The 57,671-nt window shown below is 42.2% G+C and carries 40 protein-coding genes and 1 tRNA gene (1 of these 41 running past the window's edge); 31 read left to right on the top strand and 10 right to left on the bottom strand.

All coding sequences use genetic code 11. The annotated features are described in order from the left end of the window. The 9 genes from nuoG to proB form a co-directional block, all read left to right on the top strand. Positions 1-412: the final stretch of an NADH-quinone oxidoreductase subunit NuoG gene (gene nuoG, locus J3U64_RS08715; RefSeq protein ID WP_267408956.1), read on the top strand. Its footprint begins 1,841 nt before the window's first position; the window shows 412 of its 2,253 coding nt (coding positions 1,842-2,253); its start codon lies off the left edge, out of view; the stop codon is at positions 410-412. A 2-nt stretch (positions 413-414) separates the two neighbouring features. Next, positions 415-1,464 (top strand): NADH-quinone oxidoreductase subunit NuoH, encoded by a 1,050-nt coding sequence (gene nuoH, locus J3U64_RS08710; RefSeq protein WP_100151423.1) that lies wholly within the window; start codon positions 415-417, stop codon positions 1,462-1,464. A gap of 19 nt (positions 1,465-1,483) precedes the next feature. After that, on the top strand, positions 1,484-1,963 hold the full coding sequence (gene nuoI / locus J3U64_RS08705) for an NADH-quinone oxidoreductase subunit NuoI (protein WP_100141441.1): 480 nt from the start codon (positions 1,484-1,486) through the stop codon (positions 1,961-1,963). A 9-nt stretch (positions 1,964-1,972) separates the two neighbouring features. Further along, positions 1,973-2,626 (top strand): NADH-quinone oxidoreductase subunit J, encoded by a 654-nt coding sequence (locus J3U64_RS08700; protein ID WP_267404468.1) that lies wholly within the window; start codon positions 1,973-1,975, stop codon positions 2,624-2,626. After that, a complete protein-coding gene (nuoK, locus tag J3U64_RS08695; RefSeq protein ID WP_100141439.1) occupies positions 2,623-2,928 on the top strand; it encodes an NADH-quinone oxidoreductase subunit NuoK in 306 nt (101 codons plus the stop codon). The genes J3U64_RS08700 and nuoK overlap by 4 nt, the downstream gene beginning before the upstream one ends. A 25-nt stretch (positions 2,929-2,953) precedes the next feature. After that, the gene (nuoL, locus tag J3U64_RS08690; RefSeq protein WP_267408955.1) at positions 2,954-4,978 is read left to right on the top strand and encodes an NADH-quinone oxidoreductase subunit L; all 2,025 of its coding nucleotides are present in this window, start codon (positions 2,954-2,956) and stop codon (positions 4,976-4,978) included. Between the two features lie 37 nt (positions 4,979-5,015). Further along, positions 5,016-6,509: an NADH-quinone oxidoreductase subunit M gene (locus J3U64_RS08685; protein WP_267408954.1), complete on the top strand. Its 1,494-nt coding sequence runs from the start codon at positions 5,016-5,018 to the stop codon at positions 6,507-6,509. Positions 6,510-6,519: 10 nt separating this feature from the next. Further along, positions 6,520-7,962: an NADH-quinone oxidoreductase subunit NuoN gene (gene nuoN / locus J3U64_RS08680; protein ID WP_267408953.1), complete on the top strand. Its 1,443-nt coding sequence runs from the start codon at positions 6,520-6,522 to the stop codon at positions 7,960-7,962. 128 nt (positions 7,963-8,090) lie between these two features. Beyond that, the gene (gene proB / locus J3U64_RS08675) at positions 8,091-9,224 is read left to right on the top strand and encodes a glutamate 5-kinase (RefSeq protein ID WP_267408951.1); all 1,134 of its coding nucleotides are present in this window, start codon (positions 8,091-8,093) and stop codon (positions 9,222-9,224) included. A gap of 347 nt (positions 9,225-9,571) precedes the next feature. Here the strand turns inward: proB and J3U64_RS08670 are convergent, their stop codons facing one another. Next, positions 9,572-11,110: a YadA-like family protein gene (locus tag J3U64_RS08670; RefSeq protein WP_267408950.1), complete on the bottom strand. Its 1,539-nt coding sequence runs from the start codon at positions 11,108-11,110 to the stop codon at positions 9,572-9,574. On the opposite strand from J3U64_RS08670, the gene J3U64_RS08665 reads away from it, so the two are divergent. Then, positions 11,109-11,408 (top strand): hypothetical protein, encoded by a 300-nt coding sequence (locus tag J3U64_RS08665; RefSeq protein WP_267408949.1) that lies wholly within the window; start codon positions 11,109-11,111, stop codon positions 11,406-11,408. The genes J3U64_RS08670 and J3U64_RS08665 overlap by 2 nt on opposite strands. Positions 11,409-11,615: 207 nt before the next feature. On the opposite strand, the gene J3U64_RS08660 is transcribed toward J3U64_RS08665, so the two are convergent. Both J3U64_RS08660 and J3U64_RS08655 read right to left on the bottom strand, forming a co-directional pair. Next, the gene (locus J3U64_RS08660) at positions 11,616-14,930 is read right to left on the bottom strand and encodes an autotransporter outer membrane beta-barrel domain-containing protein (protein ID WP_267408948.1); all 3,315 of its coding nucleotides are present in this window, start codon (positions 14,928-14,930) and stop codon (positions 11,616-11,618) included. Positions 14,931-15,239: 309 nt separating this feature from the next. Continuing rightward, positions 15,240-18,899: an autotransporter outer membrane beta-barrel domain-containing protein gene (locus J3U64_RS08655; RefSeq protein ID WP_267408947.1), complete on the bottom strand. Its 3,660-nt coding sequence runs from the start codon at positions 18,897-18,899 to the stop codon at positions 15,240-15,242. A 1,104-nt stretch (positions 18,900-20,003) separates the two neighbouring features. Between J3U64_RS08655 and phoB the strand changes: the two genes are divergently transcribed. The 3 genes from phoB (at position 20,004) to J3U64_RS08640 (ending at position 22,175) form a co-directional block, all read left to right on the top strand. Next, a complete protein-coding gene (gene phoB / locus J3U64_RS08650) occupies positions 20,004-20,690 on the top strand; it encodes a phosphate regulon transcriptional regulator PhoB (RefSeq protein WP_267408946.1) in 687 nt (228 codons plus the stop codon). A 43-nt stretch (positions 20,691-20,733) separates the two neighbouring features. Next, entirely contained in the window at positions 20,734-22,086 is a 1,353-nt protein-coding gene (gene phoR / locus J3U64_RS08645) for a phosphate regulon sensor histidine kinase PhoR (protein ID WP_267408945.1), read from the top strand. 13 nt (positions 22,087-22,099) lie between these two features. Next, positions 22,100-22,175: transfer RNA gene (locus tag J3U64_RS08640), tRNA-Lys, on the top strand. A gap of 984 nt (positions 22,176-23,159) precedes the next feature. On the opposite strand, the gene J3U64_RS08635 is transcribed toward J3U64_RS08640, so the two are convergent. After that, a complete protein-coding gene (locus tag J3U64_RS08635; RefSeq protein ID WP_267392076.1) occupies positions 23,160-23,924 on the bottom strand; it encodes an SDR family NAD(P)-dependent oxidoreductase in 765 nt (254 codons plus the stop codon). Positions 23,925-25,161: 1,237 nt separating this feature from the next. Between J3U64_RS08635 and J3U64_RS08630 the strand changes: the two genes are divergently transcribed. After that, the gene (locus J3U64_RS08630; protein ID WP_267408944.1) at positions 25,162-29,217 is read left to right on the top strand and encodes an autotransporter outer membrane beta-barrel domain-containing protein; all 4,056 of its coding nucleotides are present in this window, start codon (positions 25,162-25,164) and stop codon (positions 29,215-29,217) included. A gap of 295 nt (positions 29,218-29,512) precedes the next feature. On the opposite strand, the gene J3U64_RS08625 is transcribed toward J3U64_RS08630, so the two are convergent. From J3U64_RS08625 to tagK, 6 genes are read right to left on the bottom strand one after another with little or no spacing between them, the layout of a single operon-like run. After that, a complete protein-coding gene (locus J3U64_RS08625; protein ID WP_267408943.1) occupies positions 29,513-30,646 on the bottom strand; it encodes an ImpA family type VI secretion system protein in 1,134 nt (377 codons plus the stop codon). Continuing rightward, entirely contained in the window at positions 30,609-31,661 is a 1,053-nt protein-coding gene (tssG, locus tag J3U64_RS08620) for a type VI secretion system baseplate subunit TssG (protein ID WP_267408942.1), read from the bottom strand. Before tssG ends, J3U64_RS08625 begins: the two co-directional genes overlap by 38 nt. Continuing rightward, positions 31,661-33,544 (bottom strand): type VI secretion system baseplate subunit TssF, encoded by a 1,884-nt coding sequence (tssF, locus tag J3U64_RS08615; RefSeq protein ID WP_267392069.1) that lies wholly within the window; start codon positions 33,542-33,544, stop codon positions 31,661-31,663. The genes tssG and tssF overlap by 1 nt, the downstream gene beginning before the upstream one ends. 10 nt (positions 33,545-33,554) lie before the next feature. Next, positions 33,555-34,061, bottom strand: coding sequence for a type VI secretion system baseplate subunit TssE (gene tssE, locus J3U64_RS08610; protein WP_267408941.1), 507 nt, complete (start codon positions 34,059-34,061; stop codon positions 33,555-33,557). A 3-nt stretch (positions 34,062-34,064) separates the two neighbouring features. Next, entirely contained in the window at positions 34,065-34,895 is an 831-nt protein-coding gene (locus J3U64_RS08605) for a type VI secretion system accessory protein TagJ (RefSeq protein ID WP_267408940.1), read from the bottom strand. After that, on the bottom strand, positions 34,873-35,841 hold the full coding sequence (gene tagK, locus J3U64_RS08600; RefSeq protein ID WP_267408939.1) for a type VI secretion system-associated protein TagK: 969 nt from the start codon (positions 35,839-35,841) through the stop codon (positions 34,873-34,875). Before tagK ends, J3U64_RS08605 begins: the two co-directional genes overlap by 23 nt. A 340-nt stretch (positions 35,842-36,181) precedes the next feature. On the opposite strand from tagK, the gene tssH reads away from it, so the two are divergent. From tssH to J3U64_RS08515, 17 genes are all read left to right on the top strand, one after another. Beyond that, on the top strand, positions 36,182-38,833 hold the full coding sequence (gene tssH, locus J3U64_RS08595) for a type VI secretion system ATPase TssH (protein ID WP_267404428.1): 2,652 nt from the start codon (positions 36,182-36,184) through the stop codon (positions 38,831-38,833). Between the two features lie 74 nt (positions 38,834-38,907). After that, on the top strand, positions 38,908-39,456 hold the full coding sequence (gene tssB, locus J3U64_RS08590) for a type VI secretion system contractile sheath small subunit (RefSeq protein WP_267408938.1): 549 nt from the start codon (positions 38,908-38,910) through the stop codon (positions 39,454-39,456). Positions 39,457-39,503: 47 nt separating this feature from the next. Then, a complete protein-coding gene (gene tssC / locus J3U64_RS08585) occupies positions 39,504-41,015 on the top strand; it encodes a type VI secretion system contractile sheath large subunit (RefSeq protein WP_100141421.1) in 1,512 nt (503 codons plus the stop codon). A gap of 140 nt (positions 41,016-41,155) precedes the next feature. Beyond that, the gene (locus J3U64_RS08580) at positions 41,156-41,602 is read left to right on the top strand and encodes an STY0301 family protein (RefSeq protein ID WP_267408937.1); all 447 of its coding nucleotides are present in this window, start codon (positions 41,156-41,158) and stop codon (positions 41,600-41,602) included. 97 nt (positions 41,603-41,699) lie between these two features. Next, on the top strand, positions 41,700-42,185 hold the full coding sequence (locus J3U64_RS08575) for an Hcp family type VI secretion system effector (RefSeq protein WP_100141419.1): 486 nt from the start codon (positions 41,700-41,702) through the stop codon (positions 42,183-42,185). A 150-nt stretch (positions 42,186-42,335) separates the two neighbouring features. Continuing rightward, positions 42,336-42,872: a type VI secretion system lipoprotein TssJ gene (gene tssJ / locus J3U64_RS08570; RefSeq protein WP_267408936.1), complete on the top strand. Its 537-nt coding sequence runs from the start codon at positions 42,336-42,338 to the stop codon at positions 42,870-42,872. Between the two features lie 19 nt (positions 42,873-42,891). Further along, positions 42,892-44,238 carry a type VI secretion system baseplate subunit TssK gene (tssK, locus tag J3U64_RS08565; protein ID WP_267408935.1) on the top strand — a complete coding sequence of 449 codons (1,347 nt, stop codon included), beginning with the start codon at positions 42,892-42,894 and terminating at the stop codon, positions 44,236-44,238. Beyond that, positions 44,235-45,581 carry a type VI secretion system protein TssL, long form gene (gene tssL, locus J3U64_RS08560; protein WP_267408934.1) on the top strand — a complete coding sequence of 449 codons (1,347 nt, stop codon included), beginning with the start codon at positions 44,235-44,237 and terminating at the stop codon, positions 45,579-45,581. Before tssK ends, tssL begins: the two co-directional genes overlap by 4 nt. A 46-nt stretch (positions 45,582-45,627) precedes the next feature. Continuing rightward, positions 45,628-46,143, top strand: a complete 516-nt coding sequence (locus tag J3U64_RS08555; RefSeq protein ID WP_267408933.1) for a hypothetical protein — start codon at positions 45,628-45,630, stop codon at positions 46,141-46,143. A gap of 132 nt (positions 46,144-46,275) precedes the next feature. After that, a complete protein-coding gene (gene tssM / locus J3U64_RS08550; RefSeq protein ID WP_267408932.1) occupies positions 46,276-50,205 on the top strand; it encodes a type VI secretion system membrane subunit TssM in 3,930 nt (1,309 codons plus the stop codon). Continuing rightward, entirely contained in the window at positions 50,202-50,939 is a 738-nt protein-coding gene (tagF, locus tag J3U64_RS08545; RefSeq protein WP_267392055.1) for a type VI secretion system-associated protein TagF, read from the top strand. The genes tssM and tagF overlap by 4 nt, the downstream gene beginning before the upstream one ends. Positions 50,940-50,941: 2 nt before the next feature. Next, complete coding sequence (locus J3U64_RS08540) at positions 50,942-51,505, top strand: hypothetical protein (RefSeq protein ID WP_100141412.1); 564 nt, start codon at positions 50,942-50,944, stop codon at positions 51,503-51,505. A 29-nt stretch (positions 51,506-51,534) separates the two neighbouring features. Further along, positions 51,535-51,966 carry a putative T6SS immunity periplasmic lipoprotein gene (locus tag J3U64_RS08535; RefSeq protein ID WP_267408931.1) on the top strand — a complete coding sequence of 144 codons (432 nt, stop codon included), beginning with the start codon at positions 51,535-51,537 and terminating at the stop codon, positions 51,964-51,966. Positions 51,967-52,231: 265 nt separating this feature from the next. Further along, a complete protein-coding gene (locus tag J3U64_RS08530; protein ID WP_267408930.1) occupies positions 52,232-52,636 on the top strand; it encodes a putative T6SS immunity periplasmic lipoprotein in 405 nt (134 codons plus the stop codon). Between the two features lie 1,156 nt (positions 52,637-53,792). Beyond that, positions 53,793-56,099 carry a type VI secretion system Vgr family protein gene (locus tag J3U64_RS08525; protein WP_267408929.1) on the top strand — a complete coding sequence of 769 codons (2,307 nt, stop codon included), beginning with the start codon at positions 53,793-53,795 and terminating at the stop codon, positions 56,097-56,099. Positions 56,100-56,125: 26 nt separating this feature from the next. Beyond that, positions 56,126-56,554: a DcrB-related protein gene (locus J3U64_RS08520; protein ID WP_267408928.1), complete on the top strand. Its 429-nt coding sequence runs from the start codon at positions 56,126-56,128 to the stop codon at positions 56,552-56,554. 21 nt (positions 56,555-56,575) lie between these two features. Beyond that, on the top strand, positions 56,576-57,671 hold a 1,096-nt coding region (locus J3U64_RS08515; RefSeq protein WP_267408927.1), incomplete at its 3' end, for a DUF6531 domain-containing protein.

The following is a 57,671-nucleotide window of genomic DNA, read 5'->3' as shown; positions in this document are numbered from 1 at the left end:
TTTTGAGTATGAAAACACGCAGCAGATTCTGGCTGATGCACTGGACAAAGACCAGTTATCTGCTTTGCTGAATAATCAGATTCAGCCGGTTGCCACTAGCAATCCTGCTATCAGTCTGGTACGAGTAGGTGGTGTCAGCCTGTATGCCACCGATGGCATCGTGCGCCGTTCAGCTCCTTTGCAGAACACAGTACATGCTGCCGTTCCTGCTGCGCGAGCACACAGCCATACGCTTAGTGCACTGGGGCTGACAAATGGCGATACGGCATGGGCGAAACAGAACAATGATGCGGTAGCGGTCAGCGTAGCTGCGGACGATACCCTGCCTGAAAACGTACTGCTGCTGCCACTGCATCAGAGTAACTGGCAGCTGGGTGCTTTATTGACCACTGTGGAATTGAGTAAAGGATAATCATGCAAGCGTGGTTTCAACAATTATTAGGCAACGACTTCGGTTTACTGGTGTCTGTAATCGTCAAGATTGTCATCATCATGTTGCCGCTGATTATCACCGTTGCCTATTTGACTTATTTTGAGCGTAAAGTCATCGGTTACATGCAGTTGCGCGTCGGTCCGAATGTGACCGGACCTTATGGTTTAATCCAGCCTTTTGCCGATGTATTAAAACTCTTATTTAAAGAAGTGACCCGCCCGTCACAGGCCAATAAAGCTTTGTTTTATATCGGCCCGATGATGTCGCTGATGCCGGCTTTTGCCGCTTGGGCAGTGATTCCGTTTAGCGAAACTTGGTTTCTTACCCGTATCAATGCCGGCCTGCTCTATATTCTCATGATTACGTCATTGTCGGTATATGGTGTCATCATTGCGGGCTGGGCATCCAACTCCAAATACGCCTTTCTTGGCGCCATGCGTGCTTCTGCTCAGACCATTTCCTATGAAATAGCCATGGGATTTGCCCTGATTGGGGTGATTATGGTATCCGGCAGTATGGATTTTCACGATATCGTCATGGCGCAAGCCAAAGGTATAGCTGGTGGTTCCATTTTCTCGTGGAACTGGCTGCCACTATTTCCGTTATTTGTGGTGTATCTGATTTCGGCCGTGGCCGAAACCAACCGCGCCCCGTTTGACGTGGCCGAAGGTGAATCAGAAATTGTTGCCGGTTTCCATGTTGAATATTCCGGTTTCGCTTTCGCCTTATTCTTTCTGGCGGAATATATTTTCATGATTCTGGTGGCCGCGTTGACAGCTTTGTTGTTCTTTGGCGGCTGGTTATCACCCTTTCCGCAAAGTTGGGGCTTCATTGGTACTCCGAGTGTATTGTGGATGTTCCTGAAAATGGCACTGGTGCTGTATTTCTATCTGTGGATACGGGCAACGTTTCCGCGTTACCGCTATGACCAGATTATGCGTCTGGGCTGGAAAGTATTGATTCCGGTCACCATTGTCGCCGTGATTGTTTTAGGATTGTGGATGATTTCACCCCTGTCTTTATGGCGTTAAACAGGGAGAGGCACTGAATATGGCAAATATAATTAAAACTTTTCTGATGACCGAGTTGCTTGCGGGCATGAAAGTGACGTTAAAAAACTTTTTTGCACGTAAAGAAACCATTTATTTTCCGGAAGAAAAAACTCCGCAATCAGTTCGTTTTCGTGGGCTGCATGCACAGCGACGCTATCCCAACGGCGAAGAACGCTGCATTGCCTGCAAACTCTGCGAAGCTGTGTGTCCGGCTATGGCAATTAATATCGAGTCAGAAAAACGTGAGGATGGTACACGCCGTACCACCCGCTACGATATCGATCTGACTAAATGCATCTTCTGCGGTTTCTGTGAGGAAGCCTGTCCGGTAGACGCCATTGTCGAAACCCGTATTTTCGAATATCACGGCGAAAAACGCGGTGACTTATATTTCACTAAACCTATGTTGCTGGCCATTGGCGATCGCTATGAAGAAGACATCGCCAAATGCAAAGCCGCTGATGCACCCTATCGTTAAGAGGTGATCATGAATTTACCCTTAATTCTGTTTTATGTATTTGCAGCGGTTATACTGCTTGGTGCCATTAATACTGTAATTGCTAAAAATCCAGTACATGCAGTGCTGTTTCTGGTGCTGACCTTCTGTGCCAGTGCCATGATGTGGATTCTGATGCAGGCTGAGTTCCTAGGCATCGTGTTGGTGGTGGTGTATGTAGGTGCAGTGATGGTGCTGTTCCTGTTTGTCATCATGATGCTGAACATCGATATCGAACAGATGCGCGCCGGTTTCTGGCGTCATGCGCCGATTGCTGCATTGGTGGGGATACTGACCGCCGCACTGCTCATTGTCATTCTGGTCAATCCACAACTTGATCTGGCACATCTCGGTAGCGACAATCCACTTCCTGCTGACTACAGTAATGTACGCGATCTGGGTATGCAGATTTACACCACTTATCTGCTGCCGTTTGAACTAGCAGCCATATTGCTGGTATTGGGTATGGTGGCTGCTATTGCTCTGGTACACCGGCAAACCCACAACCCACGTCGTACCAATCCGGCCGAGCAGGTTAAGGTACAGGCCAAAGACCGCTTCCGTATGGTGAAAATGCAGCCTGAAGTTGCTGCATCAGCTGACGATAACAAAGAAGAAGCATCAGAAGGGGAGCAGAAAGCATGATTACCTTAACTCATTATTTGGTACTCAGCGCCATCTTATTTGCCATCTCGGCCATGGGCATTTTCATGAACCGCAAAAATGTGTTGGTTCTTCTGATGTCCATCGAACTGATGCTGCTGGCAGTGAATTTTAACTTTGTCGCCTTTTCCCGTTATCTTGGTGATAGCGCCGGACAGATTTTCGTGTTTTTTATTCTGACTGTGGCCGCAGCTGAATCCGCTATCGGACTGGCGATTATGGTGCTGATTTTCCGCAACCGCCAGAGCATTAACGTACAGGATCTGGACAGCCTGAAAGGCTGATGGTTGAGAGGAACGAGAGAAAATTATGAGTGTTTATCTGATTATTGCTTTGGCTCCGCTCATCGGTTCCCTGCTGGCTGGATTGTGCGGTAAGCTGATAGGTCGAAAAGGGGCGCACAGTGTCACCATTGCCGGCGTTGCCTTATCCGCCGTATTATCGGCGTGGGTACTATACGGGTTTATGACAGGCGGCCGTCAGCCATTTGATGAAAACGTCTATACATGGCTGACCATGGGCGGGCTGGATTTCTCGGTGGGTTTTCTGATTGATACGCTTACCGCTACCATGCTTGTCATCGTAACCAGTGTCTCCCTGATGGTGCATATTTATACCATCGGCTACATGAGTGACGACGATGGTTACCAGCGTTTCTTCAGCTATATTTCCCTGTTTACTTTCTCCATGCTGATGCTGGTGATGAGTAATAACTTTATCCAGCTGTTTTTTGGCTGGGAAGCCGTAGGTCTGGTGTCTTATCTGCTGATTGGTTTTTACTACAAACGCGATAGCGCCATCTTTGCCAATTTGAAAGCCTTTCTGGTCAACCGTGTTGGTGACTTTGGTTTTGTGCTGGGTATTGGCCTGATTCTGGCATATTTTGGCGGCAGTTTGCGCTATGCCGACGTATTCCAGCACATCGATCAAGTAAAAAACGCCACCATTGAACTGATTCCCGGCCATCCATGGTCACTGATTACCGTGACCTGTATTCTGCTTTTTGTTGGTGCCATGGGTAAATCAGCCCAGTTTCCATTACATGTATGGTTGCCGGACTCAATGGAAGGCCCGACACCAATATCTGCTTTGATTCATGCCGCTACTATGGTGACTGCTGGTATTTTTATGGTGTCACGCATGTCACCACTGTATGAATTGTCTGATACAGCACTTGGTGTCATCATGGTTTCCGGTACCATAACCGCACTGTTTATGGGCTTTTTAGGCATGATTCAGCACGACATCAAGCGTGTGATTGCTTATTCTACCCTGTCGCAGTTAGGCTATATGACCGTAGCACTGGGTGCCTCTGCCTACAATATTGCTGTCTTCCATGTGATGACCCATGCTTTCTTTAAAGCACTGTTATTTCTGGCAGCCGGTAGTGTGATTATGGGTATGCATCATGATCAAGATATGCGCCACATGGGTGGACTGCGTAAATACATGCCAGTAACGTGGATTTGCATGTTGATTGGTTCTTTGTCTCTGATTGGTACACCATTCTTCTCCGGTTTCTATTCCAAAGATTCCATCATCGATGCGGTGAAAGCTTCAACACTGCCTTTCAGCAGCTTCGCTTATGTGGCACTGGTAGCCAGTGTATTTGTCACCGCTTTCTATTCATTCCGTCTGTATTTTCTGGTGTTCCACGGCGAAGAAAAATGGCGCCAGAGCGGGCAGGACGAATATCATCATGGCGAGGAACACCATGGTCTGCGTCCGCAGGATAATCCACATGAAAGCCCACTGGTGGTGACTATTCCGCTGATTTTACTGGCTATTCCATCAGTGTTTGTCGGTATGTGGGCAATCAAACCCATGCTCTTCAGCGATTTTTACCATAATGTAATTTTCATCAACAGCGCCGCCCACCCTGCATTGGCCACCGTGGCAGAAGAATATCACGGTATTTTTGCCATGGCTCTGCACAGTCTGACTACACCAGTGTTATGGCTGGTCATTGCCGGCGTAGTTCTGGCATGGTTTTTCTACATGAAAAAACCACAGATTCCGGCGCGGATTGTGTCTTCCATCCGTCCGATATATACCTTGTTGGACAACAAATACTATCTGGATGCACTTTACTACAACGTTTTTGCCAAAGGCAGCCGACTGCTGGGAACGCTGTTCTGGAAAGTAGGTGATGTGCTCATCATTGATAAATTAATTGTTAATGGTGCTGCGCGCGTTGTGGCCACAGTGGCTGCACTGGTGCGACGGATTCAAACCGGCTACCTCTATACTTATGCAACTGCTATGGTGCTGGGCGTGTTTGTGCTGGTGGCATGGACATTCTGGCCGTTGCTGAAAACCATGTTCGGCGGTTAATTCAAGGCATTCAACTTAGTATTTTTAGGCTATAAATATGTACGATTACTTACTCAGTTTGGCGATTTGGCTGCCCGTGTTGGCCGGTATCGTTGTGCTGGCCACCGGCTCAGACAAGCACGCTGGGATAGCCAGAGTGCTGGCCTTAATAGGTGCGCTGCTATCCTTTCTCATCACCATACCGCTGTTTTGCAAATTTGATCGCTTGAATGGTGGCTTTCAATTTACAGAATTTCATGTCTGGATAGACAGCCTCAACATCAACTATGCCTTGGGCGTGGATGGTCTGTCTGTGCTGTTTGTGATTCTGAATAGCTTCACTACCTTACTGGTGGTGCTCGCTGGCTGGCAGGTGATTCAGAAACGACCGGCACAGTATATGGCCGCGTTTTTAATTATGTCTGGTTTGATCAATGGTGCTTTTGCAGCCATGGATGCCATTCTGTTTTATGTGTTCTTCGAAGGAATGCTGATACCGATGTATCTGATTATCGGTATCTGGGGAGGTCCGCGACGTGTCTACGCCTCCATCAAATTCTTCCTCTATACCCTGATGGGTTCATTGCTGATGCTGGTGGGTTTTGTTTACCTGTCTAATCAGACTGGCGGCTTTGCTATCGAAACATGGCACAACATTAAACATTTGGCCATGACTGCACAGGTGCTGCTGTTTATCGGTTTCTTCCTGTCTTTTGCAGTGAAAGTACCTATGTGGCCGGTACATACATGGTTGCCTGATGCCCACGTGGAAGCACCAACTGGTGGTTCCATGGTGCTGGCGGCTATTACCCTGAAAATTGGTGGATATGGTTTTCTGCGTTTTATGCTGCCGATTCTGCCGGATGCAGCACGCTATTTTGCTCCAGCGATTATTGTGCTGAGTTTGGTTGCCGTGATTTATATCGGCATGGTGGCTCTGGTGCAAACCGATATGAAAAAACTGGTGGCATATTCTTCCATTAGCCACATGGGGTTTGTGACCTTAGGCTTTTTCCTGTTTACTGGCGGTTACCTGAATGACTGGGCGTTTAAAGGTGCCATCATGCAGATGCTGTCGCATGGCTTTGTTTCAGCAGCCATGTTTATGAGCATTGGCGTGATGTATGACCGCATGCATACCCGTGATATCTCAGCTTACGGTGGCGTGGTTAACAGTATGCCGATATTTGCCTCATTCATGCTGCTGTTTGCCATGGCAAATGCCGGTCTACCCGGTACATCCGGTTTTGTGGGTGAATTCATGGTGATTGTCGGTGCGGTAAAAACCAATTTCTGGATTGGCGCACTAGCGGCACTGACTCTGATTTATGGTGCTGCCTATACTCTGTGGATGTTTAAACGGGTGATTTTTGGTGCCATCAAAAACCCCGAAGTGGCGCAATTAAAAGATGTAAATAAACGCGAACTGCTTATTCTGGTGATTTTGGCCGTAGCGGTACTTGGTTTTGGTTTGTATCCCGAACCCTTTATCGCCGTTGTGCATCAGGCAGCTAATGATTTAATTGTCCAAGCGGCACAAAGCAAACTGTAAGGAAATGTGAATGAACTGGACAGATTTAACAATATTTCCCGCTGTACCGGAACTGGTGCTAACTGGCGTACTGTTTGCCGTACTGCTGGTGGATTTATGGCTGAATGACCGGCAACGCTGGATAACCTGTGCCTTATCTGTTATCGGCCTGATTTTGACCGCTGCTGTGCAGTGTCTGGTGTGGAAACAGCAACCTCAATATGCCTTCCACGACATGTTTGTGCTTGATGGTATGGCACAACTGGCCAAATTATGTATGTATGGATTGGTGATAGCCGTTTTTATCTACAGTCAGGCTTATCTCCGTGCCAGAAATATTTATCAGGGTGAATTTTACACTTTGACCTTGTTTGCTCTGTTGGGCATGAACATCATGGTTTCTGCATGCCATTTCTTAACCTTATATGTTGGGTTGGAATTACTGTCACTGGCATTGTATGCGTTGATTGCTCTGCAGCGCGATAGTGGCCGTGCAGCTGAAGCAGCGCTGAAATATTTTGTGCTCGGTGCTCTGGCTTCCGGTTTGCTGTTGTATGGCATTTCTCTGGTATATGGTGCAACAGGTACTCTGCAGTTGCAGCAAGTACTGGCTGCCAGTCAGGAAGGCACTAATCCATGGTTGCTGAAACTAGGTGTAGTATTTATTGTAGCCGGTATCGTATTTAAGCTGGGTGCTGTGCCTTTCCATATGTGGGTACCCGATGTGTATCAGGGCGCACCAACTGCTGTAACTGCTCTGGTTGGTACGGCGCCAAAAATCGCTGCCACGGTGTTTGCTTTCCGTATTCTGGTGTATGGTCTGCTGACGCAATGGGAAAGCTGGCGCGATTTGTTGCTGTTATTGGGGATTGCTTCTTTGTTTATTGGTAATCTTGCTGCCATTATGCAAACCAGTATCAAGCGTATGCTCGGTTTCTCAACCGTTGCACATATGGGTTTTATTCTGCTGGCGCTGTTGGCTGGTGAAGTTGGCTGTACTGCCGCCATTTACTATGCCATCACCTACGCTTTAATGGCTTCTGTGGCCTTTGCCATTTTGATGTTGTTATCTAACAAAGATATTGAATGCCAGAATATCAGTGATCTTGCCGGTCTGAATCAGAAAAATGCCTGGTATGCATTCCTAATGTTGCTGGCTATGTTCTCTATGGCTGGTATTCCACCCTTAATGGGCTTCTATGCCAAACTGGCAGTCATCAAAGCATTGCTTTCTAGTGGCTATGTATGGGTTTCTGTGTATGCAGTGGTGATGTCATTAATTGGCGCGTTCTACTATCTGCGTGTGGTGAAAACCATGTATTTCGATACTGCGGATTCTGTGGCTGCACCTGTATTTAATATGTCCCTGCTGGGTAAAGTGGTTTTATCCATCAACGGTTTGCTTTTGTTGCTATGGGGTGTAGTGCCGGATGGCGTGATGGCATGGTGTGTACAGGCTTTGATGCATAGCTAAGGTCTTTTATCTATTTGACAGCAGCCTTTATGGCTGCTGTTTTTGCTGTTGCATGAGCATTTATTAAAGTAGATAAGAGCAGGTAAAATGGTTCATTCAAATATGAAAATAATAATGGCATGGTCAGTATGAATCTTTCAGGTTTTGATATTCGCCAGACACAATGTGTGGTGGTAAAAGTGGGCTCCAGTCTGGTAACTAACGGTGGACAGGGTGTAGACCAGACGATGTTGAATAACTGGGCACAGCAAATTGCGCACTTGCGTGCGCGTGGCATGCAGGTAGTGCTGGTTTCCAGTGGGGCCATTGCTGAAGGTATGAAGCGTCTGGGCTGGACAGTACGACCTAAAGCACTCAACGAACTACAGGCTGCGGCTGCAGTGGGTCAGATGGGACTGGCTCAAGCCTATGAAGAGGCATTTGTGTCACTGAAGATTCAGACCGCTCAGATATTGTTGACGCATGATGATATGAGTCACCGTACTCGCTATCTGAATGCCCGCAGTACCATCCGTACCCTACTGGAGCAAGGGGTGGTACCCATTATTAATGAAAACGATTCTGTCACCATAGATGAAATTAAGCTCGGGGATAATGATACGCTCGGGGCGCTGGTGACCAATCTGATTGAAGCAGACATACTGATTATTCTGACTGATCAGAATGGTTTGTATGACCGCGACCCACGCCGGCATACCGATGCAAGTTTTATCCATCAAATTGCTGCTGACCATCCTGAGCTGGAAAGGATGGCCGGCGGTGCCGGCAGCAGTGTGGGAACCGGCGGCATGTTTACCAAGGTAGTGGCAGCCAGACGTGCTGCTTTGAGTGGTGCGGCCACCCTGATAGCTAACGGACATGCGGACAATGTATTAGTGCGGGTAGTGGATGGAGAACAGATAGGTACTTTGTTTACGCCAGCTGCAAATCGTCTAAGTGCACGTCAGCAATGGCTGTTGGGGCAGGTGCAGCTAGCAGGAAGTGTTGTGGTAGATGATGGCGCAGCCAAGGCGCTGACTGTACAGCATTCTAGTTTGTTACCCATCGGCTGTATGGCGGTAAATGGCCATTTTGAACGCGGAGCTTTGGTGGCTGTTTGTAATCAAACAGGCCAAGAAATTGCTCGAGGATTAGTAAATTATAGCGATCATGAAATCAGTCGGTTGTTGCGGCAGCCATCACAAGCAATTGAGGAAATATTAGGCTATGTGGCGGAAGAAGAATTGATTCATCGCGATAATATGGTGTTAAGACGCAGTTGAAGAGGATTGTTGTAGCTGTTCTGTATGAAATGTTTTGCTCAAGTAGGCAGTAATATTTATGTGTTTTGGGGTGATGAGATTTTATATTCAAATACCGATGAAATTTAGTTGCTAATCACAAAATGCTGTTATGAAACATAATGTTATCAGTATTTAAAATAAATCATTACTGAAGTGATTTACGTCTATGCGTTGTTTACCTTTTGTTTTTATTTTTGGTAAAACTTAATAATATTCAGCCATTTCCTACTTTGTTTTGAATCGTTTTCATGCTGCGATGGATTTAATTTATAAAAAATAACGGCACTTTGAGTATAAAGTGCCGTCTGCACGATAATTTTTATTCATCAGTGCAGCTTTATAAATACGCCCGCACCTGCTCCAAATTTGCCTTGAGTGTTGCCTGTAGCCGCTGCTTTAAAAACCCAGCTTCCTTTATTGCTGGCCACAGAATAACCGACAGCATAGCCTGATTCACCACGATGTGTGCCGAAACCCATTGTGAGGCCACCATCACCGGCATTCATCGGCTGCGGCAGATTAGCCATAGCGATGGCAGAAGCAATAGCTGCATTTGAGTTATCTTCAATATCATTGATTTTACGATTCAGGTGACTGATATTGTGGCCGATTTTATTGAGTGCATGATTCATCTGACTTACATTAACGGCATCTGTGTCTGCAACGCCGGCTGCTACATTGCTGATTTGTCTCTCGTGGCCGACGCTGCCAATTGAGACACTGTTATTGCGGGTGGCCACTGAACTTTCGCCCAGTGCCACAGAATTTTCTGCTCTGGCCTGTGCATGATTGCCGATTGCTGTGCTGTGGTTGCCAGAGGCTACGGCTCCTGAGCCACCAGCTACAGAACCAGGAGCAGATGGTTGTGGTGCGGTAGTTGTCTCGTTTTGGTTTACCTGAAACATACCCGCGCTGCCATTATTCAGTTTGTTGATATCATTGCTGATGTTAGCCGGATTTTGATTGGATACAGTTGTGACCTGACTAATTTTACGATCAGTATAATCTTTTGCTAAAGACAATATGTTATCCAATTGTCCTGTGTTTATGACGGAGCTAGTTGCTGCTTTAAGCTGAGCAACGGTGGCTGCATCGCTGTCTTGCGCGCCATCGGCTACGTTTTGGATGCGGCGTAGTTGTTCTGGTGTGCCAATGGAGACTACTCCCCTGACTGATGAAAGGGGTTGTTTGGTTAGATATGCATCGCCTAATGCACTGCTGGTAACGGAATTTATACCTAAGGCGATGCTGTTTTCTGTTAAGACTTTGGCGTTCATGCCTAGCGCAGTACCACCTGTTTTGGTTGCAGAGGCACCATTGCCGATGGCAATGGCATTCTCTGCTATTGCCTGAGCATTTTTTCCTATTGCCATTGAGTCCAATGCTAAGGCTTTAGAAAATGCACCCAGTGCCAAGGTGTAATCTTTTGCGGCTTGTGCTCCGCTACCCATAGCAATGGCGTCCTCACCTGAAGATTGGGTGTTGTCTTCGGACTGAAACTTTACATCTTGATCAATTGTCGAAACATTTTTGATATTGGCTGAACCGATGGCTATGGAGCGAAAGCCGGTTGCTGTTGCGGAATGTCCGATAGCCAATGTTCCTTTATTTGTGGCCGCGGCTACATTTCCAATAGCCTGCGCAAAGTCTGCAATGGCCGCGGCCTGACGGCCGATAGCCAGCGATGTATTACCTGATGATAATGCTTCTGGACCTATGGCTGTTGCAGAGCTTGCAGACGCTTTGGCGTGACTTCCCAGTGCTAATGTAAAAGGAGAATAGGCGGATGCGCCAAATCCTATTGCTGCACTGCTTCCATAATCTTTGCCACTGATTTTGTTGTAAGGATTGTTTCTCTCTGCCATGGCCCACCCCTTCACTAATTTAGATTCTTTATCTGAGCCGTTTGCTGCTAAACTTGCGCATCCTATTGCAATATTGCCTACTTCTGTTGGTATAGTATGGTTTTTGGCAGGGGTGACATTGTTTTCACAAGCATCTATTGCAGCTGCTGTATCTCCGATTGCAGCAAAAATATTATTTGATAGGCATAATAAAGCGGATAGGCTTATTTGTGATATCAATGGGCGCAAAGTAGATTTCGGTTGTGTATTCATGGTGATTTCTCCGGTTTGTATCAATGTTGTAAGTATTAAGCTCTAAAGTTTTATATCGAAATATTTGATTAGAGGTGTTGTGTTTTATTTATTCCGATTGATTAATATAATATTGATTATTTGCAATATTATCGTCTATTAATGTCTGTTTTTCAGATGGAATTTAATTTTTATTTTGGATTCCTTAGACTTATTATGCTAAATGATTATTTAAACAGATTATTCATTATTTATGATAATATCATTATAAATATTACCATTCAGCTTTGAATCCTAAAGACCCGTTAAAAGGGGCTTTTATCTGTGCATTTCCGCCGTTAGATTTTGTATGGCCAAATTCTCCGTAAAGTCTCATTTTATTGGAAATTTCGTAGCTGCCTCCAATCGCCATTTCAGTACTGCTATGCGCCAGACTGGTATTTAATGTGGTTGATGCTGTACGAGTAGTGTAAGTGGTGTAATCGTCGCCATCCGGTGAATAGATAAAATTGATTCGTGCATAGGGATGGAATATGCCTTTATTAAACTGAAAATCACCATGCATGCGGCCACCGATACGAAACAGCCAAACATTATTGCTGTTCTGGCTGACGGTTGTGTTTCCGCTTATCTGGCTGTCATTCAGGTGCAACCACTGGCGCATAATCTGTGTCTGGGGCTCCAGTTTCCATGCGCTGTGGCCGACTGTAAAAGGTTTACCTATTTCAACTGATGCTGTGATGCCATGTCCTTTTTGTTTGCTGGCCTGATTACCAGTAGGCCTGATATCTGCCTGATGCTGTGCGCCCTGTAAAACGATGTCTAGATAGCTGCCAGTATTGCTGGTGTAGGTGCTGTAGGCGCCCAGGAAATAAGATTGAATGTCGTTTTTACCTACATCCCCATTTATACCGCTGGCAAAACCGGCTACATTCAGATGACTGTTCAGATACCCGAGGTATCCCCCTGTATGCCAGTGAGGATTGTCCCAAATATCGCTGCCCATTTGTAAACCATTATAGTGACCGCTGGTATGTGGACTGGTGGTTCCATTCTGTCGAATATCAGTACGGCTTGTTATTACTCGTCCCCAGCTTCTGCGTTGTTCTGCTGTTGGTGTGGTGCCTGTACGGCGATGCAGGTTTGCCAACATAAGGCTGTCAGCTTGAAGCAGTTGTGCAGCGGTTGAAGAGTTAAGCGGTGTTTCTTTGCGGTAGGTTGGTTTGGTGATGACTGGTTTGTTATCAGGGTGATTACTTACTATGGTGGTTTTGTCGTCTTGCTTAGGTGTGTCTTTAATGCGTGAGCGCAGATACCAGTTGCTATCTTCTCTGGTCTGATCGCCACTAAATAATCGGTATTCGTAGGCACCGGCATCGACATGGCTGCCAGTCAGTGTGAATACAGGTTCATTTTCTGCATCCGTAATGTTGGTGCCGGCTACACTGATAATTTCAATACCTTTGCTGTCACCTGTGTCGGCGCCGAGACCTTTGATATTGTTAATCTGTATACTGGTTGTGCCTGAGGCATTGCCGCTGATGGCTAGTTTATCGGTAATACTTTTATCATTATTCAGCTCGGTGTCGAGGATGAGTGTGCCTTTGGCGCCGTTATAGTCACCAGTGATTGTAAGATTATCTCCAGTATGCTTGTTACCTAGGCTGATGATGCCAGCATTGGTAACATTGCCGTTGATGATGATGGAATGAGGTTCAGACAGGCTATGGTCTGAGGATGCTTCTGCGGAAAATCCGTTAAATGTTAGTTTTCCGCTGCGATTGATATTCAGCTGATTGGTTGTTAGGTCGCCAGTAAGATTTAGTGTGCTGTCTGTTTGTGACTGGGATTTCCCTCCGATGTTGATGATGCTCCAGTTGCGAAGGGCTGTATCGTTTTCTTTTCCTTCGCTGCTTGAGGAACCAGTAAGCCATCCGTTGATATTCAGTGTATCTATATCTTTCACTCCATTACCGTTTAGCCCATTGGTATCTTTGTTACCCGCATCGAGAACTGTAATAGTGCTGGTGTCGCCCTGATTTATGGTGAAGGTGTCATTGCCGTCGCCAAGTAGTATTTGTCCGCTGACTTTGGCTCCATTATTCAGGATAATGTTTGTATTGGTGTTATCGTCTTGTATGGCAATACCTGAATTTGACTTTATTACAGCATTTTTATCTAAAAGGATGTTAGTTGTTGTACTGGGTTTTCCGCTGATATTGATTGCGGATCCTATATCACCTTGAATTTGGCCATTTGCTTTTATTCGGATGTTTCCAAGTCCATTATTGATGATGTTGATACCATTCAGGTCACCAGATATGTTGCCATTAATCTGATCGATATTGATGTCTTTAGCGCTGCCGCTGTTTTGAGCTATGATGGCGTCGTTGCCGCCTTTAACATTGCCAGCAATTTCAATATTAATGTCTCCAGTACCGATATTGACGGTATTGATGCCATTGTTTGCTCCAGTGAGGGTACCGCCTGAATGATTAATATTAATATTTTTTGCAGTACCGATGTTGATGGCATTAATGCCATCCATCTGATTACCGGTTACATTGCCATTTGTATTGATAAAAATTGAATTTTTACCACTATTCATAGCACTGATGGCAGTACTTGCGCTTATATTTTTGGTATTGATTGTTAATTGCTGTGTGTTGTCGCCGTTTGTGGCGTTGATGCCATTTTGCTCAGCTGTGATGTTTCCTGTATTGATGGTGGTAAAACCTGTTCCGTTATTAAATGCATTTATACCTACGCCGGTATTAATGTCTTTGGCTTGAATGAGAATATTTTTTGTATTTTCCTGATTTTCAGCGGTTATACCGATGCTGCTTTGGTCACTAGAATATATGTTGCCACTTTTGATACTGATGGAGCTATTTTTACCTCTGTTTTGTACTGTGACGACATTACTACTTTCACTGGACTGAATATTCTGTGTATCAATGGATATGTCCTGTGCTAATTCGCCTGTTGTGACGGCAATAGCGGTGCCAGTTGCGTTAATGTTTCCTGTTTTGATATGTGTGAAACCATTACCTTCATTATTGACGATTAAGCCATCACCTTGATTGGTAATATTTTGGGTTTTGATATCTATGTTAGTTGCTGTGTCGTAATTGTTTGCTTGTACAGCAGGGCCACTGTCATACTGACCGATATCCATATCTCTGGATTCGTCAATAATTAACGAGTTAAAGCGGTTGTTGATGACAATTCGTTCCGTGCGTTTTGCCTGATTGTTTTCTGCGTAAGTTGCGCCGCTTACGATTCCACTGAAGGTTTTATTGATTGCTTTCTTTTGATTATCATTGCTATCAGATTCAGAAACGTCGGTATCTGTATTCTGAAGACGAAATGTAAAAGGTGATTGGTTTGCAATGGTTTTTGTTGCGCATGTCATTGTTTCTAAATTTTGAATCTGACAGGCAGCGTAACTGATTTCGGGACAGATCAGTAAAAAGGATAGAATAGTTAATTCAGCGATGGTTTTTTGTCCAAGTGCGGATTTTAGATATGTTGTTATTGTTGAGGAGGGGATCTGATTATTCCAGATGGGATGGTGTTTACTTTTCATTGCTCTGGTTCCCAAATAAAAAGTAATCTATTGTAATCCATTGAATTAACAAAAATATATAATAAAAGTTTAAAACAAACTAATATTACCTAAAAACAACACTTTATCAATGAATGTAAAGAATATTTGTTATATGAATTGGATGATTTTGTCTGTGGAGGATTCTTCACAAGAATAATAAAAAATAAAGGGATTTATTTATCAGATATTTTTTATTGAATAATTATTTTATATTTAATAGAAACCACCTTAATCATAGATTAAGGTGGTTGTTTATATAATGCTAAAAGTAATGCTGGAGCGTTGGGGTTACCAGTCAATTTTTAAGCCGGCTGAAGCATTGACGGGTACTTTTACTTTGGCATTGCCTCCATTTGACCAAGTATGGCCGATTTCTCCATAAATTTTTACAGTATTGTTGATGTCATACGCGCCACCCAGGGCGAGCTCTGTACTCCGATGTGAGGCACCGGCATTAAGTGTGGTTGTTGTGGATATGGTTCGGTAGCTGGTCTTGTCTGAGCCATCAGGTGAGTAGTAGAAATTAACCCGTGCATATGGATGTATTAAGCCTTTATTGAGCTGATATGTTGCTGCTAAACGTCCACCCAGACGGAATAACCACGCATTATTATGCTCCTGACTTACTGAAGTGTGACCACTGATATTGCTATCATTTAGATCCAGCCACTGATGAATAATCTGTGCTTGCGGCTCAATTTTCCAGTTGCTGTTGGCCAGTGTAAATGGTTTGCCTATTTCTATTGAAGCGGTGATACCGTGTCCTTTCTGTTTACTAATAGGATTGTAATCTGGTTTGATGTCTGCACGATGACGTGCTGCCTGTAATACAAAATCAGCGTAAGCTCCGTCGGTACGGGTATAGTTGCTATAAGCACCGATAAAATAGGATTTGGTGGTGTTTTTGCCTACTTTGTCATCTACGCCGCTGGCAAAGCCATCTACATCCAGATTGCCATGTAGATAGCCTATATAGCCACCGATACGCCAGCCATTGCCTGTCCAGACATCACTGCCAAGTTGTAAACCAGCATAATTGCCGGTACTGCGGCCTTCGGCCGGACCGTTTTGCTGAATATCAGTACGGTTTGCAAGAACTCTACCCCAGCTCATGCGTTCTTCAGGTATGGGTGTGGCACCAATACGCTGATGCATATTAGCCAGCATTAGGTTATCTGCTTGTCGTAACTGTGTAGCTACTGTAGCCAGTAATGGCACTTCTTTGCGATACAGTGGTTTGAGTTTAGATGGTTTAACGGTTGTGCCGCCACCAGTACCGCCACCACCAGTACCGCCACCACCAGTACCGCCACCACCAGTACCGCCACCACCAGTACCGCCACCACCAGTACCACCATCCCCAGTGCCACTACCGCCAGTACCGCCATCTCCAGTGCCACCACCGCCAGTACCACCACCGCCAGTACCACCACCGCCAGTACCGCCACCACCAGTACCGCCACCACCAGTACCGCCACCACCAGTACCGCCGCCGCCAGTGCCACCACCAGTGCCACCACCATCTGAAGGATTGGTTTGTTTTTGCGAACGCAGATACCAGTTGTTGCCGTTTTGTTGTAAATCGCCTTTGAATAAATGGTATTCATAAGCTCCTGCACTCAGGCGATTACCGTTCAGTACAAAAGCGTCTTGTGTGCTGCTTCCTTTTACTTCGACAACTTCAATACCATTGGTGTTGCCGGTATCTCCACCCAATCCTTCGACTTTGTCAAATCTGATGGTGGTGTTACCTGAGGCATTGCCCTGAATGATGAGTTTGTCGGCAGTATTGTCTGGAGTATTGCTATCTCTTTGGGCAGAATTAAGTTTTAGATCGAGAATAAGTTTGCCGTTATTACCCTGATAATTTCCGCCAATAGTAAGATTGTCTCCGGTGTAGGTGCTGTTCAGGTTGATGTAGCCTGAATTTAATACATCACCTTCAATGCGTGCTTGTTTAAGGTCAGGAATGAGTCTGATGGTTGTGCCGTCACCGATATTGAGCTGATTTGTGTTCAAATCACCACTTAGATTGAGTGTACTATTCTGTGCCAGATTGATTTTCTCCCAGTTTCGAATGGCAATATTCCCGGCTACACCATTATTGGTGCCTGTTGTTGAACCGGTTAATGTCTGACTAATATTTAATGTATCAATCATGCCATCATTGCTGCTGGTATCATCGCCACCATCCATAACCGTTATTTCACTGACGTTGGTGCCACGGTTTACGTTGAGGATATCACTGCCATTACCCAATTCAATTCGGCCACTGACAGTAGAACCACTTTTTAGTGTCACGTTGGCATTACCTTCCTCATCGCTGATTGCTAGCCCAGATGTAGCGGAAACGCGGCTACCAGTATTAAGCGTGATAGTAGTGGTACTACCGGCTTTGTCATGGCTGATAATACCTGCGCCGTAGCCACCGGTTATCTGGTTTGCTAAGGTGATTAAGGTATTGCCGGTACCGGAATTGCGTGCTTCGATGCCACTGATACCTCCGGTGATTTTGCCACCTGACTGTATAATATTGATATCGGTGGTTTTATTGCCATTCTCAGCCCAGATACCGTAGCCTTTCGTAGCGGTCACTTCTCCCTGCGAAATAATATCTGTGGCATTGCTGCCATTATTTATGGCGTAAATACCGTTATTTCCGGCATGAATAAGTTGAGATTCGATGCGTAATCCAGTGGTTTGATTGTTGTTTTCAATCCGGATGCCGGTATTTTCGGTTGCTGTGATGGTTGCACTGTTCTTGATAACTGTTGAACCGCTACCATTGTTGCTTGCATAAATGCCGTTGTCAGAGCCAGAAACGACATTGGTGCTGATGGTTAGGTCTCGTGTGTTACTGCCATTATTAACAAAGATACCATTACCGGAAGTGGATTTGACGGTTGCACTGGACGTAATTTCGGTGGAATCGTTTCCTGAATTGATGGCATAAATGCCGTTGCTGGTGCCCTGTACATTTTTACTGTTGAGGGTTAATTTCTGGCCGTTGTGGTTGATATGTACACCATCACCATTTTGGGATTCTACGTCTCCAATAGTGGTTATTGATGTAATGCCGTTGCCGTTGTTTTCAGCATAGATACCGTTGGTGTATCCATGAACGGTTGAATTTGTGTATGTTGTCAGATTTTTTGCTGTGGCTGAATTGTGTGCATAGATGCCATCTGTTGTTTCAGACACAACACCCTGACTAACGGTAATGGTTGTTGAACCTGTACCATTATTTGCTACGTAAATTCCTTTGCCATGTCCAGTCACGGCTCCGGCAGTAATTTGCACATCGGTGGCGGTCGGATCATTGACTGCGTAGATGGCATCATCGTTATCAGAGGTTATGGTATTGCCGGAGTTGATGATAGTGGCACCAGTGCCTCTGTTGTTGATACTAATGCCTTTCAATTGCCGGCTATGGATGGATGCTGTGGAAAGATGTACATCGGTACCGTTATGTTCTATATAAATGCCTCGTACATCGGAACCGGACATGTCCTGTGTAGTTGTCAGGGTAAAGGCGGCACCTGTGCTATCGTTTCTGGCATCGATATTAGTGATATTTTTATTATTTGCATTGACAGTTAAATCACCGGCGCCGGTCTGATTGCGTATGGTTAGGGTTTGGTTCAGTTCATCATTAGAAGTATTGATGGTTTGGTTGGCCGGATCGCGATTTTCAATCAGATTATTGGTAATAGTTGTGTCCGCAAAGGCGGTGTTATGCGAAAGGCTTTGCTGTGAAATCGTACATGCTTTGTGGTCAGGAGAAGTGATAAGGCACTGAGCATGAGCTATAGTGGGTGCGGCCAAAGTAATACCTAAGATGCTTAGTAGTTTGACTGTAGCTGTTTTGCCTCCTTTGTGGGCTAATTCTGAGGTAACTATATATGCCTGTACTTGCGCACTCCAGATAAGCTTGTAGATTTTATTCATTTTGATTAACTTTAATCAGGTTAATAATAATTTCGTATTAACGACATATATCTTAAGAACTGGCTTTAAAATGAATAAGATATAGTTCGGATTTCATTCGACTATAAAATATTACCTAAGTCAAAAAATTAACTTTATGATTAATATAAGTATTGTTATACGATGTAAAAAATAGTGTTAGAGATAATTTTGATAGGTCAGAAGCTGTAGGGTGACTGGAAAATGCTACATGCCGGTGAAAAAGAAATTAGCTAAATAATTTAATATATGCGTATCTGATTTTTAGATGTGTATTTTATTTATGCTGAAATAATAAAATAAAATATTTCTGGTTTGATTAGGTAAAGAATGTCTAAATATATACAAAATAAGCAAATTTTAAATATTTATTTATTTTAGACCTGTTGCAAATTAGTTTCACTTAGCTTCTTTTTTATCATTCAATTTGAATAAATTATGGCTAATAAATCATCGATTTGGCTTATTATGGCTAATTATATTAGTGTGAACGATGGATTTTATTGAGCATATTTTAATTTTTAGTGACGAGGAGATGATTATGGGTATTAATTTATTGGGAGCTTAAAGCATAGGTTAGTTATTTGTGATACAGGCTATTGAAATAAAAATTTTTCAGCTTTGGATAATTTATCAGGAACTAATCTCTCTACTCTGCCATGGGATAGTATAAATCCGCCATACTGGCTTTTTACGTCTTAAAATATTTTTCTGACTAAGCTAAAAAATTGAAATATTATTGCTTTCATCTAAAGGTTTCTAAGTTTTTCAATCTTAAGTGGCAGCCTGCAATGCATTTATCTGACAGTTTCACAACATTCTGGCAAATCTATCAACTGATTGATAATTAAATATTAAAATGTAATTTATCCACTTGACGGTAATCATTTGCGTGGATTGTCATTTTAATTATGCATTTTTGCTGCAATATCCGCTGATATTGTGTTAGCATGAAAAAGGTTACTCCAATTATTAACCTGTGCAGCAGAATCTTTTCTGGCACAGGTTTTTTCTTGCTGATAGGTTGTATTTTCTGATTAATTTGCTAATCTGACACGGTAACAATTTATCCGCTCAGGAAAATATATGGCAGATGTAATGGTTCTAGTAGTAGAAGATGAGGCAGCCATTGCCACTCTGATTCAATTTACGCTGGAGCAGGCCGGATTTGCCGTGCAATGTGTACCTAGTGTGGAAGAAGCACAGCCATTTTTACAATCCAGACTGCCAGATGTGCTGCTGCTGGATTGGATGCTGCCGGGTATTTCCGGTATCGATTTTATCCGCCAGCTACGCCGCGATTCCAGAAGCCGTGATTTACCGATTATTTTGCTTACTGCACGCGGTGAAGAAACGGATAAGGAGCAGGGGCTGAATCTGGGCGCTGATGATTATATTACCAAACCTTTTTCACCGCGGGAGCTGATAGCGCGTATCAATGCATTGTTACGCCGCCGGGCTCCACAAAAAACCAGTACCCCATTGTCGGTACAAGGGCTGGAGCTGGATCCGGTACAGCAGCGGGTGCGGGTTAATGGTCAGGCAGTTGCTTTTGGTCCCAGTGAATTTAAATTATTGCATTTTTTTATGACTCATCCAGACAGAATCTATACCCGTAGCCAGCTTTTAGATCAAGTATGGGGAGACCATGTTTTTGTTGAGGAACGTACGGTAGATGTGCACATTCGTCGCTTGAGGCGTGGACTCGAGACTGTAGGCTATGAGCACCTGATACAGACAGTACGTGGCAGTGGCTATCGGTTTTCCTTGTAGTCATTCATACTGAATCTTTCTTCAGGCAGGATGGAATTTATTTATGCCAGAACTGCGTCGTCACCTTTATTTAATACTGATTACACTGATTGTGGTTGTTATGCTGTCACTGCTAACTGGTGGTGTGCAGTCTGTAGTGATCAGTCTGTGTATTCTTTTTTTCTTGTGGCTGGTGGGGTACTGGTATCATCTAATTAAACTCGTACGCTGGCTGGAACGGCCAAAGCTTCGTAATGTGCCACAAGGTATTGGTATTTGGAATACTATTTTCAATACTTTAATGCTACAGGCCAAAAGCCGTAAAAAACGCAAGCAGAAGCTGGGAGTGGCTTTACTACGGTTTAATCGTATTGCTGAAACCATACCCGAAGGGGTGCTTATACTGGGGCTGGATGGCCGTATTCAGTGGCTGAATCATATGGCAGCCATTCATTTAAATCTTGATACCGAGCGGGATATTGATGGCAATTTGGCTGAATTAATCGCTAAAGCTGATTTTCAACAGTTTCTCCATGAGCAGGATACTGAGTTTGCCAATATCAAGCTTACTTTTGACGCAAATGGCAGCGGCTTACCAAGAATACTGAATATTATTCGCACACCATTTGACGAGCAGGCAACTCTGATTATCACGCAGGACATTACAGCGGCAGAGCAGCTAAATGCGACACGTACCGCTTTTGTGGCCAATGTTTCACATGAACTGCGCACTCCTTTGACAGTTATTAATGGTTTTCTGGAAACACTGACGGATATGCCCGAATTACCACAGGAGCAGCGTCAGTCATTTATCGAACTGATGAGTAAAGAGGGTGCGCGTATGCGCAACCTGCTGGCTGATTTATTAACCTTATCACGTCTAGAAAGCCAGACCGATATTTCTTCGCGTAGACAGCCTGTCTGCCTGACGGCTTTGGCTGAGCAAGTGGTGCATGAAGCAATGCTTTTATCGGCAGAGAAGCATTCTTTTATCTCTGAGTTGGCGTCGGATATATGTGTGAATGGTATTCAGCAGGATTTGTATAATGCTTTCAGTAATCTGCTGTTTAATGCTGTACGTTATACGCCGCATCAAGGAACCATCAGCATCCGGCTATGGAGTCAGGATGTTGCGTCAGATGCTAAACAGGCCATTTTTCAGGTGAGCGATACTGGAGGTGGTATTGCCGCGGAACACATTCCTCATCTAACCGAGCGTTTTTATCGGGTCGATTCTGGCCGTTCCCGCCAGAGTGGTGGCACTGGCCTGGGGCTGGCAATTGCTAAACATGCTTTGGCAGAACATGGCGGTAAATTGGAAATTGAAAGTGTGGTGGGAAAAGGCAGTACGTTTAGTGCTGTTCTGCCACAGATGGAAATCAGCAAAGGACTTGACAGCAGCGACACTCCTGCCTAAAATGCGCGCTCTCGGGTCGTTAGCTCAGTCGGTAGAGCAGCGGACTTTTAATCCGTTGGTCGAGCGTTCGAATCGCTCACGACCCACCATCTTTCTTCTATATTCTCTATAATATTTCTTAAATGGCTATTGCCATTTTTCTTCTAACTTGGCCTGTGTGTCTATATTTTGTCATTAAGTAGTTAAATTACAAATTGTTATTGCACTAATAGGGTTGTTTCGATTCTGTATTGTTGTTTATATTTTTTACACAATTAAAGTGTTATCCTCGATCACATCTTCATTTTCTTTTCTGTTATTTTAATAGCCTTTTGGTTGCAGGCACTGTTTTCATTTTTGTTTGTAATCGTGATTTAGTCTGTATGTTAATGTAATATTAATTTACCAACATGCGTTGTTTAGTTGCTAACAAACATGTTTTTTAGTTTTTGAGTGTTTAACTAAGGAATAAACTGCATGTTTTTCTGAATAAAATATATATAATTTAAGCTTTATACCCATTATTAGTAGTCTTTCTAAGCAGGAGTTAGACATTATTTTGTATAAATGTTTTTTGTAGGGTATGCATACTGACTATCAAATACAGAGTTTTGTTTTGTACCAATAAAAGAATTGCAGTTATGTTCTGGATTTTCGATTAAGCTGAAATTTGAACAGAAATTGAGTGTTATATTACTTGTAATCTAATACCTAATATTTTCATCGCAAAATATATAAGTCGTTGCAATAAGGATGCTATATTGGAAGATGAAGCATGCTGGTTAGGTTATCACGGTAAGGTAGGAGAATTAGACGGATAGAGTATTGGATTGTTATTAGATACTCCTCAATGTTGTTTAAAGTTATAAAAAATATAAAAAAATATCTTATTCACTCTGAATGCATATTTAATATCAGAAACAAATACCAATTTTTTTTAAATTGATACAGGAATCTATGTTAGTTGCTGATTCCTGTACCATAGTTTGCAGAAAAATAACAATATAACCGCACTGAATGTTAACCGAACACAAAAATCAGATTAGATTTTGGCATACTTGATACTGTTATTCGGCTTTTTTTTGTTAATCGTATCAGCGCATGGTTAAGCCACCATCGACTGAGATGGATTGTCCTGTAACAAAAGAAGAACAGTCACTAGCTAGCCATAGCACGGCATCGGCAATTTCTTCGGGTCGACCTTGGCGTTGCATCGGTACGGTTTTAACCATTGCATCTAATGCTTCCTTTTGTCCAGATGCTGCCATTTTTTCGGACATAGGCGTGCGAATTAATCCGGGACAGACAGCATTGATGCGAATATTGCGTGTAGCGTATTCTAATGCTGCACTTTTGGTTAATCCTACTACACCGTGTTTAGCAGCATGATAATTAGCACGTTCTGCCCCACCGAGAATTCCGCCTAAGGATGAGCAATTTACAATCACACCATTGCCCTGCTGGCGCATTTGTATCAGTTCATATTTCATACATCCCCATACTCCGCGCAGATTTACACTCATTACACGATCAAAATCCTCTGCTGTGGCATCGGCAGTTTCTGCTAAAACATTTTGTATACCAGCATTATTAAACGCAATATCGAGATGGCCATAGGTAGAAACAATATGCTTTACCATTGCTTCTATATCATCCAAATTGGCTACATTGCAGATAACTGCCTCTGCTTGAAATCCATTCGCAACAAGATCCTGAGCAGCTTTGTTTACTGCCTCTGCATTGATGTCGGCAAGGACGACAGTTGCACCTGATTCTGCAAAAGCACGAGCAGTAGCGAGGCCTATACCTGAAGCAGCACCGGTCACTAAAGCAACTTTATTATCAAAGGAATAATTCATATTTATTTCTCCGGTTAAGATTTAAAGATGTGACTAATTGTTGTAAATAACTCTTTAAAAGTATGGGTTTTAATATGCAGGTTGATTCGTAACCATCCTTTGTTTTTAAGATTCCAATTTATCGTTCTTAAGTTTTAAAAACGTGATTTTTAGGTATAAAATAATATACAAATATAATATTAATATTCAGCTATTCTCATCATATATTTGTTGATGAGCATTGATGGCTGGATAATTTGTAATATGCTGAATTATAAAGAGTAAAACTAGATACTTGGATTTATTACACCTATGAATAAAATTCATTAATCAGTGATGCGCATTAGGCCAGATATAAAGCTTGGAGTTATGACTATGCTGTTGTTTAATGATTTTATTAATGCATAATTTGAAGTTTTCATCTAGTCTGGAAAGTGTGTAGAAAACAAGGCATTAGAGTAGGTGGTTATATTCTGGAAGCAGTTAGTGAATTTATAAAGATAATTGACATCCATTAAGACCTGAAGATTTTTAATATTATTCCTACATAATTACTCGTCTTTCTTTAGCAGCAAGAATCAGTGCTTGGGTATAAAACAAAACGATATCATTCAACATAATTAGTTGAAGTTTGACTATTTTTAAATGCTACATGCTATTTATGTAGGTTAAAACTGGTCTAGCGTTTCGAGCTTGCTTGTGTATATCTTTTAAAAATTTTTAAGGTCTGTAATGAATGCAAAATTTAGATACTAATATGCTTATGTTTTATTTTTATTTATAAATGTCAGTAATAGATTGAACTTTGATTAATTTAAAAAAATTCATTTTTATTCATATAAACGAATAAAGATGTTTACTACCCAGATTAGACTATTTTAAATATAAACTTTTCTCGTAGTTTATTATTCAAATATCTTATTAATTTAGAGTGGTTGGTAAATACTAGCTAAATCATCTCAATTAAATGCGTAATTGAATCGTGTTTATGGGATTAATTCATCTTTTTTATCTATTAAACTAAGTTGTAATTAAAAAGTTTTCCTCTAATTATCACAAATATAAATTCTAATAAATAACTTATACTTTAAAAATAAACTTAAATATCAATTAAAATTTAATTGATATGTATCAATAGATGTATTTTTTAAGCCAAAATATAGGTTTGATTTATAATGTAATTAAATGTTAATATAAATTGCATTATATTTATATAGTGTTAACAAAGACCAACTTACAATTATAGATAGATTGATTTATGAATAAAATATATAAACTTATCTGGAATGCCAGAGAACATGCTTATGTGGTGACTTCAGAATTGGCTCGCAAAAGTGGAAAAGTTGTAGGAGTTAAAGTACTTACCTTGCTAGGTGCACTCGCATTAAGTGCAAATGTTGCTTCCGCAGCAGAAGACTTGGTAATTTCAGATAAAGATAAAGCCAACGGAAAAGATATTGTGTTTATTAGCAATATTGATTCGGATAATGGTATAGGCTCTCCAGCCCTCCCTTTTGAAGTCTTTAATTTGAAAGATGGCCAGAATATTAGAGTAGAACTTGAGAGAAAAGGGGATTTGGGCAGTATTTGGGGGTTGAATAACGGAACTGGAGAAACCACTGTTAATATAAAAGGAGATGTTATTTCTTCAGGAAATTTATTTTTTCCTTCTTCCGAGGATCCTGCTGAATCAACAGATGAAAATTTTCTATTTGATGATGCGGTTAGCATGACTAACTCTGAACAAGCAACTAATCTTACAGTCAATCAGGAAGAAAGTAGCATCATTAAAGCTAAAAACACCGGTATTGTGGCATCTAATAATGGTACTGGTTCTACCAAAATTAATATTGCAGGAACAATAGCAGCAACAACAGCCGTCTACGCAGATAGTGGTGAAAAAACTCAAGATGTGACTATCACGCAGTCAGCTCCCAGTAAAATTGAAGGTTCAGTTAACGGAATTGTAGTAAATAATCAGGGTAAGGGAGCAACAAATATTGATATAGCCGGTAATGTAAGCTCAACTGGTAATGCAACCATTCCGGAAGATCCTGAAAATCCAGACAGTGAACGATATAATTCTGGTAGTGGTATTATTGCCATAAATAATACAAACGCTACGGACCTGAATATAACTCAGTCTTCAGCCGCCAGTTTAATTCAAGGTGGAGCAACAGGAATTACGGCATCCAATTCAGGTGTTGGTTCTACCACGATAACTACTGCTGGCACGGTAATTGCTGATGGCATAGCAGAAAATGGTATTGGTATTGCCGCTTCCAATACTCAAACAGCCAAAGCAATCCATATAAACCAGACTTCAGGAAATATTAAAGGTAAAGAAAAAGGCATATCTGCAAGTAATTTCGGCCAAGGCAATACCGAAATCACTACTGCAGGAAATGTTACTGGTAATAAAGACGCCGGTATCGATGTTACTAATATGAACTTTGATTATCCTGATACTGAAACAAGAGCAGAAACCAAATCGAAGACCGATATCATTATTAATCAAACTGCCGGAAGCATTATTGGTGGTACAGATGGTATTACTGCTGTTAATGAAACTGGTGGAAAAGTTTCGGTGACTACAGCCGGTAAAGTAGAAGGTAAAACTGGAGCCGGAATTCAGGTTGTATCAGGTACAGCACCAGTTTCAGATATTGATGAAAGCGGTGAAGATACAAGTTCAGCATTTGCTTTAAATAAAAAAGTCGCAACAAAAGCCGGTGATGAAAATGGAAAAGCATATTTAGGCGGTATCAATATTGTTCAGCAAAGTGGTGAAATCAAAGGTGTTGCTAGTGGTATAGATGCCAACAACTACGAATCGGGTGCGGTTAATATTCAGGTGAGTGGCAATGTGAGTGCAACAGGCACTCAATTTCAGGAAGCTGACAAACCAGAAACTGAATATGGTACTGGTATAGGTATTAATGCATTAAATGATGGAGAAAATACCACTGACCTAAATATAAGTCAGTTGGCGGAAAGCAGTAAAATTCTGGGCACAGCAGGCGGCATCAGTGCAAATAATTTTGGCATAGGTTCAACCTCCATCACCACAGTAGGAACAGTGATAGCTACTGGACCGGGAGAATATGGAAGTGGTATTTCTGCTTTCAATGGTGAAATGGCCAATGCCATCACTATTACCCAGACCAGAGGTGAGATTAAAGGAGACCAGAACGGAATATTGGCAACCAATACAGGCAAAGGTTCAACAGTAATTACAACTGCAGCAAATGTAATAGGAACCAAAGGCGCTGGTATTCAAGCAAACAATATAAACTGGAGTGACACGGGTGCTAAGACAGATATCAAAGTAGATCAAACTGCCGGAAATATTACTGGTGGTACAGACGGTATCACTGCTGTTAATGCAACTGGTGGCAATATTACAGTTGGTGTTGCCGGTAAGGTGACGGGGGGTAGTGGTGCAGGTATTGCTACTAATATTCCAAATGGTATTGTTTCTTATACAACCGAAAAAACTGCAGGGATTAGTAATATTACTCTGAACCGTGGTGCAGATGTTTTTGCTGTGTCAGGGGTAGCGATTATAGATGGTGATAATGATGCTAATGTTATTTTAAATGGTGGTTCTAAAGTAGCTGGCCAAATTAATCTTGGTAAAGGCAACGATACGCTCACTATCAATAATGGCTCAGATATTTCTGGAGTGACTGTGCTGGATGGTGGCAACGATAATGATACCGGGCCAGATAGCAGTACTGATAAACTGTATCTCAATACCAGTCTGCGTGGTTCTTCAGAAACTTCTCGAAATGGAGAGGTAGGCATTATTAACTGGGAAGATATTAATCTGGGAGAATCAGCTAAACTGACATTAACAGGCAATCTGAATACCCAAAACCTCAATATTGGTTCTGGATCCGAATTAAAGCTTGATAATGTTTCAAATAGTGCTACGGAAGATTCACCGCACGAAGTGGCCGTAAAAGGTAATGTTAAAAATTCTGGTAGCATTAATATGGTGAACGGTAATGGGGGTGACCGCCTCACTATTCAGGGTAACTATCACGGTAATAAAGGCAGTAAGCTGCTTATGGAAGTGACGCCAAAACAGAATCAGGCTGATAAATTACATATTACGGGAGATGCCACGGGTAGGACTGCGATTGATTTCACTGATGTAAGTGGGCTGGGAGCCAATACTGCCGGTACAAAAGGGGTTGAAATCGTTTCAGCAGATGGCAAAGCTGATGGTGAAGTGTTTACCTTGCTTCGTGATCATGTTGATGCGGGTGCTTATGAATACCGACTGAAAAAAAGTGAAGATAATAAATGGAATTTGTTATCTGAAAAAATTCCTGATACTGGAAACAAAACAAAACCCAAAACTGCATATCGTAAGGAAGTACCATTATTAAGTGCTGTAGGGGCTCAACTGCGTCAGGCTGATAGTCTGATGCTAGCGGATATGCATAAGCGGATTGGTGCGACACCTGCTCCAGATGAACGCAAGGCATGGGGCCGAGTGATTGCGAATCGCAGCGATATTCGTCAGAGCGGTGTAGCTCATGTTCGCAGCAAGGGTAATTACGCCGGTTTACAACTAGGCAGTGATGTTTGGACCAGTAATGGCCTGAGAGTTGGTGGCTATCTGGGCTATTTGCACGGTAATCTGGATGTAGATGGTTTTGCCAGTGGAGTAGATGGCAAAGTTGGTAAAAACAGCACCAAGTCCTATTTCCTAGGCGCATATGGTAACTATACCCGAGATAGTGGAACCTATCTGGATGTAGTGCTGCAGGGCGCACGCCACAATGCTGATATCAAGCCGGATAATGCATCAGACAGTAAACAGAAAGGCCACGGTATCACGGCTTCTGTAGAAGTAGGCCAGCCATTTGCACTTGGCAGCAGTAGCTGGAAGTTCGAACCTCAGGCACAAATTATGCATCAATGGTTAGATCTGAATGATATTGATATCAGTGGTAATACCAAAGTTAAGCAGGATCATGACAATGCATGGTTATTCCGTTTGGGTGGACGTTTAGAAGGAAACTATCCGGTAAATAAAGGTGTACTACGACCTTATGCGCGTTTAAATTTCTTCTATTCTCCTAATGGTGCAGATACCAGCAGTTTTGCAACTAAAGCTGCCTCTACAACATTGCGTACTGGTGCTTCTCATGCTAATACTGAAATGGCCATCGGAGGAAGCTATGAAATTACTGATAAAGTAAAAGCATATGGCGAAATCGGCCATACCTGGTCTAATGGTAATGATGCACATGTGAAGTCACCGGTTAATGGTTCAGTGGGACTGAGGGTAAACTGGTAACTATCATTGATTTAAGTACATGAAGTGAGTAGGACTGAATCGCAGATTGATTCAGTCCTTTTTCTATTCTATGATTTTTTTGATAATTTAATTAATAAAGTATCATAACAATATAGGCTTGAATAATACTACTGTTAAACAATATTTTTGGTAATTCAGGTTGATAATAATTTTTTAACACCTATACGGCATATATCGAAGGTATGAATCCCGTTACTAATGAATTTATGCGATAAAATTTAATTAAAATTAAGTATGTAGCTTTAAACGTCAATCGGTAAAGAAAATATAAAATTTACGTTTCTTCTTCATCCCATTTTTGCAATAACTCGAGTGGTATGGCATTGATTACTTCGGAAAAGCGTTTACCTACCATGCGTTCTGCTTGACGCAGGAGGGGGATAGTAGGGCTGCTGGGCTCGTTGGCTTCAAACCAGTGACGTATATTCTCAATGCGCTGAAGGGCGTCATAACGGTCGGCAATAGCTACAGGCATCAGTTCTTGTAAAACATCATTTGTAAGGGATTCGTGATTAAGAGAAGAATCTACATCTTCTTTTATAATTTCAGGTGCGTTATCAATATGGGTGTTGTTTTGTTCTGGTAGGTTATTTTCTTCGGGTGTTTCTCTTTTGGGAGCAGATCGGTTTTCATTATCCTGAAAATAGCTCAATATTTTTTTCAGCGAACTAAAATCCGGTGCATTGAGTTTTAAATTCTCATCGGCCCATGTTTGCAATTTTTCTACAATTGGTAGCACTTCATCTAGTGCTATCAGCGCCGGTGTATTTCGCAGACGCAAATCAAGCAATTGCCGTCGTACGGAGTCTGGAGCCAGAGCATCAGCCGGACGGGGAATTGATAAAGAGCGCTCTACATCCCGAATTTGTAATCGCAATGCCGCATTACTAGACAGGACAATCCCGCGAATATCTGCCATAACACCTTGCGGGTCTGTCAGACCGGCAAGCGCATTACTGCGAACCAGTGCCGCATCCTCTTCATCACCATTTTCATCTGATTCAATCTGTGGATATATTTCCTGTGAATAAGTGGTGCAGGCCTCTTCAAGTAAACTTAATCCTTCAAGAAGACCTTTGGCTCCGTTTAACTGGATTCTGCTGCGCAGAAAGATAATATAAATTCGGATGTCTTTAGTCCGTAGCAACAATCTTAGTGCATCGCGTTCAACTTCATTCCAGTTAATTCCTTCCGGTTTGTTAACGAAATCACCATATTGAGCTTCAGGTTGTTCGGTAGATTTAGAAAGTAACAGCAGAAATTCTGGGTCATATTCGAGATTACTGCCACATGGCTGTTCTGCAGAAACGGGAGCAAGCAAGTCTGCATATTGGTGTTTCTGTTTTATATTTTTATTGCTCATCTTTTTCTCACAACTGTCTGATGCTGGAATATTGTTCTGGTTCATACGTCATACCCGCCACTGGAAGATCATTCATAGACTGACCCAGCCAGGTAGTCCATCCTAAACGCTGGTCAGAACTCATTTGCGCTGGAGGGGCTGAACGCGGATTCAGTTGTAGTTGTATTTCCCACTCATATTCATATCCGATAAACGCCCTAACCCATTCGATTAAGCGTGGTAAGTCGCGTCCGTTAGGTAAAAAATGTAAGTAATCATCCAAATTCAATGGGCCAATAGTTAAGCGGAATTTATGCTGTCGATCTGGTACCATCTGTCCTACTAATGCGCCTTCTCCTATCACTGATGCGGGTCCGGGTATACCCAGACGGGTACGTTCTTCGGGCGCAACGGCAATCCAGTGTAATACGTATTCTTCAAGGGTAAAGGGTACGCCAAAATAATGAGACAGTGTTGATGTCATTCCATCTGGATTACGGGCTTCGCGCACTAAATGTGCTCCTGCCGCTAATCTGGGATGAGATGGCAAGGGGCTTTCAGCAAATTCTTCCAGGCTCTGACCACTAAGGCTGGCTATAAAAAAAGAAAATTCTTCAGCGTCCTGTCTATCCAGTCCACCGCCAGCAGACTGAGCGCTTTGCCACGCACTATAGAATTGGGTCAGGTAGCGATGGTGAAATAGATCAGCAAAATCTACTAATGTGCTGTCACGGGTACTGTCGCGTCGGCTCAGGGCAATTTCAGTATAATGCATCGGCAAAGGACCATTGGCTCCCCACAATCCCAATCCGAATAATTGAATACGAAATTTTCCTTCTGATGTTAAAGAAGTTGAAGCAATTTCGCGTGGAGCAAAAATCAGTGATGGTGATTGTCCCAGCCGAAACGGTTCTTGCTGTGGTCGTACAGCATCACCTATTGGTAGCTGAAGCGGATATTGAGCACCAAAAAAACGCATCAGACTTAAATACCCATAACGCCATGGCTTCTCGCTAGCCTTATGCAGAATGTCTTGCCATTTTTTTTTATCTGTATTGGGCGAACTGTCCATCTCTTTCATTAGATTGCACCCCTACCGCCCATCCGTACTGGCCAAAGCGCAATCTGACCACGCTGGATACTATGCAAAGCAGTTTGTGTGAACGTATTGATGGCAACATGACGCGATAAGTAGTGCTCCATTACTAATCCAAACAGATAAGGACTAATGCCGGAAAATCCGTCTTCGTCAATTGTCAGCTCGCATTTGACACCTCTTCCGTATACCAAAGGACCTGCACCAGGTAAACGTCGGGTTACTGGTTCAGTTTTGACTCCTATCAAACTTTGTATTTGGCGCAGTTGTGGGCTGTCATGTGTTGGTACAAACAGTCTTAGCATATCCCGTAATGCCTGACCCCCTGGGCGATGAGCCATATCAGACAATGGTAAATAATTGAAAGACAGTTGCCTTATAAGACGCCATGCCAGCTCCCGTTCTGCAAATGGCGCCAGCGGTGGGCGTGGTGCACGGATGAGTCCGATACTTTCAACTGGTACGGAATCATCAATGGAAAGATCATCAATACCATTGCGTGGAACCAATGTTGCCAGATCACGATTGGTTAACCATGCGGTAGCCGAAAGATAACGCAGATATTCAGGATAAGGTGCTTCATTCTGGTCTACCAAAGACAGAAAAATTTCTGTCCCAATATAACTAGTACGGGTACCATATTTTCGGGCATTGTCGGATAGTTTGCGTTGTTCACGACGTAGGGAGAAATATCGGCCGTAATTACCTTCGTCGTTATTAAGAGAGTTATAAAGCGGGCGAAAATTTAGTTCTTCTGTAGTCTGTGGTTTCAGTCCGTGGACAGTTTCAATTGTATAAATTTCATAATCAAGTGGCCGAGATCTGTCCGCAACCAGATGTAACTCAGTGCGGGCTGTATCCAGTTCTATCCTGTCTGTACGTTTACGGAAAAGATTAATTAGTGGTGTACAAAACAAAGCAAATTGTTCTGTACTGGTTTGATTAATTAGCCAGCTATCCGGAATGCGATCCAGCAGAATGATAATTTCAGCTACATTAGCATTGATTTTGCTCAGACCATTGGATAGACCTGTCGGTGTAAAAAAATAAAACCGTTCTGGACAGCTAAAATATTCATGCAACAAATTATGTCCATGGAAAACATCCCATGTAAGCGGTAGTAACCCTTCTCCCGGTTCTAACCCTTCATGCACGACCGCATTTTTTACATTAATGTCTAATGCTCCCGTGAAACTTCCCGGATAACCGGCTACCGTTGCAACGGCACTGGTATGCAATAATTCAAACAGATGAGATGCAATTCTGTCTTCACCACACAGATAAATAGGTAAGCGATCCAAACCTTTAATCTGATTAAAGTTGATTTCACCAAATGTGCGTAAGGTCAGACGTAAGGCACCGGCTACTTTAGTGTGAGCCGGCAGATAACGGTTGAGCATCGGCATGTCAGGCGGTGCCCCGGTTAATCTGGCTTCAATGATCTGGATTGGCCATAATGTAACTTCCTGACTATTGCGAAATTCACAAACTGTGTTTTCTCCTACTGGAATACCGGCACGAAAAGTAGAATGTCTGGGTACCTTAAATCCTTGGTGGAAATCACCTTCCGAATGGCTAGGATGAAGCTGTGCTACCGCCATTGATGGGGTGGGTGTGACATAATTCGGATAAATGACTTCCAGCAGACGTTGGGTAAATCGGGGAAATTCAGCGTCTATTTTTAATTGTGTGCGTGCTGTGAGAAAACAGAAAGCCTCTATCATCCTTTCTACATAGGGATCCGCTATTTCAATACCCTGCATACCCAGACGTTTTGCAATTTTGGGGTGTTGCCGCGAAAACTCAGCGGCCATTTCACGCATGAAAGTGAGTTCTTTGTTGTAATAGTCTAGTAATAACGGATCCATGATTTTTCTATCAGATAATACTTATTCTGTTGGTTTCAAGATCAAATGCACTTTGGACAACAAATGAAGTAGGGTATGGTTCAGTGAGAATGCGTCCGCGTATTTCAAATAATAAGACATTGTAATTTAATTTGGATTCATCTTTCATTAATGGAGCAACACCTAATGAAGAAGCCTCCAATCTTGGTTCAAAACGCATAATTGCACGCCGAATAGCTTTCTCAATATCAATCCATTTGTGCTCATGCATATATTGACCAGCAATAGGAGGCACACCATAGTTGACTACAGAAGCAGCCACCTGTGGATACAAACGTAAATCAATCTCGTCTTCCAGATTAGTGGTATTGAGTAGATACATCAGATCTCGCTGAACTATTTCCCGTAACCGTTCAGAAGAAACTGTGTAATTTTCAGATGTTTCAGTCTTACGAGTGGGTGCATCATCCCGTAGGCGATCAAACAATGTAGGTAAGAGATGTGCCTTCGGGCGTAAAGGGGGGAATTGTTCAGCCATTTATTACCCTTTATCAGTCACAAATTCACATGAAGTGATGTCAAGAATGCCGATATCTCCGTGATCTGTTTGCCAGGTTTTTTGCCCTAAAGCCCTTACAGAGGTTTCCCCATGCTCCTTCCAGATAGTTTCACGGCATAACATCAGCGATTCACTTTCTGATTCCGAACCACAGCAGCGACCAAGCAGAAGCGCGTGATGTTCTGAACCATCTGTAAGTGTTATTGAGGCGGGTTTCCAAATTAAATCCAGAATAGAGTGGGGACGTGTGGAAGAAATAGAGCTGATCTGTTCAAATGGAAGCCATGTATAGATACTACCGATTACCAGTTCAATGGTTGGGCCAAGCCATGTATCACTATCTGCAATCCATGCGAATTTACCACCTGGGTCGATAGTACCGGAAACATCTTTAGCTAAGCCCAATGCTGCTTTTCTCATTTCATCTGCTTTTGTCTCATTGTCAGCCTGATTTATAGCAATTGCATCAATTAATAAATCTACCCATTCGGGTTGCTGCTGGATGAATCCCGGACGTTTTTGACCAGAAAAACACTCCTTGCGATATATTTCACATGCAATTAATCCTCGGAAAGCTTGGGCCTGTTGGTCAAAATCAGATTGCATCTGAGCACATGTTTGTAATTGCTTCAGCGCCCGCTGCCAGTCTCCCTTCAGACAAAGTAATTGAAATAACAACCAACGCTGGACATGGTCTGTAGGTTTAGTTTTGATTTGTTGTTCAGTTTCATGTATTACATCAGTCAGAGATCGGTTGGCTAACCATGCTTGCAGCGTTGAAAAATGTTCATCATTTCGGTGTGTGTTGCTCATCCTCAAAATCCTTTTGGTGACTGTCAGCAAATTGTGACATGCGATAATGACTGTCTACGCTAACGGCATGATGCTCTTTTCTGGTTAATGTGGGTGGCATATGTGCATGACTATTCTGCTGTTGCCAGCCCGGAGCGAATAAATGCAAAATTTCGGGTATTTCTTCTGTTTTGAACAGCTCAGCTTCTCTGAGGCTGTCAAGGCCGTTAAAGACATCATCAATGTTTAGTGGCCCAGAAACAATGTCCTGTAAGGTCATTAACGGGTCCAAATTGCCTGAGAGATCGGTTAGATTAACAGTGGATGCAGAACTACTGACATCATTTTTTAGTAATCTTTCCTGCCAGAAATGCTCATTTACTGATAGCTGTGGTGTGTCAAGTGCCTGACGATATTCGTGTAATAAATCCAGAAAAATGGCCTCAGCAGGAGATTCTTCTAATGTCGAATCTTTTGTCTGATATTCAGTACTTTCCAATAGTTCATAAGGCAGGCTTGGCATCACCAGACTGAATGGATTTTCATCTTTCTGCTGAGAAAGCAAATGTGAGTCAAACCATTTTAAATCTAATGGCATAATTTTGTAATCGGCATTGTTTTTGTTGAGTGTTTCAGTTTCGATCTCTGAAGTAAACTGTTGAGCGGGATTAATTTGCCAGATTGATAATCCCCATTCAAAAATATCGCCATCATGCAAAAGACACCAATTATCTGATGCAATCGGCATTCCATTTACTGCGCAGTGAACATTTTGAGAAAGGTTAAGTAGTTGCCAGCCGCTTGCTGACTGACGAATACTTAATGCTAGATTTTCTGTTGCAGGTGATTCTGTTTGAATACTATAAATCGAGGTTTCGGAAAAAAATGCAAATTTTTTTATTTCATAAACCTGACCAACTTTAATTCCACGGCAGTAATCAAGACTTAATAGAAGTGAATTTTCCATAACGTCTTTCAGGTAGTAATTGTTTGTTCTCTGCTAGACCTGAGACCATGAGTTAACTTTCTACAAAAGCTATTGGTAATCTCTGCACTAATATTTATTAATAATATTGTATTTCTGTATAAATGTGTTAAGCAATATTACAGTAATTCGGGATGTATGCATGAATTATCCTTGTTTATAAAAACAAAATCAAGAATTATTCTTGCATCCTTAAGTTTTACATGTTAAATTTTAAATTAACTTCATAATGTTTAAGAAATGTTATAATTTTAATGAAATTTTAGGTATGTTGTTTGTTTTCTCCTTTTAAAAACAAAATAAAGGATACTGGTAAACAAATATGGACATTTCCCGCCAAGCTCTATTTGGTAAACTTAATACAACACTATTCCGCTCTATTGAATCGGCTACAACATTTTGTAAATTACGTGGAAATCCTTATGTTGAGCTCGTGCATTGGGTACACCAGCTCATGCAGGAAAATGATGGCGATGTTATTCGAATACTGCGGCATTATGAAGCGGATATCGCCAAAATTGAGCAGGATATTTCACGTAACCTGCTTTTGCTGCCATCTGGAGCAAGTTCAATCAGTGATTTTTCCCACCATATAGATTTAGCAATTGAGCGGGCGTGGGTTTACGCTACTCTCACGTTTAAAGATTATAAAATTCGAGGAGCTTGGTTATTTGCCGCTTTGGTACTGACGCCTGAATTGCGTCGTGTATTGACAGGAGTTTCTGGCGAATTTACCAAAATTCCTCAGGAAGAATTAGCAGAATCATTACCTGAAATAATTAAACAGTCCCCTGAATCTCAGGATCGTCCTTACGATGATGCTGGCTATGCAGCTGCCATTCCTGGTGAAGCCAGTCAGTCGTTAATGGATAATAGTCAAGATAGTAAATCTGCTCTGGCAAGATATTGTACAGACCTGACAGAAGAAGCAAAACAGGGTCGGATAGATCCAGTTATCGGTCGTGAGCATGAAATACGCACCATGATAGATATTTTGTTGCGCCGTCGTCAGAATAATCCTTTATTAACGGGAGAAGCCGGTGTAGGCAAAACCGCTGTAGTAGAAGGATTTGCTTTGGCTATTGCCCACGGGGAAGTGCCACCGAGTCTTTCAGAAGTAAGATTATTGTCCTTAGATGTGGGTGCATTACTGGCTGGTGCCAGTATGAAGGGTGAATTTGAATCACGTTTAAAATCAGTATTGGAAGAGGCTAGCCATTCAGCAAACCCAATCATAATATTTGTTGACGAAGTCCACACTCTGGTGGGCGCAGGAGGAACTTCTGGTACCGGTGATGCAGCAAATCTGCTAAAACCTGCTCTGGCAAGGGGTACTTTACGTACCATTGGTGCTACAACATGGAGTGAATATAAACGGCATATTGAAAAGGATCCAGCTCTAACGCGCCGGTTTCAGGTTTTACAAGTAGCCGAACCGGAAGAAGCTGCGGCCATTAATATGGTCCGCGGTCTGGTTTCAACATTTGAAAACCATCATGGCGTAATTGTGATGGATGAGGCAGTGAGAGCTGCAGTTAAATTATCCCATCGTTATATTCCATCACGCCAATTGCCAGACAAAGCCATTAGCCTTCTGGATACAGCGTGTGCAAGGGTTGGTCTGTCGTTGCACACGCCACCCAGTACCGTGCAATACCTGCGTCAGCAGCTAAGCGCTGCACAAACTGAACTGGATCTATTAAGTAAACAACAACGTATTGGTTTGTTTACAGGGGAGTTGACTGAAGTAGAACTGCGTATAGAAGCACTTTCAGTTGAGCTGGAAACCGAAGAAGCACGTTGGCAACAGGAGCTGCAAGCTGTAGATAAATTAATAGCTGCACGTGCATGCTGTCAGAACAATGATGATAAGGCTCTTTTGGAGCAACTGTCAGAAATTGAAACAGCTTTACGAGCGTTACAAGGTGATGTCCCAGTAGTTTTTCCAGAAGTTAGCGAAAGCGTTGTGGCTGCAATTGTCTCTGACTGGACTGGTATTCCGGTTGGTAGGATGGTCAAGGATGAGGTGGGAGCCGTACTGAATCTTTCTGTTAATCTGGCGCAGCGTGTAGTGGGGCAGGATGATGCGCTTGACCAGATCGGAGAACGTATCCAGACCGCACGCTGTGGTTTAACAGATCCTAATAAGCCGGTTGGCGTCTTTTTGCTGGTAGGCCCTTCTGGTGTTGGTAAAACTGAAACGGCGCTGGCACTCTCTGAAGCCATGTACGGTGGTGAGCAAAACCTGATCACCATCAATATGAGTGAGTTTCAGGAAGCACACACTGTCTCTACTCTTAAAGGTGCACCTCCAGGCTATGTTGGCTATGGTGAAGGTGGCGTCCTTACCGAAGCGGTACGTCGACGGCCATATAGTGTGGTATTGCTGGATGAGATAGAAAAAGCCCATCGCGATGTACATGAAATTTTTTATCAAGTCTTTGATAAAGGCATGATGGAGGATGGCGAGGGCTTAAATATTGACTTTAAAAACACCGTCATTCTGATGACCAGTAACGTAGGCTCTGATCTGGTTTCTCAATTATATGATGACCCAGCACTCGCCCCGGATTGGTCAACGCTGAAAGAAGTGCTGATGCCGGAGTTACGTAAACATTTTCCGGCAGCATTTATTGGTCGGTTAACCATTATTCCTTATTTGCCATTAGCAGATGAAGCACTGAGTAGTATTGCTCGCCTGCACCTCAACCGTATCGTACTAAGAATGCGTGAACAGCACGGTATTGCATTAAATTATGACGAGGCATTGGTAGAGCATATTGTACAGCACTGCCCCATGCATGAAACAGGTGCTAGATTACTCATCGGATATATCGAACAGCATATTTTGCCAGCCCTTTCACGCTACTGGCTTCAGGCTTTAACAGAAAAAAAAGCTGTGGAATCTATCAATATAAGTATTGACCCTAGCCATACTGAAAATCCAATTATTTTTTCGGTTGTACCTGTCTAGTCAAACATCGTAAAGCAGTAACCTTAATGACCGGTGCAGACCGGTAGTGATTGATAAAAGAAAAGGAAGCAGAAATGGCGGTATTTAACAACAGTGCCCAGAAATTTATTCAGCGTAATCGTGCACCAAGGGTACAAATAGAGTATGACGTAGAGATTTATGGTTCTGAGAAAAAAATTGAATTGCCATTTGTAATGGCAGTGCTTGCTGATTTATCCGGTAAACCGGCAGAAGACTTGCCGCCGGTTGGGGAGCGTAAATTCCTAACCATTGATATTGATAATTTTGATGAGCGAATGAAAGCCATTCAACCACGTGTCGCTTTTGCTGTACCGAATACCCTATCTGGTGAAGGGCAGCTGATGGTAGATATCACTTTCGAAAGTATGGAAGATTTTTCTCCGGCAAGAGTGGCTCAGAAAGTTGATGCACTCAAACAATTACTGGATGCACGTACTCAGCTGGCAAACCTACAGACTTATATGGATGGTAAATCCGGAGCAGAGAATCTGGTTAACCAGCTGTTACAGAATCCTGGTCTTCTACAGGCATTAGCCAAAGCACCTAAACCCCAGCCTGCAGCAGGAGATAACCAAGCTTCAGCATCTGCTGATACCGAATAATAACCCAAGTTCAAAGTCTATTTGTACGTATTGATTGAGGAGCATTCATGGCTACGCAGTCCCAACAACAATCAGATGTTGCACTGGCAGAGCGCCCAGTTGCACAATCCGAATTTAGTAATTTACTGACCAAAGAATTCAAACCAAAAACTGATCAGGCAGCTAAAGCAGTTGAACAGGCAGTGAAAACATTAGCCGAACAGGCTTTGTCACACTCAGTTACCATCAGTGATGACGCCTACAAAAGTATCGAGGCTATTATCGCTGAAATCGACCATAAGCTTTCCGAACAAATTAATCTCATCCTGCATCATGAAGCTTTCCAGAAACTGGAATCATCTTGGCGTGGCTTGTTTCATCTGGTTTCTAATACCGAAGTGGATGAACATCTGAAAATACGTTTCATGAATTTGTCTAAAAATGATTTACGACGCAGCATGAAACGGTTTAAAGGTATTGCTTGGGATCAAAGTCCGTTATTCAAACAGATTTATGAAGAAGAATATGGACAATTGGGTGGGGAACCCTATGGTTGCATGATTGCAGACTATTATTTCGATCATACCCCACCGGATGTTGATTTATTGGGTTCGGTAGCCAAAGTGGCTTCTGCTTCACATATGCCGTTTATTGCAGGTGCTTCACCTTCTGTGCTGCAAATGGATTCATGGCAGGAACTAGCTAATCCACGTGATTTAACTAAAATTGTTACCCAGAATTTGGAATATGCTCCGTGGAATTCTTTACGTGCCAGTGAAGATTCACGTTATCTTGGTCTGGCGATGCCGCGCTTTCTTGCTCGCTTACCATACGGTATTAACACCAATCCAGTCGATGAATTCGATTTTGAAGAAGATACAGACGGGTCTGATCACCGTAAATATGTGTGGAGCAATGCAGCTTACGCAATGGGTGTCAATATCAACCGGTCATTTAAAAATTTCGGTTGGTGTACCATGATTCGCGGCGTAGAGTCTGGTGGTGCTGTGGAAAATCTGCCTTGTCATACATTTCCGACTGATGACGGTGGCGTAGATATGAAATGTCCGACTGAAATTGCTATCTCAGACCGTCGTGAAGCTGAATTATCTAAAAATGGTTTTATTCCTCTGATTCACCGTAAAAACACAGATTATGCTGCTTTCATCGGTGCTCAGTCTTTGCAAAAACCTCAGGAATACTACGATCCTGATGCAACAGCCAACGCCAATTTATCCGCACGCTTACCCTATCTATTTGCCTGCTCACGCTTTGCGCATTTTTTGAAATGTATTGTACGTGACAAAATCGGCTCATTTAAAGAACGTGAAGATATGCAGCGCTGGCTGAATGAATGGATTATGAATTATGTTGATGCCGATCCGGTAAATTCTTCACAGGAAACCAAAGCGCGTCGTCCGCTGGCTGCTGCTGAAGTGGTGGTAGAAGAAGTGGAAGGAAATCCTGGTTATTACGATGCTAAATTTTTCCTGCGGCCTCACTTTCAGCTAGAAGGCTTAACCGGTTCTTTACGTCTGGTTGCTAAGTTGCCATCTGTGAAACAGACAGCGACTGAATAGCATGATTTTGATCAATACCCAGATAAGATAAAAGCTATTTATTTCTGAGCCCACATTAAATGAGTTCAGATTGATTCCAGATATCCGGATGCCAGCAAAGTCGTGAAGATTTTCAGCATTATTGAAAAGTAATAATGAAAATGAAAAGCAAAATCTTGAACAATATGTTGTTTGTATTCTGTTTTGGTTTTGTGCAAACAGCGGCTGCTTACGAACTGGTTTGTCCAGAGTCTGTTAAGGTAAAAGCTGGTATTCCGGAGTTGGAGTCAGTACCTCTTAATTGGGTGGTATCTAAATACAAAGACACATTATTAAGACTGGATGGTGCAGGAGTCTATAGTGGAAAACCTGTTGATTTAGCTCAGTTAAAACCACAACCTATTGTCGTAAAGGGTAAAAAGCATTATCCGGCTTGGGAAGTAGACAGTAAGCTTGATTTAGATGGTGCAGGTTCTTGGCTAAGCTGCTCATATAACCATAATCAGGTGCAACTGACTAGAAGCATTGATTCAACTATGAAAGTTTGCTGGGCAGTTTATTCTAAAGATTCTCAGGGCGGATTACTTGCAAAACTAAAATGTCAGTAATTCAGTTTTTCAATAAATAATTTTTCCGCGATAGTCGTGTATGACGCTAAGCGGATGATGTAGTACTTCTTTAATAGTAAACAACAAAGGAGCCAATATGGCACACGACATTTTCTTGAAAATTGATGGCATTGACGGAGAATCTCCGGATGCACAACATAAAAATGAAATTCAGGTACTAAACTGGAACTGGGGAATCACTCAGGAATCTTCTATGCAGTCTGGTAGTGGTTTGGGTACCGGTCGTGCAACGGTTCATGACCTGCAATTTGAACATTACATTGATCGTTCCAGTCCTAATCTAATGAAATACTGTTTAACTGGTAAGCATATTCCGGAAGCAAAATTAGTGATGCGTAAAGCAGGTGGAACACCTTTAGAATACCTGAAAATCACAATGAATGACCTGATTGTATCAAGTGTAATGCCTTCCGGTAGCAGCACTGATGAGCAGAATCCGCGCGAAATGGTGCGTTTATCTTTCTCTAAAGTGAAGCAGGAATATGTTGTACAGAATCAGCAGGGCGGCAGTGGCGGTACTGTAACTGCTCAATACGACATCAAGGCCAATAAAGAAGCCTAAGATTAAGTAATGCCTCATCTGTCATGTGTTTGAAGGCAAAGTGTTTTTCAATGCAATAAGGATCATCAGAGAGCCTAAAAATTCTCTGATGATATTAACTAATTTGGTCGGAAAATAGCTATCTGGCATTACCATAAATGGTGATGGAATTTGAATAAAATATATCAGTGTTATCGGGAACTATATCGAACTGGCCGCTTTATCTTAATCTGCATTTTGTTTTTGAGTGTAGTTGGTTGCCGGTCTGTGCAGGATGTAAAAGAACAAACACGTCTGGAATTGCGTATTGAAGCTGCTGAAAATGTTAATCCTGATGAAAAAGGTCGTGCTGCGCCTATTCAAGTACGCATATACGAATTAAAAAATGACAACGCATTCACATCTGCAGATTTTTACACACTACAGGATGATGATAAATCAGTATTAGGTAATGATCTGCTCGTAAGCGATGAATTTATACTGCGGCCGGGAGAAATCAAAACCATCCGGCGCAGAACCAATCCTGAAACGACAGTTATTGGCGTATTGGCTGGTTACCGCAGTCTTACGCGTTCTCAGTGGCGTGAAACCTACAGACTGGCCGATGCTCCGTATGCAACTTGGTATCGGGAATGGTGGCCACTGAAAAAAGCAAAGCTGGATATAAATATCGGACAGAGGGCCATAGTGGTCACTGAAGTGGATTAAAGCAGAGGAATTTCTCTAAATGAGTTGGTATAACCGTGTAGTCTGGAGTGAAGGGCAATTTCTGCTGCCACAGATTTTCCAGCAACAAGAACGCTATCTGGAGCATTTTGCACATAGTCGCAGTGTGCCGTTATCGCCTTTTTTCTGGGGTTTCAGTCGCTACGATATAGATCACGAAGCGTTGAATTTAGGTAAACTGGTATTAAAAGATGTGGCTGGTGTATTTCCCGACGGTACGCCTTTTGAAGCGCCTGGGCACACATTGCTGCCTCCGCCGTTGACCATTCAGCCAGAGCATCTTGAACAACTAATTTATCTTGCTTTGCCTATCCGCACACCAAATGCTGAAGAGACCAGTTTTGAAGATAATTCGGAGTCGCTTGCTCGTTTTGCTGTATTTGAAAGCGATGTGCGAGATGCAAACTCTATCGGACTTGGCGCAAAAACAGTTCAGCTCAGCCATTTGCGATTAAGGCTGATGCCGCAGAAAGCGTTGACAGATGCCTGGATAGGATTGCCAATTGCCCGTATCAGTACTTTACGGGCAGACGGTGGGGTTGAGATAGACAGCACTGTCATACCACCTGTTACTCATTATACCGCCAGTACCTTGCTGCAGACCTGGCTTTCACAGATCCATGATTTGACACATCTGCGAGCCGATTCACTTGCTGATAGACTTACAGGCAGACAAGGTAAAGGCTCAGAGGCGGCTGAGGTATCCGACTATTTGCTTTTGCAAATTCTAAACCGTTATGAACCTTTACTACACCATGTGCAGAAAGTTGGCGGCACATCACCGGAATTTATCTATCGGCAGTTGATTTGCATGGCAGGTGAGCTCTCGACTTTCGTTAGACCACATACTCGGCGCCCAATAGAGCATTTACCATATCGTCATGATGCACCTTATTATTGTCTGAAACCAGTTGTCGATGATGTTCAGCATTTGTTAAATGCAGTATTGATTCGTAGTGCGCAGCATATCCGACTAGAGGATGCGGCTTACGGAGTCAAGAATGCAGTGGTTGAACCCACAGAACTGCGTGGCTTTAATGCTCTGGTATTGGCTGTTAAGGCTCAGATACCTCCAGATATTTTGGTACATCAATTTGCTGCACAGACCAAAATAGGTCCTTCAGATCGTTTGCCAGAGCTGATTCGTTCTCATTTACCGGGGATGGCATTGCAGGCATTACCTGTACCTCCGCGTCAGATTCCTTTTAATGCCGGCTATGTTTATTTTGAGCTATTACGTGATGGTCCGTTATGGGAACATATTGCTCATTACGGTGGATTGGCCATGCACATTGCCGGTGAATTTCCTGGCTTACTAATTGAACTTTGGGGAGTGCGTGATCAATGAATGAGTTCGATACCATTCTCAATGGTACAGGTGCTAATAAAGAGCAAATACCTGAGGCTTCAGCTACGGAGCCTTTATCACAACCACAACATGGTTATGAGTTTGAGCGTCTTGCGGATACATCCTGGTTCGGAGAACAACAATCAGCCAAATTGGCAGACAATATCGATGCAGGACCAGACAGTAAATTACGTCTGGCGGCAATTGAAGCGGCTGATAATCCTCTGCTGGAAGCAGCACAGCCCTTGTTGCTCGCACTGGCCAATATGCCGGCTCAACTTGATTCATACGATAATGGCATTGAAAGTCTGCGTGAGCTGCTCATACGCGAAGTTCACATTTATCAAACTTTATGTGATCGGGCAAATTTAAGGCGTGAACACGTACTGGCAGTACGTTATTGTGTTTGCACAGCTCTGGATGAGGCTGCCAATAAAACATCATGGGGAGGTGGAGGAGCATGGGCTAGAAAAAGCCTGCTCATTGTTTTTCATAACGAAAGCTATGGTGGCGAAAAAATATTTCTATTAATTGGCCGTCTTTCTCCAAATCCAATTGAATACGGAGACGTATTAGAAGTCATCTACCGAATTTTAAGTTTGGGGTTTGAAGGGCGGTATAGTGTTCGTCCGGATGGGCGTAAACAGCTTGATTTGATTCGTCAGCAATTGCTATCCATCATCAGCAGTGGCCGGGATCCGGTTGCTCGGGATTTATCTCCACACTGGTATGCAGATGCATCTGGTAAGTTTCGTCGACTGCGTTCGTTGCCAGTATGGATCAGTGCTGTGTTTTTTTGCTGTCTGTTATTGGCCATTTTTGTCTGGTTTAAATTTCAGATTGTGGATACTGATACAAGATTACAACAACGAATTGCTGCTATAGGTAAAGCGGTGCCACCACCAGTAACGACTGGTGTATTGCGGCTGAAAGCTTTACTTAAAGATGAAATTGAACGTGGTGTAGTCAGCGTTAATGAAAATGCTCAGCAAAGTCAGGTAACATTTCTTGGTGATTTCATGTTTGTTCCGGGCAAGAAAACAGTAAATCCCAAAATAATGCCAGTACTGGATAAAGTAGCCAGTGAAATAAACAAAGTATCAGGTACTGTGACTGTAACTGGACATACTGACAATCAACCTATTCATACTGCTGAATTTCCTTCTAATCAGGTTTTATCTGAAAAAAGGGCAGCAGAAGTGGCCGCTTTGTTAGTAAACAAAGGGGTAGCGGAATCACGATTGAAAATTGTCGGTTTGGGTGATAGTGCACCAGTAGAAGATAACAATACAGCAGAAGGCCGTGCAAAAAATCGTCGTGTAGATATTTTGGTAACTGAGTGAACCAAATTTTGTATTAATTGCATTCGCTGTTAAAAAAGGTATGAAAATGCGGTTACTGAATAATATTATCAAGCTTTCTTTAAGTATTTGGTTAGGCTTATTTAGTGTTATATCTTTTGCATCTGTTTTGGATAATGATGAACCAATTATCGTTGAACAAATCAGGCAGAAGTTGGCTGAACCAGTAAATGCAGCAAGAATTTCGGATGCTCAGGTAAAAGATATTATTCGTCATAATCTTGATAGCAGGCTTGGAATATCACTGTATAATGCATTTGGCATTAATTTACAAAGCATTTCATCAGATAATGCACTTGCACCTATACAATTGGGATTTTTAGAACTCAGCTATTCAGATGAAACAGCCGCTGCACAAGCTATAAAATCACTGGGCAAAATTCGTTTTTTTAAGCACAGCAAAATTCTGGTTCCATTTTCTGAAGTCAGGATAGGAAGTAAATTGCAGATTTTATTTACTGAAAACGCCGGAAGCCGTCGCGCACAAGCAATTATTGATAAATTTTCGAAGTATGAAGATAAGAACTCGGAAACTTCAGGTTAAAAAATAGTATTAATTTAAAAAGGTTGTAGGGCATAAACCCATAGGTGGTATCAACTATATTTGTGCAGAGGTCATATACCTCAGTAAAAATTTATTATCAACCCACCTAGATAGATAGCTAAAGCAAATAACATGCAAAAAATTTTAGATTTTCTTTTTTCCCGCCGCATGCTGGTAATTATCGGTATTATTTTATTAGCACTGATAGTCTGGTTTGTAGGACCTTTGCTGACGTTTGGTGGATTGCATCCTTTTGCATCTATATCTACGCGCATTGTCACCATTCTGATTCTGTTCGCATTTCTGTTTCTATGGTTTAAGAACTGGTCGTTATCGGCTATCTGGGTTGCAGCTTTATGTGTACTGATATGGAAAGCAGCACCTCTGCTTGCATATGGTCAGACCAAACCATTTGCACCAGCATGGACTCGAGCCATGTTGATTGGCATCGTTTTGTTTTGTTATGCGCTGTATGGTTTATACCGACTATGGTTGGCTTTACGTGTAGATGAGCAGTTATTGCAAAAAATCCTGCGTCCGCGTGGCGATAAACCTGTTGTTTCTGAAGCTCGTGAAGATCAGCGTGCGGTTACCAATATTGTCTTACGTGCCGTTGAGCAGCTTAAGCAATTGCGTATTGGTAAGCCGGGACTTGGTATACGCCGTATTTTTGAAGGTAAACGCTATTTATATGAGCTGCCGTGGTACATGATTATTGGTGCACCCGGTGATGGTAAAACAACAGCTTTAATGAATGCTGGCCTGCAATTTCCACTGGCAGAGCAAATGGGACAATCAGCGGAAGCCTTTGCTGTGCCCGGCAAAGGCGGCACAGTACATTGTGACTGGTGGTTTACCAATGAAGCTGTGTTAATTGATACTGCTGGACGTTATGTTCGCCATGATGATGGCGGTTCTGCTGATACTACTTCCCGCAATGCTGAGGAATGGCGTGGTTTTCTTGGTCTTCTGCGCAAATATCGTCCGCGCGCACCAATTAATGGTGTACTTTTAACAGTCAATGTAGCTGATCTGGCCGGTAAATCTGAAGCTGAGCGTATCACTGCAGCGGCAGCATTAAGAGCGCGTCTGGGAGAGCTCCGAACCGAATTAGGTATTCAGTTTCCGGTATATTTGGTGGTAACCAAAATGGATCTTCTGCCTGGTTTCACCGATTACTTTAACTCCCTAACTACTGAGGGGCGTGCACAAATATGGGGTTTCACTTTACCGTATGATCAGAAACAGCAAAAAAATGATTTTGATAAGCTGCGTTCAAATTGTGAAAGTGAGCTGAAGCTACTAACGCAAAGACTAGATCAGGGTGTAGATAATCGTTTACAGGAAGAATACGATGTCCAGCGCAGATGTAATCTTTATGCTCTGCCACAGGAATTTGCTGCGCTTGCTGAACCATTACTAGATATTATAGAACGCGTATTTCTTGATTCTAAATTTGATGCGACCCAATTGCACAATACGCTCAGAGGTGTGTATTTTACTAGTGCAGCTCAAGCGCCAGCTCATGCTACAGCTGATCGCCTATCCCTGATGCAACGTTTATGGCGGGCTATCAAGCGTGACCCAGCATATACTGAAAAAAACAGCCTTTATGCAAATACAGTACCGCCTACAGGCAATCGCAGCTATTTTCTACATGATTTGCTGACCAAACTCATTTTTCAGGAGCCAAACCTGGTTCAACCCAATCTACAATGGGAAATGCGTTATCGCGTAATGCGATTTACCGGTCATTTATTGGTACTGATTATATTCCTTTGGCTAGTACAGGGTATGTATACCAGTTATGGTAAAAATAGTAATTATCTTGCAGCAGTTAATGTTAAAGCAGCTGCGCTTGCTGAAAAAGTGCGCGTTTATTCACGTAAACCTACTACAACAGCTGTACCAGATATTCTGAATTCAGCCCGTGAGCTGGCTGCATACCCCGGACTGGATCCGGATAAGCCGCCAACCAGTTTCCGATATGGTTTGTATAGCGTACCGCCTGTAATCAGTAGTGCCGCCTCCACTTATGACCAGCTACTGGATCAGCTGCTACTGCCACCTGTGGTTCGTGGTGTTGAAAGTACCCTTTCCAATGCCATTGCACAGAAAGATACCAAAGCAACCTATGATGCCTTACGTGTCTATCTGCTACTTAATCTGGATGCAGATCATCAGGATAAGTTTAACGCTGCTGAAATTCAGGCATGGATATTGAAAGACTGGCAACAAAACGATACCGCTGCAGCTTTTGGTGGAAGTGCCAGTATTTATGAGCATCTGGGTGCACTTTTTGATGGTAGCCGTGTCATACATTCGCCATTTGCCAAAAATGATGCCTTGATTCGTAGTGCAAGGGAGTTGTTGGAAGGTAGTACCAGTACCGAGCGAATCTACGACCGAGCCAAAGTAGCCATGAGTGATGAGGCACCAGAAGACTTTACGATTGTACGTGCAGTAGGCGCTGATGCCGGTATGGTCTTTGTTCGTGCCAGTGGCGAACCGCTTGATCGCGGTATTCCGGGTCTTTTTACTGTACAGGGTTATAGAGATTTATTTGATAAACGCATCTCTGAATTTGTTGCTGCCGCTTATGCAGATGACGAATGGGTTATGGGCAGGGAGACTGCTGCTTCTCAAAAAAAAACTGCTGAACGTGCCCAGCAGCTGGTTCAGAAGGTTAACGGAGATGATGACCCTTTAATCAAAGAGGTGCGACGGCTTTATTTAACAGAATACACTTCGCGCTGGCAGGCTTTTCTTGAAGATATTCACAGCGTGAATAGTACCGGTGCTGACAATAGTCCCAGTCTGGCTTTTGACTTACAGACATTGCGTACATTTGCTGCTCCCGATTCGCCACTGATGCGGCTTTCCAAAGCAGTTGTAGAACAAACAACGCTGGTACCACCTATGGACAAAAATACCAGCCAAAAAATTCTGGCTGAACGAGCCGAGCAACGATTATCAGGCAATACCCGTGAAGCCGTACAGACAGCCAAATTGTTGAAAAACGTACGTCCTGAAGAGCAGTTAGAAAAAACACTAGTCGATAATCGATTTGCTGCATTACGCGAAGTTGTCACCGGCGCTGCCGATATGCAAAACAGTAATGCAGGCAGCAGGCCGCAAAAACTAGACAACGTACTGAGTCTGCTTAATGAATATTACAATCAATTAATGATAGCAGATAATGCTTTAGCTGCTAACACTTTACCTCCCAAAATTGATGCTGCAGAAAAATTACGGCTTGAAGCAGTCAAAATGCCAGCACCTTTACAGAATATCTTGCTCGATCTAACCAATCAAGGGGCCCGTAAACTGAATCTGGCATCAGGAGAGGTACTTAGCCGGCAAATGGAGGCCATGATAGGCGGAAATTGTCGAAATGTAATTGATGGCCGTTATCCCTTCGTGGCCAGTAATCAGGAAGTAAGTGCGGACGATTTTAACCGTATATTTGCCAGTGGCGGACTGCTTGACGATTTTTTCAATAAACAGCTCGCATCACAAGTAGACATAACTTCTAACCCATGGCGTTATAAACAATCTGAAGGAAGCAACACACCTTTACCGGGACCAAGTTTGGCACCGTTCCAGCAGGCAAAACGCATTCGGGAAGCATTTTTTCAGGAACAGGGAGCTCGGAAAATGTCTTGGAGTATGGATATTAAAGTTGTTGAACTGGATCCCACAATTACAGATTTGATTATAGATATTGACGGACAATCACAACGTTATATGCATGGACCGGTGCGTCCACTACACATTACCTGGCCAGGTCCGAGAAACGGTTCCATGGCTGAAATAACGGCCAATCCACGCATACGTCAGGATAGCTCAACAATTATCACCAGCGGGCCATGGGCGCTTTTCCGGCTGCTGAACAAAGGCCGAATCATCAGCAGTATGAGTGACAGCCGCCATTTGGTTGAGTTTAAATTTGATGGTCGCCGTGTAGTGCTCGAAATATCTTCCAGTGTAGATTTTAATCTACAGAGTGCAAACAACCCATTACGTGGATTTACCTGCCCAGTAGGAGGTAGTACGCCATGATAGGTATACCGCGCATCTCGTCGCCTGCTATTTGGGGAAAATTACCCGACAGGGGCGATTATGTTCGCTATAGAGCACAAGGACAGGAAATTGATGAATGGCGGATATGGTTAAATAAGCAGGAATGGCTGCAGCCTCAAAAAGATAATATTAAGGATAAACATGATTGGCTGTACCTGACGCCCGATTTTGGGCAGGAAAGTCCCGTACTGCATGCTTTACCATGGAGTTTTGTATTAGCACCCGGAATATTGCCATTTTCAGGACGATCCTGGGTAATCGGGGTGATGAGTCCTTCTGCAGACAGCATTGGTCGTTCTTATCCTTTGGTGATTTATCAGACAGTCAATCAGTCATGGCTGCAACGATATCTGAACACACCATTGGGCTGGCTATATTGGCTGGCACAGTTAGTAGCAGGATATGTCAAACCAACCAAAAAAAATACAAAAGATCTAGCTAGTCAATTAGATAAATTGTGGGAAATTCATAGTCCAAAATGGGGTGGCTGGTTTGCCAGAGCACAAGTAGGAAATCAGACGGCCTGTCGCGAACTGACAGGTAAGACAAAAGAGGAAGATACCGAATTTTGCGGTGTACATTATTTGCCTTGGGCTAATTGGCCGCACGTGGTTTGGGAGTCATTGTCCGCAGAAGGGTGGTTCTGGCAGCAAGATGGAAGGGGCGGATTTCTAGATGCAAGAAGCCTAGGCAATAGTGTTTGGAAGGAATAAAAATGCCAACTAAAAAAGGGGCGTCCCGGTTATTGACAACAGGAGAAATATCTATGGTGACATCGTTATTTAAAACGGCAATCACGACCAGCGCCGTCAGAATTCATAACGATAAATATTTACGATTTCAGGACGAAAATACAGCTATGACACCCAATGGAGAATTATATTGGCCACAAACACATTTTAGAGAGGATTATTCAATTGAAACAGTTGATTATATTCACTGGTTTATGCATGAAATGACACATGTTTGGCAATATCAAATGGGAATGTCAGTTAAAATTCGCGGTTTGTTTAGTTTTGCGATAGAGTACAATTATGATTTAGAAAAAGGAAATTTATTGTCTGGATATAGAATGGAACAACAGGCATGCATTTTGTCTGATTATTATATTTTGGATCGATTTGGGTTTGATTCTTGGTATGACCGAACAAGACAAAAGCATAAAGGTGACCGTTTTACAAATAAACAATATGGAAAAGATTTTTGGATGAAAATATATAGCAACACGCTGTCACTATTTCTAAAAAATCCGAAAGATCAAAAGGCGTTATTCGAGTGAAAAGCAAATTGAAAAACTGGATATTGGTAGTGAGCATATTACCTTTAGTCACAGGATTTAGTTGTCATCGAAAAATGATGTATACGCCTGATATTACTCTAAAAAAAGATGGTCAGCCATGTATCAGTATACCCTTGCACGAAGTTAATTTTTTAAATAAAAACAAGCAGTTTGATTTAATAACAGCAGACGTATTTCAAGTAGGTGTTGGCACGCTTTGGGAAAAAAAATATTATGACTCATCAAAACCTTATAAAATTCAAGCAGGTAAGTGCATAGGTTTTGAATACCATTTTCAAAAAAATATCGTTTATTCTATTGGTTTTATATCTGCAGTCAGTGGAAGCAAGGAGTTTGAAAATGGCGACCAAAAAATATGGGCTAGAGATTTGCGAATTACAACTAATACTGATGGCTCGGCAAAACTTTTATTAGATCTTGAAGCTAGAGAAAATAATTAAATAAAAATAATCTACAAATAGTATGTTTTGAATTTTTGCTTTTCTTGTAAAAAAATTATATAAATCGAATATCTAATAGAAAATTTATCTGCAATTAAAGAGTTTTACAGATAGTTTTATTTTATCTGCATCTTTGATTTAGTCTAGCTCCTTTGGAATATCCAATAGATAGAAAAGTGTTATTCAAATGAAACTAAGATTGAATATGTACCTGTTGGTTAGTTTCATATTATTGTACATAACCGGGTGTTATTTTCATCGCCCGATGGTTTCTAAACCCGATATTGTTTTAAAAAATAATGGACAGCCATGCATTAGTATACCGGCACTACTGATAAATTTTGATCGTAAAAAACAGTTTGACATAATAACAACAGAGGTATTTCAAGAAGGTGTCGGGCAATTATGGATGAAAGATTATTTTGATCCGCTAAATTTTGGCTTACCAAAAAAATATTATGTTGTGAGTGGAGAGTGTATACGCTTTGACTATCATTTCCAGAATAATATTGTCTATTCAATCAATTTTGAATCAAGTATTAGAGGAAACGATGAATCAAAGAATATGACGCAAAAAACATGGGCAAGAGAATTTCGTATATTCAAAGATAATCATGGTAATGTGGAATTATGGTTAGATTCTGGTGCCAGAAAAAACAAATATAATTAAAAGAAAATAAATACATTAATCATGATTTTTAAATTTGCAATTATTATGTTCTGCAAAAAGCAATTTTGAGAACCAAAAAAGGTAGAGTAATCTTATTAAAATGGCATTGTCTTAGAAAATTGTATTATATCTAATATTTACGGGTTGGTTACAGCGGTAGATGTAATCGTTTGCTTTCAGAGTACTATGAAGAAACAATTATGATTAATTCTAAACATTACGCCTTATATTAATAACCATTACAATCAAAATAGAAATTTGTTTTGTGATGGTTCGGATAATTTTCCTATAAAGTGAAAATATGATGTATTAAAACTGTCGCCCAAAAAATAAGTCTGGAGAATACCTCATATACTGGCATTCAAAGATATATGATTTATAGCTATTGCCACTAGTAAAAAATACAGAATTTTGAATTTGTCATTATGACTAGATATTAATAATTATGTCAAAATCTTATTATTATGTTTGCTGTAAATTGAAAACTAAATTAAATCATAGATGCCTGTGCTTATCATTTTCTAAATCAACCAGATTTGCAGATAGTTAAGTTGTTGTAAAAGATTAATTTAGAAATCTATAAATTCGCTTTATTTCAAAAATAATGTCTTATATTGTGTAAATATTATATATAATAAGGTTTTATTTGGTTAAAAGGTGTTTCAAATATTTATGCTAAATTAATGCTGAATGATTAAACATTTTTTGCATCTTTTTTTCTTCAATAAAGGTTTTATTGTTGGGAGATTAAAGTGCGGTGTGAATATTGAATAGAGTAGTACAAACTTATTTGCAATATGAAATAGCCAAAATTATAGCCAGATGTAAATTGTATTCAGGCGGGTTAATCAGTCAATATTGGAGAGATGGAGATAGTACATAAGTTAACGGTAGACGCGTCCAGATAAAAATATTTTTGTCTTTTATGCACCGGTTTAGTTTGCTATTCAAGAAACGTCAATAATCGCACTTGCTGGAAGAAATAATCTGGTTCAGAAAGTCATTTTCTAAATAATTATTTGATTTAAACCATTTAGAATGGGTTTGCATATCATGTTGGAAAAAAGGCCGTCCGCTGAATAAGTAATCAATACTGAAACATGCGCCTATATTGCATGTAATTAAATCTATGGCGCAATAATGATGGGGAAAAACCATGAGTATAAAACCAGAGTCAGATGAACAGCTTCTGCCGGTGAATTCACTTACCCGTACACCTGGGTTTGTAAGCAACCAAACAGTATCTCCAGATATTGGAGAGCTGGTGCAAAATGGTGTTGAACAGGTGGCGGACAAATTGGCTGAAAAAGCTAATACGACTATCGCTCAAACTAAAAAAGCCATAGATACAGCTACAGATGCTATGGAGGCTATAGGAAGTATAGGGACAGCATCTCCACTGATGAAAGCAGCACAGGCAGCAGTAGCAGGTAGTTCGGTACCAGTTAGTGCACAGGATATTGTGGATGCTGTAACTGGTGGAAGCAGTGGTGGTACACGTACAGTGAATGTCAGTGGTGCTGCCGTCCCTGCTGGTATGCTTACTTTTGCCAGTATGAACGGACAAGAAACTTTAAGTGAGTTATTTAGCTACACCATTCAACTTAAGACTTCTGATAAGCTGAATATTGGCTACTTCGCACCTGGTTCTAATTTGCCATTAAAATCAATGGTAGGTAAGGATCTGACTGTTGATATAGAGCTTGAAAACGGTAGTAAACGCTATATCAGCGGGTTGGTTACGGCTGCTCGCGTTGTGGGGCATCAGGGACGGGGTGTGGTTTATGAGCTGCGTCTTGAGCCATGGCTAGAGTTGGCTACCCGTACCAGTGATTACAAGATATTTCAGAATAAAAGCGTAGTAGAGATTATCGATGAAGTTTTAAGTGAGTATCCATTTGAAATGGAAAAAAGACTTACTGAAACTTATCCGAAGCGCAATTTTCAGGTTCAGTATGGTGAAACCGATTATGATTTTCTGCAACGTTTGATGCAGGAGTTCGGTATATATTATTTCTTTGAACATAGTGCTGGTAGTCATAAACTAGTGTTAGTCGATGCTATTGGTTCTCATCAACCTTGTCCCGGAGCTGCATCTGTAAGTTTTCATCAGCAGGGTTTAAAGCTGGATGAAGAGTTTATCCATACTATTGCAGCGAAAGAATCCCTGCGTACCGGTAAATGGGTATTAGATGATTTCGATTTTCAGAAACCAAAAGCCAAACTTACAAGTACAGTAGCTAAACCACGTGAGACTGGGCATCCTGATTATGAGCATTATGAATGGCCTGGTGATTATTTTGAAAAAGACGAAGGCGAATTCCTGACTAAAGTACGTATGGAAGCGCAGAAATCTTTAGGCAGCCGAGTTTATGGCAGTGGCAATATACGTACCCTGGTTACAGGCTGTACTTTCAATTTAGAAAACTGCCCTACAGTTGAAGCAAATCAAGAATATCTGGTTGTTGAAAGTGTGCTTGTGATTGAGGATATGGGGGAATACAGTGGTCAGGGACAACATTTTGGATACAACACAAGTTTTGAACTATTACCAACCAGTGAAGTTTTCCGTCCGCAGCGTACTATAAAAAAACCACATACCCATGGCCCGCAAAGTGCCATTGTGACAGGTCCGGCAGGAGAGGAAATCTGGACAGACAAATATGGCCGAGTGAAAGTGCAATTTCTCTGGGATCGTTACGGCCAGTGGGATGAAAACAGCTCGTGTTGGGTACGTGTTACACAGCCGTGGGCAGGTAAGGGGTTCGGCGGTATGCAGATACCGCGAATAGGTCAGGAAGTCATTGTTGATTTTAAAAATGGTGATCCGGATTTACCAATTATCACTGGCCGAGTGTACAACGCTGATACCATGCCAGCATGGGGTTTACCTGACAACAAAACTCAAAGCGGAATGTTCAGTCATTCGATCGGAGGCGGGCCTGATAATGCCAATGCTTTGCGATTTGAAGATAAACCGGGGCAAGAGGAGCTCTGGTTGCATGCTGAAAAAGACCAACGTATCGAAGTTAATAATGATGAAAGTCATTCAGTAGCAAATAATCGTACAAAATCAATTGGTAATGATGAAGTCATTAGCGTAGGCAACGACCGTACAACTTTGATCAGTAATGATTGTCTTCGTGCTGTTAAAGCCAATGACACAGTTTTGATTGGAGAAAACAAATCGACTAGTGTCAGTAATGATTTTGTACTTGCTGCAGGGACAACCATACGCTTGTCATGCGGAAAAACTGTACTTGAGCTCCATGCCGATGGGCAATTTAATATTACCTGTGAAAATTTCAATATCACGGCAGCACAAAGTGGACAGATTAATACACTTGGTAAACTACTGGATTTGAATATGGATGGTGGAAGTGCTGCGGCTCAACCTGGTTCTGATGGAGATAAAGGCAATATTGATAGTGCAGTAAATCAGATATTTTCACCACCGGCATAAAATAAAAAAACATAAAGGGCAACTTAATGCAATACCAAACAAATGATACCGAATTTCAGATTCCAGACCCTGACATTAAAGATGTTTCATTAAATATTATCAAATTCAAAAATTTAGGTACATCATTGGTTTTGAGTCGCAGTGAACTTGGAGAAAAGGAAACGCTCGAATCCAGCCTAGATGACCAGTTAAAACGACTTGAACACACTGTAAAAGGATTAAAATTTCATCAGAAAAACAAAATCAGTTTCGGAAAGAATCAGAATATCGAGGCATTTGAGTTAAGTAACCAGTTTATTAAGGGCGCAGAAAAAGTTTACCAATATCAGCTGGTGTGTCTTATTCCCGGTACTCGAACCATGTTTGCGATGAGTTATGTAAAAAATACCAATTTGGGCGAAGCGGAATTAGCCCATTGGGAATTAATTAAACAAAATTTTGAATTTAAAAAATAATGATTTGAGAGAGGAGCAACCATGGGACAGGCATATTGGGCTGCCCGAAAGGGAGATAAACTTCTGCATACCTCATTACTGGCAGATATAGTAGGCGCAGCCGTGGAGTTGGCTTGTTATACTGCCATCACAATAGCAGCTAGTGTTGCAGTTTTTGGGACATTTGCAACTGCTGGGCTTGCTGGCTTTGCTCTAGGTGTTATGCTTGGTGTCGTAATGGAAGTATCTGGAGGTAACAATAAAATTTCAGAGTTAGCAGATTGGGTTAGCGGTTTATTTCCACCATCTGAAGATGGAGAAATCGAAACCGGATCACCCAATACCCAGATTAATAACCGATTAGCTGCTCGGGCTGCTGGTACCATTGACCAAGACCAAGAACTTGTGGGTGACAATGCTGAACCAAAACAACCTAAAAGTTTTGTAGACGTTGCGGCTGACTTCTTGGGTGGATTATGGGATATCGTCCAAGAAATGGTTAGGCCAACTGTAGCTTCACCAGATCCAAGGGCGGCTCCTGCAAAAGAAGATGGAATTCGTTGCTTTAAACACCCATCTTCATTTGCTGATATAAATAAAAAACTCAACCAACCACCTAGCGAAACAGATAAGCTCTGCCCAGGTTTGGCAGCTTTTGATCCCATGATGGGTGATACCAAAGCCACTATTAGCTTTACCGAATATCTGGCCGAAGGTTCCAGTAAAGTCTACATCAACAGCCAGCCGGCCGTACGCAGTAACGACCGCAGTACCTGCGAAGCCAAAGTCACAGAGAATTGTGAAAATGGTGAGAAAGTATCTAAGAACGTACGCATCGGTGGTGAGTCCATCGTCGTGCGTGAAATCAAAAGCGGCAAACATCCCGTTGCCCAGCTTATTGGTGTGATTTCTGCCTTAAGACATGCCCGCAAAATCTTTTCCTGTATATCCTGTTTTGTTCTACGCTTGGCTGGTGATGCAAGTATCAGTATTGTTACTACCAAAATAGTACAAGCGATAACCCGCGGCCACCCCGTCCACCTCCCCACCGGTGCCAAACTCCTCTTTGACACCGAAGAGCTCGACTTCACCCTTCCCGCCCATCTGCCCCTCCAATGGCAACGCTTCTACAGCAGCG

Source organism: Snodgrassella sp. B3800 (genome assembly GCF_026535865.1).
Classification (GTDB): domain Bacteria; phylum Pseudomonadota; class Gammaproteobacteria; order Burkholderiales; family Neisseriaceae; genus Snodgrassella; species Snodgrassella alvi_E.
Note: the sequence above shows the minus strand (reverse complement) of the source record. Positions and strands in the feature narration are given on the sequence as shown.

Excerpts from the sequence above, each read along its gene's own strand:
- tssB (WP_267408938.1), top strand. The coding sequence starts at position 38,908 with ATGGCGGTATTTAACAACAGTGCCCAGAAATTTATTCAGCGTAATCGT.
- tssC (WP_100141421.1), top strand. The coding sequence starts at position 39,504 with ATGGCTACGCAGTCCCAACAACAATCAGATGTTGCACTGGCAGAGCGC.
- J3U64_RS08670 (WP_267408950.1), bottom strand. The coding sequence starts at position 11,110 with ATGGCAGAGAGAAACAATCCTTACAACAAAATCAGTGGCAAAGATTAT.
- J3U64_RS08530 (WP_267408930.1), top strand. The coding sequence starts at position 52,232 with ATGGTTTCTAAACCCGATATTGTTTTAAAAAATAATGGACAGCCATGC.
- nuoI (WP_100141441.1), top strand. The coding sequence starts at position 1,484 with ATGGCAAATATAATTAAAACTTTTCTGATGACCGAGTTGCTTGCGGGC.
- tssL (WP_267408934.1), top strand. The coding sequence starts at position 44,235 with ATGAATGAGTTCGATACCATTCTCAATGGTACAGGTGCTAATAAAGAG.
- J3U64_RS08520 (WP_267408928.1), top strand. The coding sequence starts at position 56,126 with ATGCAATACCAAACAAATGATACCGAATTTCAGATTCCAGACCCTGAC.
- nuoN (WP_267408953.1), top strand. The coding sequence starts at position 6,520 with ATGAACTGGACAGATTTAACAATATTTCCCGCTGTACCGGAACTGGTG.
- tagF (WP_267392055.1), top strand. The coding sequence starts at position 50,202 with ATGATAGGTATACCGCGCATCTCGTCGCCTGCTATTTGGGGAAAATTA.
- J3U64_RS08635 (WP_267392076.1), bottom strand. The coding sequence starts at position 23,924 with ATGAATTATTCCTTTGATAATAAAGTTGCTTTAGTGACCGGTGCTGCT.
- tssF (WP_267392069.1), bottom strand. The coding sequence starts at position 33,544 with ATGGATCCGTTATTACTAGACTATTACAACAAAGAACTCACTTTCATG.
- J3U64_RS08665 (WP_267408949.1), top strand. The coding sequence starts at position 11,109 with ATGGCCCACCCCTTCACTAATTTAGATTCTTTATCTGAGCCGTTTGCT.
- J3U64_RS08575 (WP_100141419.1), top strand. The coding sequence starts at position 41,700 with ATGGCACACGACATTTTCTTGAAAATTGATGGCATTGACGGAGAATCT.
- J3U64_RS08525 (WP_267408929.1), top strand. The coding sequence starts at position 53,793 with ATGAGTATAAAACCAGAGTCAGATGAACAGCTTCTGCCGGTGAATTCA.
- nuoL (WP_267408955.1), top strand. The coding sequence starts at position 2,954 with ATGAGTGTTTATCTGATTATTGCTTTGGCTCCGCTCATCGGTTCCCTG.
- J3U64_RS08625 (WP_267408943.1), bottom strand. The coding sequence starts at position 30,646 with ATGAACCAGAACAATATTCCAGCATCAGACAGTTGTGAGAAAAAGATG.
- tagK (WP_267408939.1), bottom strand. The coding sequence starts at position 35,841 with ATGGAAAATTCACTTCTATTAAGTCTTGATTACTGCCGTGGAATTAAA.
- proB (WP_267408951.1), top strand. The coding sequence starts at position 8,091 with ATGAATCTTTCAGGTTTTGATATTCGCCAGACACAATGTGTGGTGGTA.
- J3U64_RS08580 (WP_267408937.1), top strand. The coding sequence starts at position 41,156 with ATGAAAAGCAAAATCTTGAACAATATGTTGTTTGTATTCTGTTTTGGT.
- J3U64_RS08555 (WP_267408933.1), top strand. The coding sequence starts at position 45,628 with ATGCGGTTACTGAATAATATTATCAAGCTTTCTTTAAGTATTTGGTTA.
- tssK (WP_267408935.1), top strand. The coding sequence starts at position 42,892 with ATGAGTTGGTATAACCGTGTAGTCTGGAGTGAAGGGCAATTTCTGCTG.
- J3U64_RS08540 (WP_100141412.1), top strand. The coding sequence starts at position 50,942 with ATGCCAACTAAAAAAGGGGCGTCCCGGTTATTGACAACAGGAGAAATA.
- J3U64_RS08630 (WP_267408944.1), top strand. The coding sequence starts at position 25,162 with ATGAATAAAATATATAAACTTATCTGGAATGCCAGAGAACATGCTTAT.
- tssH (WP_267404428.1), top strand. The coding sequence starts at position 36,182 with ATGGACATTTCCCGCCAAGCTCTATTTGGTAAACTTAATACAACACTA.
- phoR (WP_267408945.1), top strand. The coding sequence starts at position 20,734 with ATGCCAGAACTGCGTCGTCACCTTTATTTAATACTGATTACACTGATT.
- J3U64_RS08655 (WP_267408947.1), bottom strand. The coding sequence starts at position 18,899 with ATGAATAAAATCTACAAGCTTATCTGGAGTGCGCAAGTACAGGCATAT.
- J3U64_RS08660 (WP_267408948.1), bottom strand. The coding sequence starts at position 14,930 with ATGAAAAGTAAACACCATCCCATCTGGAATAATCAGATCCCCTCCTCA.
- nuoK (WP_100141439.1), top strand. The coding sequence starts at position 2,623 with ATGATTACCTTAACTCATTATTTGGTACTCAGCGCCATCTTATTTGCC.
- phoB (WP_267408946.1), top strand. The coding sequence starts at position 20,004 with ATGGCAGATGTAATGGTTCTAGTAGTAGAAGATGAGGCAGCCATTGCC.
- tssE (WP_267408941.1), bottom strand. The coding sequence starts at position 34,061 with ATGGCTGAACAATTCCCCCCTTTACGCCCGAAGGCACATCTCTTACCT.
- tssG (WP_267408942.1), bottom strand. The coding sequence starts at position 31,661 with ATGAAAGAGATGGACAGTTCGCCCAATACAGATAAAAAAAAATGGCAA.
- J3U64_RS08605 (WP_267408940.1), bottom strand. The coding sequence starts at position 34,895 with ATGAGCAACACACACCGAAATGATGAACATTTTTCAACGCTGCAAGCA.
- nuoH (WP_100151423.1), top strand. The coding sequence starts at position 415 with ATGCAAGCGTGGTTTCAACAATTATTAGGCAACGACTTCGGTTTACTG.
- tssM (WP_267408932.1), top strand. The coding sequence starts at position 46,276 with ATGCAAAAAATTTTAGATTTTCTTTTTTCCCGCCGCATGCTGGTAATT.
- J3U64_RS08700 (WP_267404468.1), top strand. The coding sequence starts at position 1,973 with ATGAATTTACCCTTAATTCTGTTTTATGTATTTGCAGCGGTTATACTG.
- J3U64_RS08685 (WP_267408954.1), top strand. The coding sequence starts at position 5,016 with ATGTACGATTACTTACTCAGTTTGGCGATTTGGCTGCCCGTGTTGGCC.